This window comes from Acinetobacter sp. AG1 (genome assembly GCF_001005525.1).
In the GTDB taxonomy this organism is placed as follows: Bacteria; Pseudomonadota; Gammaproteobacteria; order Pseudomonadales; family Moraxellaceae; genus Acinetobacter; species Acinetobacter modestus.
On sequence record NZ_LBMZ01000107.1, the window covers coordinates 1 to 57,671 of the forward strand.

Annotated in this window: 56 protein-coding genes and 2 pseudogenes (1 of these 58 running past the window's edge); 15 read left to right on the top strand and 43 right to left on the bottom strand. The window is 39.6% G+C overall.

Annotated features, from left to right (window positions below; all coding sequences use genetic code 11):
- The 3 genes and pseudogenes from AAV96_RS07590 to AAV96_RS07600 all read right to left on the bottom strand — a co-directional run.
- Nucleotides 1-375 (bottom strand): annotated as a pseudogene (locus AAV96_RS07590) (hypothetical protein); the annotation flags it as partial.
- 66 nt (nucleotides 376-441) lie between these two features.
- Nucleotides 442-729, bottom strand: a complete 288-nt coding sequence (locus AAV96_RS07595) for a hypothetical protein (RefSeq protein ID WP_046738870.1) — start codon at nucleotides 727-729, stop codon at nucleotides 442-444.
- 286 nt (nucleotides 730-1,015) lie between these two features.
- On the bottom strand, nucleotides 1,016-2,236 hold the full coding sequence (locus AAV96_RS07600; RefSeq protein WP_046738871.1) for an MFS transporter: 1,221 nt from the start codon (nucleotides 2,234-2,236) through the stop codon (nucleotides 1,016-1,018).
- Nucleotides 2,237-2,342: 106 nt separating this feature from the next.
- Between AAV96_RS07600 and AAV96_RS07605 the strand changes: the two genes are divergently transcribed.
- The gene (locus tag AAV96_RS07605) at nucleotides 2,343-3,131 is read left to right on the top strand and encodes an AraC family transcriptional regulator (protein WP_046738872.1); all 789 of its coding nucleotides are present in this window, start codon (nucleotides 2,343-2,345) and stop codon (nucleotides 3,129-3,131) included.
- On the opposite strand, the pseudogene AAV96_RS07610 reads toward AAV96_RS07605, so the two are convergent.
- Together AAV96_RS07610 and def are read right to left on the bottom strand one after the other, a co-directional pair.
- Nucleotides 3,101-4,418: pseudogene (locus AAV96_RS07610) on the bottom strand (glutaminase); the annotation flags it as partial. The gene AAV96_RS07605 and the pseudogene AAV96_RS07610 overlap by 31 nt on opposite strands.
- 154 nt (nucleotides 4,419-4,572) lie before the next feature.
- On the bottom strand, nucleotides 4,573-5,055 hold the full coding sequence (def, locus tag AAV96_RS07615; RefSeq protein ID WP_046738874.1) for a peptide deformylase: 483 nt from the start codon (nucleotides 5,053-5,055) through the stop codon (nucleotides 4,573-4,575).
- Between the two features lie 131 nt (nucleotides 5,056-5,186).
- Between def and AAV96_RS07620 the strand changes: the two genes are divergently transcribed.
- The gene (locus AAV96_RS07620) at nucleotides 5,187-5,390 is read left to right on the top strand and encodes a hypothetical protein (RefSeq protein ID WP_046738923.1); all 204 of its coding nucleotides are present in this window, start codon (nucleotides 5,187-5,189) and stop codon (nucleotides 5,388-5,390) included.
- A gap of 44 nt (nucleotides 5,391-5,434) precedes the next feature.
- On the opposite strand, the gene AAV96_RS07625 is transcribed toward AAV96_RS07620, so the two are convergent.
- Together AAV96_RS07625 and AAV96_RS07630 are read right to left on the bottom strand one after the other, a co-directional pair.
- Complete coding sequence (locus AAV96_RS07625) at nucleotides 5,435-5,926, bottom strand: DUF2505 family protein (protein WP_004661054.1); 492 nt, start codon at nucleotides 5,924-5,926, stop codon at nucleotides 5,435-5,437.
- Nucleotides 5,927-6,034: 108 nt separating this feature from the next.
- A complete protein-coding gene (locus AAV96_RS07630; RefSeq protein ID WP_046738875.1) occupies nucleotides 6,035-6,325 on the bottom strand; it encodes a hypothetical protein in 291 nt (96 codons plus the stop codon).
- Between the two features lie 213 nt (nucleotides 6,326-6,538).
- Between AAV96_RS07630 and AAV96_RS07635 the strand changes: the two genes are divergently transcribed.
- The 3 genes from AAV96_RS07635 to AAV96_RS07645 all read left to right on the top strand — a co-directional run bounded on the left by AAV96_RS07635 (nucleotide 6,539) and on the right by AAV96_RS07645 (nucleotide 8,976).
- Nucleotides 6,539-6,979: a universal stress protein gene (locus AAV96_RS07635; RefSeq protein ID WP_004661051.1), complete on the top strand. Its 441-nt coding sequence runs from the start codon at nucleotides 6,539-6,541 to the stop codon at nucleotides 6,977-6,979.
- A gap of 238 nt (nucleotides 6,980-7,217) precedes the next feature.
- A complete protein-coding gene (locus tag AAV96_RS07640; protein WP_046738876.1) occupies nucleotides 7,218-8,459 on the top strand; it encodes an OmpP1/FadL family transporter in 1,242 nt (413 codons plus the stop codon).
- A 148-nt stretch (nucleotides 8,460-8,607) separates the two neighbouring features.
- A complete protein-coding gene (locus tag AAV96_RS07645; protein ID WP_046738924.1) occupies nucleotides 8,608-8,976 on the top strand; it encodes a hypothetical protein in 369 nt (122 codons plus the stop codon).
- A 53-nt stretch (nucleotides 8,977-9,029) separates the two neighbouring features.
- On the opposite strand, the gene AAV96_RS07650 is transcribed toward AAV96_RS07645, so the two are convergent.
- From AAV96_RS07650 to AAV96_RS07660, 3 genes are all read right to left on the bottom strand, one after another.
- Entirely contained in the window at nucleotides 9,030-10,193 is a 1,164-nt protein-coding gene (locus AAV96_RS07650) for an alanine racemase (protein ID WP_046738877.1), read from the bottom strand.
- A gap of 244 nt (nucleotides 10,194-10,437) precedes the next feature.
- Nucleotides 10,438-11,724, bottom strand: coding sequence for a D-arabinono-1,4-lactone oxidase (locus AAV96_RS07655; protein ID WP_046738878.1), 1,287 nt, complete (start codon nucleotides 11,722-11,724; stop codon nucleotides 10,438-10,440).
- Nucleotides 11,721-13,469 (bottom strand): neutral/alkaline non-lysosomal ceramidase N-terminal domain-containing protein, encoded by a 1,749-nt coding sequence (locus AAV96_RS07660; RefSeq protein WP_046738879.1) that lies wholly within the window; start codon nucleotides 13,467-13,469, stop codon nucleotides 11,721-11,723. Before AAV96_RS07660 ends, AAV96_RS07655 begins: the two co-directional genes overlap by 4 nt.
- 118 nt (nucleotides 13,470-13,587) lie before the next feature.
- Here AAV96_RS07660 and AAV96_RS07665 point away from each other — a divergent pair, with 118 nt between their 5' ends.
- On the top strand, nucleotides 13,588-14,628 hold the full coding sequence (locus AAV96_RS07665) for an AraC family transcriptional regulator (protein WP_046738880.1): 1,041 nt from the start codon (nucleotides 13,588-13,590) through the stop codon (nucleotides 14,626-14,628).
- A 328-nt stretch (nucleotides 14,629-14,956) separates the two neighbouring features.
- Here the strand turns inward: AAV96_RS07665 and tauD are convergent, their stop codons facing one another.
- Genes tauD through tauA form a run of 4 tightly spaced genes read right to left on the bottom strand, consistent with a single transcriptional unit; the run spans nucleotide 14,957 to nucleotide 18,538 of the window.
- A complete protein-coding gene (tauD, locus tag AAV96_RS07670) occupies nucleotides 14,957-15,802 on the bottom strand; it encodes a taurine dioxygenase (protein ID WP_046738881.1) in 846 nt (281 codons plus the stop codon).
- A 16-nt stretch (nucleotides 15,803-15,818) separates the two neighbouring features.
- Complete coding sequence (gene tauC / locus AAV96_RS07675) at nucleotides 15,819-16,700, bottom strand: taurine ABC transporter permease TauC (RefSeq protein ID WP_046738882.1); 882 nt, start codon at nucleotides 16,698-16,700, stop codon at nucleotides 15,819-15,821.
- Complete coding sequence (locus tag AAV96_RS07680) at nucleotides 16,697-17,488, bottom strand: taurine ABC transporter ATP-binding protein (RefSeq protein ID WP_046738883.1); 792 nt, start codon at nucleotides 17,486-17,488, stop codon at nucleotides 16,697-16,699. Before AAV96_RS07680 ends, tauC begins: the two co-directional genes overlap by 4 nt.
- A gap of 9 nt (nucleotides 17,489-17,497) precedes the next feature.
- Nucleotides 17,498-18,538, bottom strand: coding sequence for a taurine ABC transporter substrate-binding protein (tauA, locus tag AAV96_RS07685; RefSeq protein ID WP_171249137.1), 1,041 nt, complete (start codon nucleotides 18,536-18,538; stop codon nucleotides 17,498-17,500).
- 216 nt (nucleotides 18,539-18,754) lie between these two features.
- Here tauA and AAV96_RS07690 point away from each other — a divergent pair, with 216 nt between their 5' ends.
- A complete protein-coding gene (locus tag AAV96_RS07690; protein ID WP_046738885.1) occupies nucleotides 18,755-19,678 on the top strand; it encodes a chromate resistance protein ChrB domain-containing protein in 924 nt (307 codons plus the stop codon).
- 2 nt (nucleotides 19,679-19,680) lie between these two features.
- Nucleotides 19,681-21,030 carry a chromate efflux transporter gene (chrA, locus tag AAV96_RS07695; RefSeq protein ID WP_046738886.1) on the top strand — a complete coding sequence of 450 codons (1,350 nt, stop codon included), beginning with the start codon at nucleotides 19,681-19,683 and terminating at the stop codon, nucleotides 21,028-21,030.
- Nucleotides 21,031-21,077: 47 nt separating this feature from the next.
- On the opposite strand, the gene dmeF is transcribed toward chrA, so the two are convergent.
- The gene (dmeF, locus tag AAV96_RS07700) at nucleotides 21,078-22,031 is read right to left on the bottom strand and encodes a CDF family Co(II)/Ni(II) efflux transporter DmeF (protein ID WP_046738887.1); all 954 of its coding nucleotides are present in this window, start codon (nucleotides 22,029-22,031) and stop codon (nucleotides 21,078-21,080) included.
- A gap of 56 nt (nucleotides 22,032-22,087) precedes the next feature.
- On the opposite strand from dmeF, the gene AAV96_RS07705 reads away from it, so the two are divergent.
- Nucleotides 22,088-22,354 (top strand): metal/formaldehyde-sensitive transcriptional repressor, encoded by a 267-nt coding sequence (locus tag AAV96_RS07705; RefSeq protein ID WP_046738888.1) that lies wholly within the window; start codon nucleotides 22,088-22,090, stop codon nucleotides 22,352-22,354.
- Here AAV96_RS07705 and AAV96_RS07710 read toward each other — a convergent pair.
- The 11 genes from AAV96_RS07710 to AAV96_RS07760 form a co-directional block, all read right to left on the bottom strand.
- Nucleotides 22,349-22,966 carry an ATP-binding cassette domain-containing protein gene (locus AAV96_RS07710; RefSeq protein ID WP_046738889.1) on the bottom strand — a complete coding sequence of 206 codons (618 nt, stop codon included), beginning with the start codon at nucleotides 22,964-22,966 and terminating at the stop codon, nucleotides 22,349-22,351. The genes AAV96_RS07705 and AAV96_RS07710 overlap by 6 nt on opposite strands.
- Nucleotides 22,967-22,968: 2 nt before the next feature.
- Nucleotides 22,969-23,655 (bottom strand): molybdate ABC transporter permease subunit, encoded by a 687-nt coding sequence (gene modB, locus AAV96_RS07715; RefSeq protein ID WP_023274499.1) that lies wholly within the window; start codon nucleotides 23,653-23,655, stop codon nucleotides 22,969-22,971.
- A 7-nt stretch (nucleotides 23,656-23,662) separates the two neighbouring features.
- Nucleotides 23,663-24,421: a molybdate ABC transporter substrate-binding protein gene (modA, locus tag AAV96_RS07720; protein ID WP_227505830.1), complete on the bottom strand. Its 759-nt coding sequence runs from the start codon at nucleotides 24,419-24,421 to the stop codon at nucleotides 23,663-23,665.
- Nucleotides 24,422-24,973: 552 nt separating this feature from the next.
- On the bottom strand, nucleotides 24,974-25,663 hold the full coding sequence (locus AAV96_RS07725) for an SDR family NAD(P)-dependent oxidoreductase (RefSeq protein WP_046738891.1): 690 nt from the start codon (nucleotides 25,661-25,663) through the stop codon (nucleotides 24,974-24,976).
- Entirely contained in the window at nucleotides 25,664-26,437 is a 774-nt protein-coding gene (locus AAV96_RS07730) for an SDR family NAD(P)-dependent oxidoreductase (RefSeq protein WP_046738892.1), read from the bottom strand.
- The gene (locus AAV96_RS07735; protein WP_046738893.1) at nucleotides 26,434-27,108 is read right to left on the bottom strand and encodes a glutathione S-transferase family protein; all 675 of its coding nucleotides are present in this window, start codon (nucleotides 27,106-27,108) and stop codon (nucleotides 26,434-26,436) included. The genes AAV96_RS07730 and AAV96_RS07735 overlap by 4 nt, the downstream gene beginning before the upstream one ends.
- Nucleotides 27,109-27,150: 42 nt before the next feature.
- A complete protein-coding gene (locus tag AAV96_RS07740) occupies nucleotides 27,151-28,299 on the bottom strand; it encodes a DUF6670 family protein (RefSeq protein WP_046738894.1) in 1,149 nt (382 codons plus the stop codon).
- Nucleotides 28,300-28,395: 96 nt separating this feature from the next.
- Nucleotides 28,396-28,839, bottom strand: coding sequence for a PaaI family thioesterase (locus AAV96_RS07745; RefSeq protein WP_046738895.1), 444 nt, complete (start codon nucleotides 28,837-28,839; stop codon nucleotides 28,396-28,398).
- 46 nt (nucleotides 28,840-28,885) lie between these two features.
- The gene (locus AAV96_RS07750) at nucleotides 28,886-29,788 is read right to left on the bottom strand and encodes an alpha/beta fold hydrolase (protein ID WP_046738896.1); all 903 of its coding nucleotides are present in this window, start codon (nucleotides 29,786-29,788) and stop codon (nucleotides 28,886-28,888) included.
- Complete coding sequence (locus tag AAV96_RS07755) at nucleotides 29,785-30,720, bottom strand: metal-dependent hydrolase (RefSeq protein ID WP_046738897.1); 936 nt, start codon at nucleotides 30,718-30,720, stop codon at nucleotides 29,785-29,787. Before AAV96_RS07755 ends, AAV96_RS07750 begins: the two co-directional genes overlap by 4 nt.
- 16 nt (nucleotides 30,721-30,736) lie before the next feature.
- Nucleotides 30,737-31,603 (bottom strand): metal-dependent hydrolase, encoded by an 867-nt coding sequence (locus AAV96_RS07760; protein WP_046738898.1) that lies wholly within the window; start codon nucleotides 31,601-31,603, stop codon nucleotides 30,737-30,739.
- Nucleotides 31,604-31,769: 166 nt separating this feature from the next.
- Here AAV96_RS07760 and AAV96_RS07765 point away from each other — a divergent pair, with 166 nt between their 5' ends.
- The 3 genes from AAV96_RS07765 (at nucleotide 31,770) to AAV96_RS17960 (ending at nucleotide 34,068) form a co-directional block, all read left to right on the top strand.
- On the top strand, nucleotides 31,770-32,228 hold the full coding sequence (locus AAV96_RS07765) for a winged helix-turn-helix transcriptional regulator (protein ID WP_004661001.1): 459 nt from the start codon (nucleotides 31,770-31,772) through the stop codon (nucleotides 32,226-32,228).
- Between the two features lie 146 nt (nucleotides 32,229-32,374).
- Nucleotides 32,375-33,904, top strand: a complete 1,530-nt coding sequence (locus AAV96_RS07770) for a cryptochrome/photolyase family protein (RefSeq protein ID WP_046738899.1) — start codon at nucleotides 32,375-32,377, stop codon at nucleotides 33,902-33,904.
- A gap of 2 nt (nucleotides 33,905-33,906) precedes the next feature.
- Nucleotides 33,907-34,068 carry a DUF2256 domain-containing protein gene (locus AAV96_RS17960; RefSeq protein WP_081407485.1) on the top strand — a complete coding sequence of 54 codons (162 nt, stop codon included), beginning with the start codon at nucleotides 33,907-33,909 and terminating at the stop codon, nucleotides 34,066-34,068.
- A gap of 24 nt (nucleotides 34,069-34,092) precedes the next feature.
- On the opposite strand, the gene AAV96_RS07775 is transcribed toward AAV96_RS17960, so the two are convergent.
- Nucleotides 34,093-34,605: a lipocalin family protein gene (locus tag AAV96_RS07775; protein ID WP_413772443.1), complete on the bottom strand. Its 513-nt coding sequence runs from the start codon at nucleotides 34,603-34,605 to the stop codon at nucleotides 34,093-34,095.
- 365 nt (nucleotides 34,606-34,970) lie between these two features.
- Here AAV96_RS07775 and mdh point away from each other — a divergent pair, with 365 nt between their 5' ends.
- Nucleotides 34,971-36,143 carry an iron-dependent methanol dehydrogenase gene (gene mdh / locus AAV96_RS07780; RefSeq protein ID WP_004660995.1) on the top strand — a complete coding sequence of 391 codons (1,173 nt, stop codon included), beginning with the start codon at nucleotides 34,971-34,973 and terminating at the stop codon, nucleotides 36,141-36,143.
- Between the two features lie 364 nt (nucleotides 36,144-36,507).
- Here the strand turns inward: mdh and AAV96_RS07785 are convergent, their stop codons facing one another.
- Nucleotides 36,508-37,689, bottom strand: coding sequence for a transcriptional regulator (locus tag AAV96_RS07785; RefSeq protein WP_046738901.1), 1,182 nt, complete (start codon nucleotides 37,687-37,689; stop codon nucleotides 36,508-36,510).
- A 142-nt stretch (nucleotides 37,690-37,831) separates the two neighbouring features.
- Between AAV96_RS07785 and AAV96_RS07790 the strand changes: the two genes are divergently transcribed.
- On the top strand, nucleotides 37,832-39,343 hold the full coding sequence (locus AAV96_RS07790; protein WP_046738902.1) for an aldehyde dehydrogenase family protein: 1,512 nt from the start codon (nucleotides 37,832-37,834) through the stop codon (nucleotides 39,341-39,343).
- Nucleotides 39,344-39,560: 217 nt separating this feature from the next.
- Here the strand turns inward: AAV96_RS07790 and AAV96_RS07795 are convergent, their stop codons facing one another.
- From AAV96_RS07795 to AAV96_RS07825, 7 genes are all read right to left on the bottom strand, one after another.
- A complete protein-coding gene (locus AAV96_RS07795; protein WP_161794026.1) occupies nucleotides 39,561-40,955 on the bottom strand; it encodes an amino acid permease in 1,395 nt (464 codons plus the stop codon).
- A 262-nt stretch (nucleotides 40,956-41,217) separates the two neighbouring features.
- Nucleotides 41,218-42,192 carry a succinylglutamate desuccinylase gene (gene astE / locus AAV96_RS07800; protein ID WP_046738903.1) on the bottom strand — a complete coding sequence of 325 codons (975 nt, stop codon included), beginning with the start codon at nucleotides 42,190-42,192 and terminating at the stop codon, nucleotides 41,218-41,220.
- Between the two features lie 34 nt (nucleotides 42,193-42,226).
- Nucleotides 42,227-43,567, bottom strand: a complete 1,341-nt coding sequence (astB, locus tag AAV96_RS07805; RefSeq protein WP_004660985.1) for an N-succinylarginine dihydrolase — start codon at nucleotides 43,565-43,567, stop codon at nucleotides 42,227-42,229.
- Nucleotides 43,568-43,599: 32 nt separating this feature from the next.
- Nucleotides 43,600-45,069 carry a succinylglutamate-semialdehyde dehydrogenase gene (astD, locus tag AAV96_RS07810; protein WP_046738904.1) on the bottom strand — a complete coding sequence of 490 codons (1,470 nt, stop codon included), beginning with the start codon at nucleotides 45,067-45,069 and terminating at the stop codon, nucleotides 43,600-43,602.
- Nucleotides 45,069-46,112: an arginine N-succinyltransferase gene (astA, locus tag AAV96_RS07815; RefSeq protein WP_046738905.1), complete on the bottom strand. Its 1,044-nt coding sequence runs from the start codon at nucleotides 46,110-46,112 to the stop codon at nucleotides 45,069-45,071. Before astA ends, astD begins: the two co-directional genes overlap by 1 nt.
- Before the next feature lie 22 nt (nucleotides 46,113-46,134).
- Nucleotides 46,135-47,340, bottom strand: coding sequence for an aspartate aminotransferase family protein (locus AAV96_RS07820; RefSeq protein WP_004660979.1), 1,206 nt, complete (start codon nucleotides 47,338-47,340; stop codon nucleotides 46,135-46,137).
- A gap of 79 nt (nucleotides 47,341-47,419) precedes the next feature.
- Nucleotides 47,420-48,694 (bottom strand): Glu/Leu/Phe/Val family dehydrogenase, encoded by a 1,275-nt coding sequence (locus AAV96_RS07825; protein WP_155757114.1) that lies wholly within the window; start codon nucleotides 48,692-48,694, stop codon nucleotides 47,420-47,422.
- 226 nt (nucleotides 48,695-48,920) lie between these two features.
- On the opposite strand from AAV96_RS07825, the gene AAV96_RS07830 reads away from it, so the two are divergent.
- The gene (locus AAV96_RS07830; RefSeq protein ID WP_004660976.1) at nucleotides 48,921-49,343 is read left to right on the top strand and encodes an Lrp/AsnC family transcriptional regulator; all 423 of its coding nucleotides are present in this window, start codon (nucleotides 48,921-48,923) and stop codon (nucleotides 49,341-49,343) included.
- A gap of 82 nt (nucleotides 49,344-49,425) precedes the next feature.
- Here AAV96_RS07830 and AAV96_RS07835 read toward each other — a convergent pair whose 3' ends face one another.
- From AAV96_RS07835 to AAV96_RS07865, 8 genes are all read right to left on the bottom strand, one after another.
- Nucleotides 49,426-50,265 carry an SDR family NAD(P)-dependent oxidoreductase gene (locus tag AAV96_RS07835; RefSeq protein WP_046738906.1) on the bottom strand — a complete coding sequence of 280 codons (840 nt, stop codon included), beginning with the start codon at nucleotides 50,263-50,265 and terminating at the stop codon, nucleotides 49,426-49,428.
- A gap of 9 nt (nucleotides 50,266-50,274) precedes the next feature.
- Nucleotides 50,275-51,342, bottom strand: coding sequence for an amidohydrolase family protein (locus tag AAV96_RS07840; RefSeq protein WP_046738907.1), 1,068 nt, complete (start codon nucleotides 51,340-51,342; stop codon nucleotides 50,275-50,277).
- Between the two features lie 299 nt (nucleotides 51,343-51,641).
- Complete coding sequence (locus AAV96_RS18125) at nucleotides 51,642-51,752, bottom strand: hypothetical protein (RefSeq protein WP_087543379.1); 111 nt, start codon at nucleotides 51,750-51,752, stop codon at nucleotides 51,642-51,644.
- A gap of 217 nt (nucleotides 51,753-51,969) precedes the next feature.
- Entirely contained in the window at nucleotides 51,970-53,670 is a 1,701-nt protein-coding gene (locus AAV96_RS07845; RefSeq protein ID WP_046738908.1) for an NAD-dependent malic enzyme, read from the bottom strand.
- Between the two features lie 292 nt (nucleotides 53,671-53,962).
- Entirely contained in the window at nucleotides 53,963-54,349 is a 387-nt protein-coding gene (locus AAV96_RS07850) for a carboxymuconolactone decarboxylase family protein (RefSeq protein WP_004660972.1), read from the bottom strand.
- Complete coding sequence (locus tag AAV96_RS07855) at nucleotides 54,346-55,803, bottom strand: NAD-dependent succinate-semialdehyde dehydrogenase (RefSeq protein ID WP_046738909.1); 1,458 nt, start codon at nucleotides 55,801-55,803, stop codon at nucleotides 54,346-54,348. Before AAV96_RS07855 ends, AAV96_RS07850 begins: the two co-directional genes overlap by 4 nt.
- Before the next feature lie 147 nt (nucleotides 55,804-55,950).
- Entirely contained in the window at nucleotides 55,951-57,120 is a 1,170-nt protein-coding gene (locus AAV96_RS07860) for a hypothetical protein (protein ID WP_046738910.1), read from the bottom strand.
- A gap of 25 nt (nucleotides 57,121-57,145) precedes the next feature.
- Nucleotides 57,146-57,671, bottom strand: partial view of a purine-cytosine permease family protein gene (locus AAV96_RS07865; RefSeq protein ID WP_046738911.1) — the final stretch only. The gene runs 875 nt beyond the window's last position; 526 of the gene's 1,401 nt are visible here — the last part of the coding sequence; its start codon lies beyond the right edge, outside the window — the gene reads right to left on this strand; it ends in the stop codon at nucleotides 57,146-57,148.

The window sequence follows — 57,671 nt, forward strand, 5'->3', positions numbered from 1 at the left end:
TTTCATATTAATTGATAATATTTTCCCATTATCTTCCCATGTGATGAATGAAGCAGGAATAAAGTCATCAAAGGAAAAAATTAATTTATCTTTTTTATTATAATTAATAATTTCTAAGCGTGTATCCTTGAATGAACTACTCTCTGCAACACCTTGGTAAATATGAATACTAATAGTCTCTTCATCATTTTTAAAATTAAGATGGTCTACACTACCGATATACTCACCGCTACCATCTCTATAGAAAACAACGTCAGAATCTATCTCAGATAATTGATAAGTTTGATCATCAAATTTTAGGCTTCCTTTTTTCTTTATTTCTGGAAATCGATTTTTATTGAAAGCTAGCCAGTTAGATGGAATTTTGAATTCCAAATCACCTGAAATAGTTGCTGGTACAGCTCTTGCACTCTCTCCCCACTTCCTCTACGTAATCTCTAATCAGTTGATTAGAATTTTTTTTAAACTTACCTTTAATTTTCGACCAACTTCGTCAAATATATAACTAGTATTATCAGCACATTCCAAATAACTGATACAGAATAAAAAACTATATTTGTAATTACTTCCCCAAGCAAGCGTAGCAAAACTAGCTTTTTTCTTTTCCGATATAAGTCTTAGATCTCCGTAAAAAAGATCATTTAATTTATCAAACTCCCAAAAAGAAAGAGTTACATCAGGCTCATTTCCTTTGGCAATTAAGCTATAACCTCCCTCTTTTAAATCCATGTTAATTTTATCACTAAAATCTTCCGCTTAAATTATAAGCACATTTTTTTAAACTGACTCTCTTCTTTCTTTTCACTGCCACATCCAGTTAGAATCAAACTTATCAATATACTTATATTTATTAATTTTAAATTCATAAATCACCTAATTAGTTTATCTTAAATATATAAGAATTTAATAATTACATATAAATTTTTTTCTGTGAATAAAATTCGATTATTAGTTTCTAAAGATTTAGTGAGAATCTCTCAATCCTTCAGAACTGAGAGACTTAAATATAAATGAACTATTTAACTTTGGTATTTGGTAAAAATACCGTTGCAAATCCAAGTAACGGTAAAAGAGAACATAAACCAAATACCCATTCGATTCCATTCACATCAGCCAAATGACCAAGCCCTGCTGCTGCTATACCACTGACACCAAACATCAAGCCAAACATTAAACCGGAGATCATGCCAACACGTCCCGGAACAGCCTCCTGAGCATAAACCACCATTGCAGCAAAAGCAGACGACAACACTAAACCTGTGATCACTGACAAAACCGTTGTCCAAAACAAGTTGGCATACGGCATCATCAAAGCAAACGGAGCCATCCCAACAAAAGACACCCAAATCACCGCTTTACGTCCAATTCGATCACCAATCGGACCACCTGCAAAAGTACCCAAAGCAACCGCTGCCAAAAACACAAATAAATGTAATTGAGCCGTTTGAAGACTAATATGAAACTTATGAATCAAATAAAAAGTAAAATAGTTACTAATGCTCGCGATATAAGTAAATTTGGCGAACATCAATACACTAATAGTAGTTAGAGCAATGATTAATTGGCGACCATGCAACTTGGTTTGTGCTTGATTGACCTTTGCAGCAAATGAGTTTTTTGCATGGCTAATGGTCCATCGACTTACTCCTAACAAAACCCAAATCGCTAATAGTGAAAATACCACCAACCATGCAACCGCATGTTGTCCAAAAGGCACAATAATTAAAGCAGCCAATAATGGTCCAATTGCAGTGCCTGTATTTCCGCCGACCTGAAAGGTCGATTGAGCTGTACCAAAACGTCCACCCGATGCCATTCTCGCCACACGCGAAGCTTCAGGATGAAAGGTTGCAGAACCTACGCCGATAAGTGCAGATGCGAGCAACAATACGCTAAAACTTGGAGAAAATGCGAGTAGTAAAATACCGCATAATGTGACCATCATTCCTAATGGTAAAAGATATGGTTTTGGATGTTTATCAGTATACAGTCCAATCCAAGGCTGAAGCAGCGAACCCGTAATCTGATACACAAAGGAAATCAGCCCGACTTGCGCAAAACTGAGTGCAAAGTTTGCTTTAAGCATGGGATAAATGGCGGGTAAAACTGCTTGAATTAAATCATTAAGTAAATGTGCAAAAGCCACAGCACCAACGATTTTCATGATCATACCTTGAGGTTGCTCATTTGTAGCAGTATTTGCAATACCATCATTCAACTGTATTGAAGACGTCATATCCGAAAAACTCCAATATCTTTAGATAAGACGCTTATTGTAATTTGTCGTTTATAAGGTTATCTTCCAATAATTATCGTATAAATGACAAATTTTAGCTTAGATTATGCACGAATCTCTTATTCAGTCTGATCAATCTGAATTGGTCATTGGATTGTCCTCTGAACATACTTATCATGAGATCACATCCACACATACCCATACCAGAGCACAATTTTTATATGCTTCAACGGGAAACATCCAAGTTTTCACACCTAATAATGTCTGGCTAGTTCCGCCGATGTGCGCCTTATGGATTCCTGCAAATGTTGAACATAGTGTCATTTCACTGAGTCACGTCAAGCTAAATACTGCCCTCGTTGAAGTGAGTGCCGCAGCATTAATGGGCAAAGAATGTTTTATTATTCGCGTCAGTAATTTGTTGCATGAATTGTTGATTCGACTTAATCAAATCACACAAGTAAATGCGCCAAACCTTATTTCATCTCAGGATATTTCAGAAGCGTTACAAATTCTAATTTTTGAAGAAATTCATAGTGCCAATCTAATTCCCATTCAAATCCCTTGGCCCAAAGACAGACGTCTATTAAAAATCTGTCAAGCACTGTTACATTCACCTAAGCATTGCAAAGATTTGACTTATTGGGCAGATGAGATTGGGACAAGTTCAAGAACCTTAATGCGTATGTTTCAAAAAGAAACGGGACTGTCTTATCGCGCATGGATTCAGCAGATGCATATTGCTCATGCACTGAGTAAGATTTCCTATGGTGAGTCAATCTCACAGATTTCTGAAGCACTTGGCTATACCAATCCAAGTGCGTTTAGTGCAATGTTTAAACGACATTTAGGTAAAACACCACAGCAATTTCGAACCAATAAAATAGATAAATAACTTCTCCTTTTATAATTCTTTATGCTTCTCAATCAAATCCTCTAGATTTTGATAAACATGCAATATTCGATCTTTATGGGTTCGTGCATGATCCAAACGCTGTTCGGGGTCAACCAAAAGCAAGGTATGACCATCATCAATTAAACGATCAATCCCCTCTAAAAACATCCGTTTACCTACATCATGAATCAGTGAAATCTGGCTCAAATCAATCACGATTGTATTCTTATTCACAGGTTCACACTGCAAAGTCCGTAACAACATTTCAGCTTCAGTAAATTTCAATACTCCGCGCAGCACATACACACTTAATGACGCATTTTTTCCTGTCAGATAATGGCTTTGTACAATGGTTTGTGCAGAAGATGTGCCTTCCATCAAATGTAAGCCCATGTCACGTGATAACCGTTCTAAAATATCAATACCACGAACACTATTACCATGTTCATCTAACTTTGGTGAAAAAGCCGCAATACTGACCTGCCCCGGCAATACACCCAATATCCCACCTGCCACACCACTTTTGGCTGGGATACCAACCGTCGTGAGCCAATCACCAGCAGCATCATACATACCGCAACTCATCATCACACTAAGGACTTGGCGTACCACTGCACGATTCAATAATCGTTTACCTGTTTTAGGATCAACCCCACCATTGGCAAGAACACTTCCCATACGAACGAGATCTTTCACCGTGACCAAAATCGAACACTGACGAATATAGCCATTCACAATATCAACAGGATCGCTCTCCAAAATCCCGACAGTTCGCAACATATACCCTATCGAAAGATTACGATAGGCAGTTTTTACCTCGGACTGATAGACAGCATCATCAAAACGTAGTTCACGTCCAGCCAGTTCGCTCATAAACTCACGTAGAATTTCTGCGCCTTGTAGCCCTTCTTTGATTGGAATCAATGAATGTGTGGTGATTGCACCTGAGTTAATCATTGGGTTTTTAGGACGGCGATCGTTCCCAAGAGAAATCTCATTGAATGCTTCGCCAGAAGGTTCAACGCCCACTTTGTCTAATACCGCATCTATTCCAAGCTTTTGTAGCACATATGCATAAGTAAAAGGTTTAGACATGGATTGAATCGTAAACTCGATCTCATCATCGCCCACCGAATAGATTTCACCATCTACAGTAGATAATGCCAAAGCCAACCGATTGGGATTGGCATTGGCTAACTCAGGAATATAATCGGCTAGACGACCACTATTATCAGTATCACAGGCATCAATTACGTGTGCCAAATAATCAGGAAGAGGCGTTTTCATGGTTGTCTGCCTTTAGAGATTTAAAGTGTTCATATAAATTAAATTTCATGATACAGGGTACTGATAATATTCAAATTATAGCTTTTGTAATATTTTTAATGTTTCAAGCAATTGTTGAGGCTCACCATATATTTTTAATCTCTAACCAATAAACCTAACTCACGCGTTCTACAAACAATATCCCATTTAAATGATCGACCTCATGCTGCACAATGCGGGCAGGAAATCCTTCGTAAATTGTTTCAATCACTTCACCTTGTAAAGTGTAATAACGCAATTTAATTGCCTGAGCACGTTCAACCTGCCCACGCTCATCCGGCACACTCAAACAACCTTCTTCACCCAAACAGGTACTTTGAGAAAACTCTAATATTTCAGGATTGACCATCACCACGGCATCCATTTCAGGTGCATCGGGGTAACGTGGATTTGATCGCGAAGCAACGATGATCACACGTTTGGAAATATAAACTTGTGGCGCTGCAATTCCGACACCATTGCGCTCAAGCATGGTACGGTGCATTGCTGAAGCTAATTGCATTAACCATTCACTATTAAATTCACTTGCTGCGACAGGAGTAGCTTGAAGTTCTAAAACACCCTCACCTCGTTGTGCTACAGGTAAAATCACACTCATTAGATGACCTTATTATTTTTGACCAGATAGTGAATTACATACTATTTGATATTAGGTTGAGCTGCCATAATTTTCATTTAAGAATACTGTCTTAATATATGCGCGATAAAAATAACGTATGGCAAAACACAATGAATGCAACTCAACTTTTTCTAGGTGTCATCTTTGGCTCGATTGGCTTAGGCTATTTTATGTATGGCAAAAAGCAAAAAATGACCGTACCTTTAGTTTGTGGTTTAGTTCTGATGATTTATCCGCATTTTATCGAAAGTACGACTTTATTAAGTGTCATCGGTGTGGTTATCTCAATATTGCCCTATTTTCTTCGTTTCTAAAATAAAAAAACTCCCCTTACGGAGAGTTTTCAATCTATTCAGAATTATAGATTTTTCTTTAATTCTTCTTCTACAATCTCAATTTCAAGTTGGCTAAATTTACGAATTTCGCCTTCAGCATGTCTTTCTAACATACCACCAATCAAAGGCACTTTGACTTTTACATTCCACGTCAATGCAATTTCTACTTTTTCACTATTCCCAGTCACTTTACGTTCAGCTTTGGCTTCTAAAGGTAAGTTTGCACCTAGCTCTACCGTTGAGGTTAAATTTTTTAAATCAGTAATATCAGAACGTTTTAAACGAAATGCATTTTTTAATAATTTTTTAGCCACATCTGGGATATTTACATCAAGATTATATTCACGACGTAAGGTATAAATATCACCTTTTACAGCAGATTCAATAATTTCTAAGTTCTCACCCGGAATACGCTTACATACTGCTTCATGCAATGAAGTATCAGCAACCAGTCTTGAAAAATCTTCAATTGAAACACCGTGAATTGTTTCATTTACCGTAAATTGATGTGCCATTTTTAAATTTCCGTTTAGTTTTAATTAGGGTTTTATCATCGCGGCAAAGTATATCATTCTCATTTGAATCACAAAATGTGAACACGTAAATATTCGTGACTAATCGGATTAATAATTTTTATTGTAATGATGTCTTATACCTAATTTTACCGTTACTCGTTCCGTTCGGTTGATATAGAGATAGTGATTACCATATTCGATGACTGCATAAAACTGCTCAGCGCCATCATCAAATCCTGTAGCAGACCATGTCGTCCCTTGTGGGAACTCATCTAACCATTCAGCTTTATAAAAATCTGAAACTGAGTCAAATGCGAGATAGCTCTCTGGATCTGCCATAATTTTTGCTGCGATTTGATCAAATTTTTGTTGTTTGAATGCTTCTAAACTGAGTAACACGGATGTTCCTATGCCTATAAATATGAAGAAAAATTACAAAAATACAGAGATTCTCTTAGACCCATATTTTGCTGAGGGATTTCCTATATTTCTAGATTATTTTCAGCGTTATCATAGGTTTTAGATGATCGTCCCATTTGCTAGAGTGGGTTCAATGTGTTATCAACTGCTTATACTTTTATCTTTTACAACGATAAACTATAAGGAGTAAATATGTCTTATCAAAATATTTTAGTCGCTGTTGATGATTCTCCAATTTCTTATGCAGCAGTTGAACATACACTGTCTTTAGCAAAATTATCAGGGGCAAAAGTGACTGTACTCAGCGTGGTGGCTGTTGATCCATATGTCGGTGTTGATTTTTATCAAGTTGCACCAGCCATTACCGATCATTTTATGCAGGCTGAAGCGCATGCTAAAACCCAACTACAAGATATTTCTCAATCTTTCATTCGCGATGGAATTGAGGTTCAAACCAAAATTCAGCATGGTGCAGCGAGTGAGGGAATTATTTTTGTCGCTGATGAAGTCGGTGCGGATCTGATTATTATGGGTTCACATGGTCGTACAGGTGTAAAACGCTTATTACTGGGTAGTGTAGCGCGTGCTGTTTTAACTGAATCCCATATTCCTGTGCTGATTGTGAAACAATAACGATTTGCTTGAATTGAAAAAACCTTATGCATCAGTATAAGGTTTTTTATTGCCTAAAATTTATAGATATGACCGCCTTGCCCCCCATATTGATGATCTCCAACCCTATTCCATATATTTAAAAGATGTTTCACTCAAACTAAGGCATTGCATTCACTTTCCAATGAAAGCGAGAAGATGACCGTCAATAAAAACAGCATGTTTAAGAATAAGACACGGTTTTACAAGGATGATCAATATGAAACTCAATCCACTGGTGATTGCTCTGTGTGGAATGTGCATGAGTACATTTAACCACGCAGCAGCTCTGGATCAATCAGGACAATCCATTCTCCCTTTTCTGGAAAATGGCAATTATGTCGAGGTCAATGCCATAGCTGTTGATGCTGACATTTCAGGAAAAATTCGTAATCGTCCAGAACTGGTCAATGATAAGAACAATCTTAACTCAGGCAATATGGGCAATAGCTTCCAATATTATAGTGCCGCGCTCAAACTACAGCTGACGGATCGAATCAGTTTTGGTCTGCTCTATGATCAACCTTTTGGTGCTGATATTACGTATCCGATGCAATCGAATAATACCTTTTCAGATAATGAATTTACCCAGCAAGGTACATCTGTCAATGTCGATACCGAAAGCATCAGCATGATTCTAGGTGTCAATCCTTTTAGCAATTTTCAAGTCTATGGCGGAGCTGTCTATCAATCGGTCAAAGGTGATGTGACACTGCGTGGTAATTCCTACAGTGTCGCCTTTAATGGCTATGATGCCGAATTTAAAAAGAATCATGCGGTCGGTTGGTTGGCAGGTTTGAGTTATCAAATTCCTGATATTGCCTTAAAGGCAGCGCTAACCTATCGCTCCAAAATCGACCACGACATGCAAGTGACTGAGACCCAGTTCGGTCAACCATTGGAAGCGACGACACCAAATAAAACCAGAATTTCAACACCACAATCGGTGAATATTGATTTTCAAACAGGTGTGTATAAAGACACACTACTCTATACCAATCTACGTTGGGTCAACTGGAAAGATTTTCATATTCGCCCTACTCAATTTGGTGCAGTTACTGAATATCTCACTGGCGTAGTCAGTAATGGTTCATATACAGGTGGTTTTGATTTAGACAGCTATCAGAAAGATCAGTGGACGGTGAATGTCGGACTGGGACATCAGTTTACTGAAAAATGGAGTGCATCGACGGATGTCAGTTGGGACTCGGGTACAGGTGACCCTGCATCCACATTGAATCCAACCAAAGGGTCTTGGGGTGTTGGCTTAGGCGCACAGTTCAATCCTGCACCGAACTACTTTATTGCCGCTGGGGTTAAATACTTCTGGTTAGGTGATGCAGTCGCAGAAGACGGCACCTATTATATTCCTGTGCCAGGGATTAAACCGATTGCTGAACAAGCTGACTTTAAAAACAACAGCGCGATCGCTTATGGCCTAAAAATTGGCTATCGCTTTTAGTCACTCGCTCTCATCATACTAAGTAGGGACTTGATCTACTTCAGTTCTTGCCCCCTACTTGGCTATTTTCTGACATTCAATCAACGGATTAGTTTAGAATCTCGGCAACATTATTATGATAATGAGTGCAATCTCTGGGAAAAATCCAATGAAAAAAATCTCTCTTGTCTTTTCAATATTTATATCTAGCTTAGTTTTTCCTTTTACCACTTATGCCAATCCGACTGATCCCAAAGAAAATATGGATATTTTTATTGGCACCTTAACGATAAAGGATAACAAAGCCATTTTAACGCGATGCGATATTGCACAGAATGAATATGTGCTCAAAGATGCAGACTGGTCTATGCAAAAGGTGGTATCAGGTTTCCTCTCCAAAGCCACGAAACTAAAACAGCCGATTTATGCAGAAGTAATCGCAGCGTATAAAAGCGAAAAAGATATTAATATTCTATTGGTCGATTCGATTGACAATCTAACTGAAGCGAAAAGCTGCCATTTAAGCGATTTATTTTAAGGCTCAAAATACACGGCAAGCTTTTAGTTCGAATATTGGTAATCGCAATACCGTTATTCACTAAACGTTTGCCATGTCTCAAAAGCATGATTGCGATACAGCTTTAATTTGGAAAACTGAGGAATAATTGCTTCACTCTGCGTTGGCCTTAAAAACACAAAATCATCGACCTGAATATCACAATTCTTGGGTACATTAACCAATTCCTGATTACTGCTGCGCCCGTACAATACGTGGGTATGTGCTTGATCAGGATAGACATAATTAGCCAGCCAATAGCCACCATAAATAAACAGCGCCTTACATTTATGTGGCAATTTATCCAATAAAGACATTGAAGGAAGCTGAGTAAATGGCAATATTTTTAATACAGGTGCAGCGATCCAGAATGCAGGTTGTAATGCCCTTAAAAAATCACTGTCAAAATCACTAGGTTTTAATAGCATTGAACCAAAAGACAAATCGTTGCAGACACTTTCAGTCGTATGAAAGCTAAAGGTTGGACTGCCGCCACCATTAAAACAAAGCTCATCCCTCCAAAGCGTTGGGAACTGCTGTTTAATTAGCTTTTGGTAATCGGCATAGGTCTGCTGCGAGCTTTGATAAGCCAATTCAGGCTTTTTAATGATGGCTGGAATTTTAGTGATATGTGCATCATAGCCCATCAAACCAGAAAGCTTTAAATACTGCGGATACTGTTGAATCAACTTTAAGATTTCGACCATTTGTGCTGCTGATTGCACGCCACCACGGTGTAAACCCACATCAATTTCAATGTTCACCTTTAGACAGAGCGAATAGAGCTGCGCAATCTCCAAATATTGCTGTAAGCGTTGCTTGCTATCAATCAGCCACTGAATGTTGGCATTTGACCATTCTGTATGCTGATCAAAAAATTGATGGACTGCTTGAGCGGGAATCGGCTTACCCAACAAGATATCGGCTTCAGCAAAATTTTCTAAGATTGAAATAATATGTGGTTGATGGAATACCATAAAACGTTGGGTATTGATCTGCTCAGATAACAATTTGAGTAAGTCTAGGCTCGCTAATGACTTCACCACCAAACGTGCTTGTAAATGTTTGGCATGAGCAAGACGAATCTGAACATGCTGGATATTTTGTTTTAAAGCCGCTTCATCAATAATGAGTTGCGGAGTCGCAATCCCCTGTTTTTTCAGGTCGAGATTGAGTTGTTTAAAATAATGATCCAACATGGCGATACCTTTTTTATTTAATCGTGATCCTAAAAAACTATCTTATACGAGGGAGTGTCATCTACAACCTGAGCAAGCCAAAGTGACTAAAGCTTTGGCAAAGCCAAGCGTTTAAATACATCTTGGGAAGCTTGAAATACTTCTCAGGGCGAAAGCAAAGTAAATCTAACTGAAAGCTTCACCCTTAATTGGATGAGAACTCGATATGATTCCGTTAAGTACTTTCAACTCATAAAAATTTGATTTAACCTAAAAACAGCTTTTCCAGATAGGGGTTTAAAAACTTGGCTTCTGGGTCAAGCTGCTGACGCAAAGCCATAAAATCATCCCACTTGGGATATAAAGCCCGAAGCTGTGTCTTGTTCATTTGATGCATTTTACCCCAATGCGGACGCCCTTTATATTTTTGCAAGATTGGCTCAACCACATCAAAAATCAAACGCGGGTCTTGCTTATGATATTGATGAACCGAGATCGAAATGGAATCCTGCTGATAAAACGGACTAAGCCAGATATCATCACCCTTCACAAAGCGGAATTCGAGCGGAAAAAATGTGGCTACGTTATAACTTCTCAATGCGTGTAGCACCTCATCCAGACAGGCAATCCCTTGATCAACAGGAATCTGATACTCCATTTCATTGAACTTGGTATTGCGTGGTGTTGGAAATATCTTGCTCGACCAATCGATATAGGTCGTCGGTTTAACAAAAATGCCGAGTAGCTTCTGTAAATAAGGATTCAACGAAGGAAAGTTTTTGGTCAGCTCTGAGCATAAAGTCAGTAAAGTATCATCCGATGGGAAATTTTCCTTACGAGGCAAAACCGCTTCATCGGTCTCATCCAAGGTTTTCAGCATTAACTGCTTTTCATGGGAAAACACAAAGCATTCGATGTGTCGATGCTGATGCTTCCATTGCTGAATATGCTGCATCATGTCTTCTACAGGACAAAGCTCAATATGTTCTTTGAGTTTATAGCGCGGACGATTTTGCATAGTGATTTGGGTCAAGATGCCTAAGCTACCCAAAGAGACTCGCCCTGCGGCAAAGATTTCAGGATGCTCTGTGCGACTACATTTTAGGATTTCACCCGAAGCCGTCAATAGCTCAAAAGCTTCAACATAGGCTGAAATACAATGCAAATCTGCACCTGTGCCATGTGTGCCTGTAGAGACTGCACCCGCCAGACTTTGCTGATCAATATCTCCTTGATTCATTAAAGCCTGATTGAGGGATTGCTGCTGTAAATGTTGGTCTAGGTCATATAAGCGTGTGCCTGCATAAATACTACTCTGACATCGCTCAAGATCAGTCGATGCAATTCCCGCAATATGGTCCAAAGACAATAAGGTTGCATCAGTACACACCAACGGCGTAAAAGAATGCCCAGCACCGACTACCCGTATTTTTTTCTGCGCCTGAACAATAGCCTGTAGTTCTTGAATATTGGCAGGTTGCAAAATCTGTTGCGGCATAGATTTTTGAAAACCAGACCAGTTTGACCAAATACCTTGTGTTAAATCACTCATACTGCCTCTCCTTGGCTAACGGCAGTTTTTAAATTGCCATGATTACTGCGTTTTGCGAGTTCCTGCGCTGGAATATGCGGTGGTCGTGTCATTTCATCGTAATGACGTTTATCTTTTTCTAACAATAATTGTTCTGCTAAGCCATGGAACTTGCTCTGACAGGCTGCCAATGTCCATTGACCAAATAAGGTATGCCCACCTTCATACGCCTGCACTTGGTATTCTTCATAGGTGGTGACATAACCCATGTAATCATTGCAGTACGATGCTAACCAAACTCTTTCAATCGAAGCCTGTGCGGCAAGCATCTGTTTGACTGTATCAACCACCCGCTGCCCAGCAATAGTGGTAAATTCACCAGGACAACAGACCAACGCTAACGATCCTAATCGTACAATCTGTAAGGGAACCACACTTGGGACTAAAGGACTGTGTAGAATCGCCCCTGCTTTCACTTGTCGGTTCATTTCTGCAATCAGCGGATCAAGAATACTTGGCGGAAAACCAATCGGTTGACCTAGAATCTTTTTGGCGCCTGCTTCCAGTAAAATCCGTTTCGGCCCTTGAGATGCATACAGCTGCTGATAGTCTAAAAAATCAGCTGCTTTGGGACGTTTGATTTTTTGTTTTCGAAATTGATCCGCTAAAAATTGCATCCCCATAATTAAGGGTTTGGGTGCACCTAAACCATCGACAGGCGTGCCTGCAAAAAATGCGGTGCCATGACAAGGCTGGCTGGTCTTGGCATGCTTTTGACCCGCTGCAAACTCATCTGGAATCTCAATATTACTCAGGTCTACATAGCTCAAAACAGCATCGATCTTGCCTTCGACTTTTTGCAAATTTTTAGCAATATTCCCCTGTAAGCTAGTTAAAGCCAATTCACTCTGATAACGCCCATTTTGTTGCGCATATTGATACTCCTGCTCACCTTTAATTTGATTGCGAATCTTGAGCTGATCTTTACCATGGAAATGCGGTGATACATCCCCAGCGGTTGCTTGGGCAAAAATCGTGACTGGATTATCAACTCCTTGCTCAATTAAAGCCTGCTCAGAAAATGCAGCTGCATAACCCTTGTTATCGCCATCATAGGCTTTTAAGGAATTTCCCAAACAAGTCGCATGTACCCCAAATAATGAAATAAAGGACTGCAATTTTTGTTCACGATAAAAACCAAGCAATTGCATTTCACGATTCAAAGCCAAATGCGTTTCGGCATCAGTGCGTGGCAAAACCTCTGGATTACGATTATAGGCTTTGATCGAACGATTCCACGCCACAGCGGTATGTTCTGAAAAATGTTGTGTTCCCAAGAGAATCTCGGTGTCTTGTTCAGACGCAATCGCATTTTGAATACTGAGTACAATCGCATCGACAATTGCACTGAGATGCTCAGGCACAAAACCGGGTGTTGGCATATTATATAAAGCTTCATAACCGCAACCACCAGGCCCAGAGTGGGTATGGGTTGCCATTAACACCAGTTGATTTTCATCAAATGTCCTACCTATGATTTGCGTGAGTCGCGCTACCGTTTGGCTGCGCATGGCATGGGTAATACAACCTAAATCAAGACAACAAAGCAGCAGTCGATGATCGGATGAATCGACAATACTCACGCTACGTGCAAATAAAGCTGTGCGCTGCTCATAGGCCCGATGTGACCATTGCCCATAACCAAACATGGCATAGCCTTTCGGTGTAATTTTGATTTGCTGCTTGTCCCAACCCACTTGATACATTGGCGCGTCCCTTTCTCAATTCTTTTTCTAACTGTGTTAAAGCATGTTGAAAGTTAATCAAAATTATGCGATACCAAACAGGGTTAAAGACACTTTTTTTGGGGGGCAAAACGGACTTATGCCTATACGTAGCAGCGATAAAAATGATCAACAGCAATTTATTCCACCCACCATTCTGGCGAGCCTGATCCATTATGCAGAACAACAGCAGTGGGATTATGCTGCATGGTTTCAGAATTCAGGTTTAGACATTGCACAAATACAGCAAACCCAAGCTGTGGTTCGTTTTAGCCAACTCTGTGATGTGGTTGGTCAAGCCATGGCCACCTATCAACAACCTAACCTCGGCTTAAAGCTTGGCAGTAGCGAAGGTCTGATCTCTATGGGGATTTTGGGTTTTGCCATGCAATCCTGTAAAACAGTTGCAGATGCCTTAGACATTGCGCTACGTTATCATCGTATTTCTGGCAGTGTCTTGAATATCGACTTTTCTATCCACGCTGATCTTTGTGAATTGGAAGTCACCGAACCTTATCCCTGCAATGAACTCAAAGCCTTTTTCTATGATGAATTATTTAGCAGTATCATCACTTGTTTAAACGCGATGCTAGGCGATCATGATGATGTCATCAGTCTTGAACTCAGCTATTTCCCAAGCGACTATCAACAACAATATCACGATCTCTTTGGCTGCCCCATTCAGTTTAACTGTGATAAAAATATCATGCGTTTTAGTCACCGCCTGTTGCAACGCAGCTTAAAAAATTATAGTCCCGCTAATTACGCAACTGCTATCCAAATCTGTGAACAGGCCTTAAAAGAAATAGATCAGCTCAATCAAGTCGGCTATGTCCATTTACTTGATCATTTGATTGAACAATATTTACCTGAGCGTTTTGAGATGCAGCACGCTGCTGAACATTTACGGATCAGCGAACGCCATTTACGACGGCAATTATTAGCAGAGGGCTTGAGTTTTCAACAAATCCGGCAAAATGTACTGGAACGTAAAGCCAAGCAACTCCTCGAACAGAACCTATCTATAAGTGAGATTAGCCTGCAACTGGGCTTTAGCGAATTACGTGAATTCCGACGTGCCTTTAAACGCTGGACGGGACAAGCGCCTTCAGTTTACAAACAAGAGGCTCATCTTAATTAAATATACTTTTAAAATTCTGGATTAATTAATTGGTGCTATCTAGCATTGTATAAAGAACTTCTCTCTGGAATCACTGGTGCTACACGTCATCCACAACCTGCGTGAGATTAATCAAATGCTATTTCTGCGATTAATTTAAAGAGATGCCGAAAGAAGATGGGTTTTGTGGATGACAATGGTTTTGGTTACTTTTGCCGAAACAAAAGTAACTCCAGCTGAAGGCTTATCCCCAAATAGGATGAGATCTCCGTAAGATTCCACAAAGACGATCGAACTATAAAATAAAAAGCTCAGGATTTTACCCAAGCTTTTTATCTAAAACTAAATTTTAACTTGCTGCTTGATAAAACGGTACATCACCATTAATCGTGGCACGATGCATAATTCGATGCGCCTCACCATAATCAAATAAAGCCTTATGCTGCGTACAACGATTATCCCAAATCGCCACATCACCCGCTTGCCACTGCCAACGCAAATGGAACTGCTCATTAGTTGCATGCGCAAATAAGTACTGTAGCAATTCAGCACTTTCAGTCTCATCCAGCTCATTAATACGCGTGGTAAACCCTTCGCTCACAAACAAAATTGGCTGACCCGTTACAGGATGTGTTCTCACCACAGGGTGAACAACGGGTGGATTACGCTTAAATGTGTCTTCCAGCTTTTGACGCTCAACATCATTATGCGCAAAACGCTCAATCGGGAAAGACTGACGAATATCATGCGTGGCGGTTAAGCCTTTTAGCTTTTGCTGCAAACCTTGATCCAAGGCTGCAAATGCCGCTGCCCCACTCGACCAAAGTGTATCACCACCAACAGGTGGAATCTTGATGGCTTGTAAGACACAGCCCAATGGCGGTTTCTGGCTAAAAGTCACATCGGTATGCCAAAGTTCATTGTCACGTAAGTCTTGTTTCCAACTATCCAATACAATGATTTCAGGTACATTTGCTACGGATGGATAAATGGGATGAATATGCAAAGAACCAAAACTACGTGCCAACTCCGCTTGCGCCTGAGGTGCAAGTTGCTGATTGCGGAAGAAGATCACATGATGATCCAGCAAAGCCTGTTGAATTTGTTGCGTAGTATTTTCATCAGCCGTGTTTAAATCAACATCGTGAATAATTGCACCGATTGTTGGTTTAATAACTTCAATATTTAAGGTCATCTTCTACTGCTCACACTTATAACTGTTGGCCATACCAAGGAGATAATTGCTTCTGTAACCAACGCAAAAACAATTCAAAACTAACAGCGACAATCGCAATAACAATAATGCCCAGCACTACGGTATCCGTGATCAGGAACTGTGCTGCAGATTGCACCATAAAACCAATACCGCGATCTGCTGCGACCAATTCCGAAGCCACCAAAGTTGACCAACCCACGCCAAGACCAATACGAATACCCGTTAAAATATGCGGTAACGCGGTCGGCAGAATCACATGCCAAAACACTTGTGATTGGCTTGCCCCTAACGATAAGGCTGCACGTTCACGATTGAGCTGATGGCTCAGCACACCATGGGTACTGCTGATAATCACAGGGGCAAGGATCGAAAAGAAGATCAAAAGTACTTTGGTGGTTTCACCAATGCCGAACCAGATCACCAATAAAGGTAAATAAGCCAACGGTGGAATCGGGCGCAATAATTCAACCAAAGGATCCAGTACGGCACGTACCCATTTGTTCAATCCCATCCATAAACCCAAAGGTACACCAATCGCAATCGCAGCCACTAAAGCCAACAAAACACGAGAAATACTCGCGGCCAAATGCTGCCATAAAGTGGCTTTCATAAAACCTTGTTGGCTGACTTCTAGAAATTTTTGCCATACTGCTTGTGGGCTCGGTAAGAATAGGCTTGGGACAATTTTTAATGCCGTGATCAAATACCAGATCACCAATACGCTCAAGACACTGGAAAGGCTCAGCGCTAAACTACGATGGCGTGTAAAAAAAGCACCAATTGGACTAAAAAACGAACCCGACTGTGCTTGGTTTGTCGATTGTAGTTCCTCGACCTTACTCACCTCATAGGCTGTATTTTTTGCTTGACCCGTCATACAGCTACCTCATGCCCTGCTTGTTTCTGCACACGTAGGCGTTCAAACAGTTGCTCACGTAATTGAATAAATCTCGGATCGGATTTAATCGCACGAATCGATTCACCCTGCTTATAACGATCAGCGAAATCTAGTTTTAAAGTTTCGACAATTTTTCCAGGACGAGCAGTCATCAATACCAATTGATTGCTCAGTAGCAAAGCTTCTTCAATATCATGCGTGATCAAGAAGAAAGACTTATTTTGTTCAATCCACAAATCCAGCACCAACTGCTGCATTGTTTCACGGGTAAAGGCATCAAGCGCAGCAAAAGGTTCATCCAACAAAATAAACGCAGCATGACTCACCAATGCACGTGCAATCCCCACCCGTTGCTTCATACCACCCGACAATTCCCAAATATTGGCTTGAGCGACATGGCTTAAACCCACGATTTTTAAGATTACATCGACTTGCTGCTGAATCTCTTGCGCTTTTAAACCCTTAAGCTGTAAAGCAAAACCAATATTTTCAGAGACATTTAACCAAGGTAGTAAAGCATGATCCTGAAACACCACCGAACGGCGCGCATCAGGTGCAGTCACCACTTCATGGTCCAGTGTAATTTGACCTGAACTTGGCTTTTGAAAACCCGCCAGAATATTCAGCAATGTTGTTTTCCCACAACCCGACTCGCCCAAAATCACAGTCAACGTACCTTCTTCAATCTTGAGATTGATATCTTGCAAGACAGGTACGGTCTGCTTTGGAAAAGTTAAATGAAGATGCTCCGCAGCTAATACGCTCATTTCGATCTCCTATGGCTGTAAGAAATTGGTGGTCACATTATCTTGATAATCAGGCTTCACTTGATCGACCTTGCCTTGGCTCTTTAAGAAAGTTGCGGTGTCGAAAATATTTTTGGCAAACTCACCTGATAAAGTCGCTTGTTGCTGCTGACGATCCAAATAAATATTTCCTGAAAGCAACAATGGAATATCTTTTACATCAGAACCCGTCAGTTGCGCGATTTTCTGGATATGGTCAGCATTCTGCTCAAATGCTTTTGGATCTTTCTGGTACGCCTCAACTTGTTTCAAGCTGGTTTGTACAAAGGCCTTTAAAAACTCTGGATTTTTCTCAGCGAAATCTTTACGAACCACCCATAAATCATAAGTTGGTGCGCCCCACTCGCCGACTTGTTTTGAGTCTGTTAAGACATGGCCGCTGGCTTTGACTTTGCTTAACGCAGGTTCCCAAACATAAGTCGCATCAATATCACCACGCTCCCAAGCGGCAGTGATTTCAGGTGGACGTAAGTTAATAATCTTGACTTGATTATCTGCAATATTCCAATGCTTTAAAGCTGACAATAAGCTGTAATGTGTGGTTGAAACGAAGGGTACAGCAATGGTTTTGCCAATCAAATCTTGAGGGTTTTTGATGCCTGATTTGTTACTCACCACCAATGCCTCTGAACCACCTAATTTAGCCGTCACCAGAAAGACTTCAATTGGTAAATCACGACTTGCAGCTGCAGCCAGAGGACTAGAACCAATATTCCCAATCACCACATCACCCGAAGCCAATGCATTGACCACATCTGAACCTGCATCAAATTTACGCCATTGAATTGCTTGATTACTATCACGTTCATAATCACCATTGGCTTGTGAAACCTTGGTTGGATCTACACCAGTCTGATAGGCAATCACCACCGCTTTTTTGTTTTTAGACTGAACAGGTGCAGCATCTTTTTGATTTTGATAGACAATAAAAGCAACAATCGCCACAAGGACGATCGCTGTAACAATTAACGGCTTGGTGTTATTAATGCCCATAATTAGATGATCTTTCAACAATATAGACTTATGGTATACGGCATGCTTTATGATTAAAAATAAGAAAAAATGCGTTATTTATGTTTTTTTAAGATATAAAAATCAAAATAATTGGACTTCTGTCATCTATTTTTCAAATCACTTCGATATAAAACACATGAATATATGCAATTTTTAGATTTATAAAATTAATTTTATATGTAATATATATAACAAATTTGTTAAGTATATTACATGAATATATCATTACTCATTTCATCACTCCCCACTCAAAGCACCACTGCCCGTATGCGAGTATGGCGGTCAATTAAAGCAAGTGGCGCAGCAACACTCAGAGACGGTGTTTACCTCTTACCTGCTGAGCATTCAGAAAAATTTACACCAATCGCGAATGACCTCATTTCAGAGCATGGTACAGCCTATATTTTTCAAACGACTTCGACAGAACAGCTCAATTTGGCTGAAATGTTTAGTCGCAAAGATGAATATGATTTGCTTTATCAGCAATTGATTGGGTTAAGAGAAAATCTAAATGAAATCAATAAAAAAGAATCCCTAAAACAGATTCGTAAATTACGCAAAAACCTTGATTCACTCATTGAAATTGACTTTTTTCCAACTGAAGCCAAAACACAGACCAGCAATGAAATAAATAGCCTTGAACAAATTATTCTACGTCTAGGTGAGATCAATGAACCACAGATGAGCCAAGGCAATATCCAGCCCCTACTACAAGAAAATTTTCAAAACAGAGTATGGGCGACTCGAAAACGACCTTGGATTGACCGCTTAGCCTCGGCTTGGCTGATTCAAAACTTTATTGACCCTCATGCAACGTTTCTATGGCTAGAAGCTCCAACAGACTGCCCATCATCGGCTTTAGGCTTTGACTTTGATGGTGCCACGTTTAGCCATATTGAGCATTTGGTTACCTTTGAAGTGCTGTTGCATAGCTTCTCACTGCATCAGCAACCTGCATTAAAGAAAATTGCAGAGATTGTGCATTTTCTTGATGTTGGTGGTGTTGAACCACCTGAAGCCATTGGAATTGAGAAAGTGATTCAGGGATTAAGAAGTAAAATCCAAGATGATCAGCAATTATTAGAATTATCCAATTACGTTTTTGATGGCTTATATGCCAATTTTTTTCGAGAATAGTCATGCAACAACAGATCAATCCACCAGACAACCCCATAGCAAGCATCTCTTTTTGGCAAGCCTTTTTATTCTGGCTGAAATTAGGCTTTATTAGTTTTGGTGGGCCAGCAGGTCAAATCGCCGTGATGCACCAAGAATTGGTTGAACAAAAGCGCTGGATTTCTGAAAAAAGATTCTTACATGCACTCAACTATTGCATGCTTTTACCTGGCCCTGAAGCACAACAACTCGCCATTTATATTGGTTGGTTGATGCATCGAACCGCAGGTGGCTTAGTTGCAGGCATTCTGTTTGTTCTTCCTTCTTTATTTATTCTAATTGCCCTGTCATGGATTTATGTTCAGTTTGGTGATGTGCCGATTATTGCTGGATTATTTTACGGCATCAAACCTGCGGTCACGGCGATTGTGTTTCATGCAACCTATCGTATTGGCAGTCGTTCACTCAAAAATAATTTCTTATATTTGATTGCCGCTGCCGCTTTTATCGCGATCTTCTTCTTCAATGTTCCGTTTCCATTGATTGTATTAAGTGCCGCAATACTGGGCTATTTACTCAGCAAGAAGCAACCGCATTTATTTGCAGCTCAAAGCGCTCATCAAAGTAAGCAAAAACATTATGGTGCTGCTCTGATTGACGATGATACACCTCCTCCTGCTCATGCTATTTTTCGTTGGACTCAACTGACTAAAATCCTCGTTATCGCAGCATTGTTATGGTGTATCCCAATTATCAGTTTAACCATGAGCTTAGGATGGCAACATGCTTATACCCAAATGGCATGGTTCTTTACCAAAGCTGCATTACTGACTTTTGGTGGGGCTTATGCTGTATTACCTTATGTTTATCAAGGTGCGGTGAATCACTATGCATGGCTCAGTCCAACTCAAATGATTGATGGGCTGGCATTGGGTGAAAGTACCCCAGGTCCACTGATTATGGTGGTTGCATTCGTTGGATTCTTAGGGGGCTTTAACCATGCCTTATTAGGTGCAGATCATCTGTTTTTGGCAGGTGCATTCGGTGCTGTCATTGTTACATGGTTTACTTTTTTATTTTCCTTTGTATTCATTCTCGCAGGTGCTCCGATTATTGAATCCACCCATAATGAACTTAAATTTACAGCACCACTCACTGCAATTACTGCTGCTGTTGTTGGGGTTATTCTCAATCTGGCACTGTTCTTTAGTTATCACGTGTTGTGGCCACAGGGTTTCGATCACGCTTTTAATTATGAAGCGGCAATCATCACAATTGCTGCAATGATTGCGCTGTTTAAATTCCAAATCAATGTGCTTTATGTGATTTTCGCTTCTGCACTTTGTGGTTTAGTTCTATACCTATTTGTATAAAAATTCGCACTAGAGTTGATTCACTGATCAACTCTAGTTATTCCAATCTATTCAATATGATGAATTTCCACTGACGCATGCACAATTTCCTCATGAATTGCCAATGCAACTTTGACTTGATCAGGATTTAGATCAGACATCGCTGTTTCCAGTCCAAGAATACAAGAAAATTTGCCTCTTCCGACTTTCCATAGATGTAAGTCTGTGATTTCTACCTGTGGAAGTTGGGCAATTACATTCTTTATTTCTTGTACCACTGGGTGCCCCATTTCAGCATCTAATAAGGTTTTACCTGTTTCTTGAATTAATCCCCAAGACCATTTGGCAACCAGTAATGCACCAATAATTCCAAGCAAGGCATCTAAAAAATTCCAGCTAAAATATTTCGCAGCAAATAAGGCAATAATTGCGAGCACGGAAGTCACTGCATCCGCAACCACATGTAGAAATGCGGCTTTTTGATTTAAATCATGATGATGGTGATCATGTGGGTGATAATGATCGTCGTGATGATGCTCATGTGAATGATGATGGTGATGGTGTTCATGCCCACCCTCATGTAGTAACCATGCACAGATCAGGTTGACGATCAGCCCAATGATTGCAATCGGAATAGCTTCATTGAAATGAATCGTGACAGGATGAAATAATCGTTCGATGGACTGAATCCCCATCAATAAAGCAACCACCATCAGCAAAATCGCACTGCTATAACCTGCGAGTATTTCTATTTTCCATGTCCCAAAACTAAAGCGTGGGTCATCGGCATAATGACGTGCCATTCGATAAGCAAAATAAGCCAGACCTAGAGCCAACATATGCGAGCTCATATGCCAACCATCAGCAAGCAATGCCATTGAATTAAACAGCCAGCCCCCTAAGATTTCAAACACCATCATGATGGCAGTCAAGATCGTGGCAATTAAAATTCTTTTTTGTGCTAAAGGATTTCCTTGATCAAACTGATGAGAATGACGGCGTTCTAGGTTAGTATGCTGCATTTGTTTTAGCTTTTAAATATACTCCCCCTCAGTATATATTTTTTTGGAAAAAAAGTATGTCTCATCTACACCATGACAAGAAAATTTTAAATCGTGTGAAACGGATTCAAGGACAAATCACGGCGGTAGAAAAGTCCTTATTAAATCCTGAAAGTTCATGTATAGAGGTATTACAGCAAGTTGCTGCGGTCAAAGGTGCAGTCAATGGTTTAATGAATCAACTGATGGAATTGCACTTGAAAGAGCATGTATTAAAAGACGTTGATCACGTCAATGATGAGGAAGTACAGAAATTTCTGGCTTTATTACAGCGCTATTTATAGATACCAAATTTCATGAGTGAGCTGCTCAATCTCAGATTTATCATGACTGACATATAGCATTGGAATACCTAATTCCTGTTTGACCCTTTGAAAAAAAGGAATGATCTCTGCTTTATGTGCTGCATCCAATGCAGAAAGTGGCTCATCTAATAACAACAATTGTGGCGAATACAGCAATGCTCGTCCCAATGCGACACGCTGTTTTTCCCCTCCTGAGAGCTTGATGGGCATTCGCTCAATCAGATGTTCTAACTTGAGTAACTCAATAATATAGTCCAGTTCAAACTGACGTTGCTGCGGTTGAATATGCTTAAATCCAAACAATAGATTTTGCCTAACGTTTTTATGCGGAAATAACTGCGCATCCTGAAAGACAAGACCAATACGACGTTGTTGTGTAGTCAGATTAATTTTCTGTGCCTGATTAAACCATGTTTGATTTTTGATTTTGATCCAACCTGCTTGCGGCGTAACTAAACCTGCAATGCTATGTAAAATCGTGGTTTTGCCTGAACCAGAAGCTCCAAATAAACCAATCACGGGCTGATCAGACTGAAAGCGTTGATCAAGATCAAATTGCCCTTGTTTGAGTTGGATATGACAATCAATCATCGTTAATGCCCACGCTTATTTTTTTGATAACGATTGAACCATTGCGCAAACCACAACGCAAAAAATGCCACAGACAAAGACAAAATAATCAATCGCCATACTGCGGCTTCTGTATCAGGCTGCTGCATTAGACTATACATCGCTAAAGGCAGTGTCCGTGTTTCACTGGCAATATTGCCGACAAAAGTAATGGTCGCACCAAACTCACCCAAACTTCGGCAAAAACATAAAATGCTCCCCACCAAAATACCACTACTGGCAAGAGGTAATGTCACCTGCATAAATGCCCCGAAGGAGGATGCACCTAACGTTTTTGCAGCCATTTCTAAGCGCTGGTCGACCAGTTCAATGGCGAGTCGAATTGATTGTACCAATAACGGAAAGCCCATCACCGCGGAAGCCAACACAGCCCCTTTCCAATTAAACGCAAATTCTAAACCCAATGGTGCAAGGTATTGCCCCAAAAGTCCTCGATTGCCAAACAGCTGCAACAGCAAATAGCCTGGTACGACTGGAGGTAAAACCAAAGGTAAAAACACCACCGTTTCAAACAGTGATTTTCCCCAAAACTCTTTTCGAGCCAAAACCCAAGCAATCAAAATAGCAGGAATCAAACTAAAGATAAGACAGGTTGCTGCCACTTTACATGACAGCTTGAGTACATCGAGTTCTTCAGGAGTCAGCATCATGATTCAGTTACTTGAGTACGCTAAAACCATATTTTTTAAATACTGTCTTTGCCTGACTACTTTGTAAAAATTTATAGAATTTCATCGACTCAGCATTCTTCTTGACGAGACCCATCGGATAAATAATCGGTGGATGCGTATTCTCAGGGAATATACCTGCGACCACAACATCTTTACTGATTGCAGCATCAGTCGCATACACAATACCCACCTGACATTCACCACGCGCTACAAAATTCAAAGCAGCTCGCACATCTTCTGTTTCCACCAAACGTGGCTCAAGTTTATCCCACCATCCTAATGATGTAAGCGCTTGCTTTGCATACTTACCCACGGGCACACTTTTGGTATCGCCAGTACAGAGTTTACCTTGAACAACTTTGGTAGGGTCAAAACTTTTATCTATTTTCAATTTAATCGGGTGGTCTTTCGGGGTAATCACCACTAGACGATTACCCAGTAAATTCACACGATCACTTGCTGATAACAATTGTTTATTCTGTAAATAATCCATCCATTGCACATCTGCCGAAATAAATACATCAGCTGGCGCACCTGCTTCAATCTGCTTAGCCAGCGTTGAAGAACCCGCATAAGAAGTCTTTACTTCAACTTTATTTTTTTGTTCGTAGATTGCATCTAATTCATTCACCGCATTGGTCAAACTTGCTGCGGCATAGACCGTTACAGACTCATTCGCAAAAACATTGCTACTAGAAAATACGCTACAACCAAAGATAGTACATAAAACACGGATCGCTTTCATATTGATCGACATGCCACTTTTCCCTCATAAATCGATATATTTTAAAAAACATATCGAAAGATAAAAATATGCTAAAAATAACAGAGATTAGTACTTTGCTATTCTTAATGGTGTTATGAATCAAAATAAAATCTCATAGCATGATGAAATTCCATTTCACCTAATGTGAGTTCTTCCCAGTTTGGTGCAGAAATTAAAAACAGCTCAATTTAGTGCAATCCAAATTATGAAACCTTTTCCCCTTTTGCAAAGATCGCATTTTAAAGATTCTAATTTTATTGAAATCAGAACGATAAAATATACTTCATACTTAACGATATATTCTCGAAAATATAGCGATAAGCAAAAGATTGCACTCCAAAAATACAAAAATATCGTGAAATATGTTTCAAGAACGGATCAGACGAAAAATACTTTGTATCTATTTCTAGAGTCTGGGCATAGATATTTTTCAACCAGCATCAAGCAATAGCTATGCCAAAAAAATTAGATGATTAATGCAGCCCACATAGAAACTGTTTGCTTTTCATTTATCATCACATGCAACATTGGCTAAATATTAATACTAAGTTCCTGACTCCAAGTCGATTCAGGTTGTTGATGAATATGCCAACAAACATTTTGAACCGATGTCATCAAAGACCTATTTTGGCTATCCCAATCAGGCAGCATACAGTACGCAATATGAATGCCTTTCGGATGAAACTCTCTCGCCAACGATTGTGATAATGCTCGAACACCTGCAAACATGCTTTGACTTAGAAGATCGATATGCGCTGCCATCGTCGGTTGCCCTCCAAGAAAAATCAATGTGCCACCTTGCTGACGAAGCATCTGCTTGATCATGATTTGTGAAACACTGACTGCACTCAATCCCGTATTTTGCCACTGCTGTTCAATCTGTTGAGTTAAGTCAGCTTCTTTTTGAGGATATGGAAGAAAGCTAGGTTGAAATATACATAGTTCAATCTGATGTGCTTGCCGTCGAATATGCTGCATCAAATCTTTTAAAGCCGCCTGATTGATTAAGTTCAAAGAGACAAACGTCAATTCAGAATTTTGAGATTCAATCTTTACCGATTTTTGATTGGCATCATGTAAGACCTGATAAACATGTATTGCTTTATGCTTATGCTGTTCGATACAAACTTGGCTCAAGGCTTGAATATCATCGCCGAAGAGAACAATACAAGACTGTTGCTTGAAATGTGATTGAAACAATCGTGTGAATATTTTCTTCATTTAGAACCGCTCCTGATATGGACGTAGGTCCAATTCATGTGTCCATAAATCACTACTTTGTTGATACAGCATCCAATAATTTTCAGCAATTGCTTCAATATTTAAACCACCCGTTCCACGCGTCAACCGAGCCAAACGTCCTAAACCAAACAAAGCTTTATTAACGCGATCACCATCGACCATGCCATCAACGACCACATGCGCCACATGAATATTTTGCGACTTATAGTATTGTGCGAGATTTAAAGCATATGATCTTAATGCAGACTTCCCCATAGTAAATGCTGCGAAAAATGGTTTTCCTCGCATTGAGGCACTTGCTCCAGTGAAGATCAAAGTGCCCTTTTGTTGCTGCTCAAAAATCTTTAAGCTACTTTGCGATACCCAATAGGCAGATAAAAAAGTAGAACGCCACATTTTCGTAAAAAACTGGAGCGACGTTTTTAGAAAAATTGAAGGAACATTACCGCCAACATTATGAATCACTGCAGCTATCTCTTCCCCTGAATGCGTAATCGAATCAAATAAAATCTGAATTTGTGCAGCATCTTCAGCATCCAAAGATTTTGCAATCGCTGTTCCACCATGTAATCGAATTTCAGCAGCGACATTTTCAACCTTCTGCAACGTACGTCCAACCACATAGACTTTTAAACCTGCATCAGCAAAACGTCGTGCGACGGCTGCACCAATGCCCTGCTGAGCACCTACACCAATCACCACTGCACATGGTATAGGATCAGTTAGTTTTAAGCTGTTACTTGGCACACTCATAATTGAACAATCCATTTCGCAATGTGAGGATAGCTCTTAATTTTTGCACCCCATACTTTACTCGTCCGCACGATTTCTAAAAGCTGTGAGCCAACTGCAATATCAGCTAGTGTTTGCACATCCCCAACGAGCCAACCTGTGTTGCTTAAAACCAATTCGATGCGTTCTAAATGTCGAATAAACTCAGCCTCAATATCTGCTTTTGCCATACGCCCTGTCCCTTGCATTTTTAGTTGCAAACTCAGCGCTGATTTTAGTAACGGTTTCATCAAAATGACTTCATGCTTTGGACGACCTTCAGCACTAATTGCCACGGCATGATTAAGCGCGTCGGCATCACTCACTCGGAAATGAATTTCATAAAAATATAGCAACTCATCAGCCCAATCTTCCCATAATTCAACATAGGCTTTTTGCAAAGGATCTACTGGATACAAACGAGGTAAATCAGGGTATCGCTCATCTAGGTAACGCGCAATTCGAGTACTGTCTTGAATGCGTTGACCATCAATATCCAGTACGGGTACTTTCCCAACCTTACTCAACATTGGAACTTTAGCGCCCAATACACCGTTATAATTGATGGTTTCAAATTCAATCCCTTTGAATCTCAGCATTCTTGCGACTTTTTGACAAAAAGGTGAAATTTCCCACTGATGTAAAGTAACCATTATTTTTGTTTCCTGTAAGTTAATGTCTTTATCACGATTAGATTAGTCACGCTGATCAATATACTCAATATAACCACGACCCTGTATAGTGACTCCTGATCTACTACCGTACCAGTGATACCCTCCCACATAGCCAGTCGCTAAACCAAAAAGCATTGGCGTATCGACAGTAGCATTGATATCGAAAAGTAAGGTTTTATCTTTATCTATGACTTGCCACTTAAATGTTTTAGGCAAACTCATTAAACTGCCATCTTGTCCCTGCGCAACTTCAACTTGTAAACTCAATACTTCAAAATGTACATCTGCATCTAAATGAATAGCTGTTCCATCTGCTTGTCTTAACATCGCAAACGCTGCAATTGAATGGTCTAAAATAGTCACATAGCCCAACAATAATTGTGTTGTTGCATCAATCGTCAAAACTTGATAAGTAAAGAAATCCGCAGGAATCTTCAACCATTTTGGAATAGTTCTATTGAATGGATATGCCAATGAAGGTGCTTTCCAATGTTCCCATGTGGCTAAACCTGATACTTTTTGCGTCTGATCTCGATAGCTAATTTCGCCCTCATAATTCATCAATAGGCTCATGTGCTGATAAATCGCACTGTGGGCAAACCACGAGTTTGCACCGGTGGCTGTGAGTTTTAAATCGACAGTAAAATCTTCTCTACGACTCACTAATCGAAAATGAGGATACTGCCCTGATATTTCCGCATTCTCACCAAATCTGATTAAATTATTTTGTGGATCAAATTGCATATCATGCTGAATCGAATAACTCGAAAAAGCATTTTCATTTGCCAAAGCAGTGCCATGAACCAAAACTGCTGTATTTAATGGTCCATCTTTAGGATCAACGAAAGCATCAGCGTCTACCACTTTTAACCCAAGCATGCCAAGAATTGAAGCAAAACTTAGAAAATAATGGGGTGCGGGTAAATCAGCAATCATGATGCCAAAATGAGTGCCTTTAAATGGAAAAGGATTATTAATGGCTTGATAAAAATCTGGGCCGGGATACGGAATATCTTGATTTGGACGAGCAACCCCCATGATACGACTTGCTGCCTGAGTCAATAAACCGATCGCATGATCTTTAATCCCATGTTTAACTTTACGACTATTCGGCAACATTCGTCCTGTTACCGTAACTGGAATTTCAGATTGAATTTGTTTAGAGATCATTTTTATTCTCAATTCATCAAAAATGTTTTATTTCTCTTTCAAAAATTGAATTGCGAAAGTGAAAAAAGAAGGTTTTTATACCTTCTTTTTGGTTGATTATTTTTGACGAACAATCATATTGGTTGCTGTGGCGTGAGCATACAGCTTTCCTTCTTCATCACGCAGATAGCCTTCGGAAATCACCAAATTACGTCCAACGTTAATCACTTTTCCTTCAGCAATAAGTTTTTTATTAAATGGCATTGGACGGCACATTTTGATGGCTAAATCTGTCGTACCATAGCCCTCACCTGCTGCTAGAACGGTATGCGTTGCACAACCTGTAACAGAGTCCAATACTGTCGCAGCAAAACCGCCATGTACGCCCCCTAAAGGATTGGTATGTCTTTCATCAGCAGTCGCAATAAATACAATCCGCCCATATTCAACTTCAGCAACACCTTCCATACCCATTGTTTTAGCAATTCCTGGTGGTGGTACTAAACCTTGTTGAAACGCTTGCATAATTTCTAAACCCGTCATTTGATTTGGAGTTTTCATCTATTTAATCTCTTTATGCTGTTGTGAAATAAAATGTTTAAGCAATTTACTTTGATCTACGCTGTGAAATGGATTGCACAAATTGCTGAATTTTTTCTGCAATTGGTTGCGGGTGACTCAAGATACCCCAATGCCCTGCACTCACTTCGGCATAGCGAATATCCTCAACCCACTCTTCCATACCTCGGCTCAATGACAAGGGCACAAACGGATCTTGATTCATCAATAACATTTGTACAGGAATGCTGGTGCGACGACGTGAAGGATTCAAAAGTGGTTTTACTAAATTCTGACGATATAGCCCCAAACCACTCTTTGCATTTCTCAGTTGTGTTGGGCTTGCTTCGACTGTGGTATTTTCTAAATAACCCACAAGCGTTGACCACAACTTATCTAAACCTAAATGCCACGTCAGTTCTGGCAATATTGGGATCTGAAACATTGCCATATAACCAGAGGCGGTTATGCGCTTAGCGACATTTAAATAGCCTTGAAAATTTCGTTGAGCCAATTGACGCTGAAACCACCACCCCACATGATCCGCACTCGGTGCTAATGCGGTATAAGAGGCAATTTGAGGCTTTAAACGATCCCCTAATACGGCTTCCCAAGCTTGCAAAGCACCCCAATCATGACCAACTAAATGAATGGCTTGATCTGGGCTCATTGCTTGAATAACTTGAGATAAGTCTTGTACTAGATAATTAAAAGCATAGCCTTGCGTGGTTTCAGGAATATCAGATAAACCCGTGCCTCTTACATCATAAGCAACCACATTGAAATCAACTGCTAAACGTTCTGCAACTAATTGCCAGACATCGGCAGCGTCAGGATAACCATGTACCAATACGATTGTTTCTCGATCCTCTTCTAAACGCCCCCAATGATAAGCAGCCAAACAAATATTGCCTGAATGCACATAACGCTTAGTTTTTTCAAAATGATTCATGACTGCACCTGTATCAAAGCCTCTGCTTTTTGCTGATGAGCAAGTACACCCGCAGATTGAGCTAAATAGTTTTGTGCAAGCTCTGTCGAAGCTTCGTAAAGCGGGTGATAATTGGGTTTAAAGAACCGTAAACTGGTGGTAAAAAACCATACAGGGCCAGGCATATAGCCATTTAAATCCGAACGATGCCAAGCCTTCCAAAATGCGGGTCGCCATAAGCTTTTTTGCTGCGTCGGAATCAATGGATCATCTTGCGCAAGTTGTACTGTACCCGCCGCCATCAGGTAAGTAAAAATAGGGGCTGTCACTGCCATCACCGCAATACGCAATAAATAACTCCCCGAAATATGCTGATAAACATCATAAGCTACCGTGCGATGTTCAACTTCTTCAGCGCTATGCCAAGTGAATAAGTCACTGACCACAGGATCACCCCCACGAGCTTCCCAATCCGAACGAGTCAAAACATATTGACCAATTGCAGAAGTAAAATGTTCGGCAGCAGCCACAAGCCCAACACGTGCATTCAACCAAGGTCTTTGCCATGATTTCGGTAAGTTAAACCCTAAAGGTTTGTCCGCTAATACATGATCAAATAGATTGACGACACGTTTATATTGCTGCTCTATATCAACACCATAGCGCACTAGATACGCATCAATTGAGCCTTTATGTGCTTGAGAATGAATAGCTTCTTGTCGAATAAAGATATTGGTATCTTCTCTTAATTTTTCATCTTCAATCAACGGCAAAGCTTTATTGAACATGCGACAGAAAAAATACTCACCACGAACCAAGGTAAAACTAAAATGATTAACACCATGACTGGCTAATGGATCTTGTGGAATCCAATGTAAGGGCGAGTCATTCCATTCAAATTTCACTTGTCGAGGAATCATCGCCCAACTTGCTTTTGATGCTTTTGATTGCATGGGTTATTCCTCAAAATTAAGCAGGTAAATGATTTTCGACTTGGGATAATCCAATTTTTACTTTGGTCTTTGCGACGATTTCAGACTCATCACTGTCATTTGGATGAAAATTAAAGCGGTAATAATCTAAAAATTTAGGGATAAAAACTTTATATTTCTCTCTACCATGTTGTGCAAATTTACGCCATGATTTTAGATTTAATAGTTGTTGATCACGTTTCAAAAGTACCACTTGATATACTGTCGACATAACAGTAATCATGGCTAAACTAAAAGTGAAAATCGCAACGCGTGGGATATAAGCACCCAATCCTTTGCCATATAAATATTCATACATATCATAGGCAACTGCTTTATGCTCAGTTTCCTCCACGCTGTGCCATAACCATAAATTCCGAATGGTTTCATCAGTCATGAGTTCATTAACATCTTTCATCATTTCTACCACAAGTACAGCGGTGTAATGTTCTAAGCCCACCGTAACCAATAAATTCCATTTTTTCGGAAAGGTTCGTTCAATCGCTTTCAGAATAATTCCTGTGGTTTTTTCTAATGATTCAGGATCTAAACCATACTGCTGCGCACTACGATGAAATGCATGATGTTCTTTGGAATGCATGGCTTCCTGACCAATAAATGCTCCAATATCACGATCTAACTGTTCATTATTTTTGATTCGATCTCGTAAGGCACGAACTGATCGCACAAAATAAGACTCTCCTTCTGGAAACAGTGTAGACAAGCCCGTGAAATAATGGGTAAACGCTGGCTCATTATTACACCAATACTTCGGCATATCCTGAAACTCATAATCCATACGACGTACTGGGAATGATGCAGGTGTTTTTTGCTTTGATTTTTCTTTCAACACTGACATAGACATAACTCACCTCAAGAATTCATCTTAAAATATTAAGTTCCAAAAAGGAACTTATACAAACAAAATAACTATGCTAAAATAGCTTGTCAATAAAGTAGATATGATGGTGGCTAAAGTTGTCCTAAAATGACAGCTTGCTTCCTCTAAAGACAAACCGATGGTGTAAGCAATGAAATGGCATGAACTCGGCGAAATGAACTGTCCAATTGCAAGGACATTATCCATTTTTGGTGATCGTTGGACCTTGTTAATTATTCGTAATGCTTTTATGGCAACACGACGTTTTGATGACTTCCAAAAACAGTTGGGTATCACGCGCCACTTGCTTACTGAGCGTATTAACCGCTTGGTTGAAAACAAGATTTTTGAAAAAGTGCTTTACCACGAAGCTCCCAAACGCTATGAATACAAACTGACAGAAAAAGGGTTAGCGCTTTATCCCATTATTGTTTCAATGAGTGTTTGGGGGAATTTATGGCAGAATGAAGATAAACAGTTCCCAGAACTTCGTTACTTACACAAAAGCTGTGGCAATGTCATTCAACCAACGCTGAGCTGTAATTGTTGCGGTCAAAAATTAGATGCACGTTTGATGTCACCTGTTTATTTCACTGAGAATATTTCATAGTCTATATTCAAGTTTTAGCTGTTTATTTAAATGCCCATACTGCTTAATTTAAAAGCTCTCAATCCAATACGATTAAAAAGAATTGCAGTATTCACAAGAACTTTACAGCAGAAAAATTATATTTAAATTTTTAAGCATGAAAGCTTATGCGCTACGGTTTAATTTTAGGCGATCAACTCTCTGAAGAAATCGCCACATTAAAACTACTTGATAAGCATGAAGATGTGATTTTAATGGCAGAACTGGTTGAAGAAACCACCTACGTAAAACATCATCCTCAGAAAATTGCACTTATTTTTAGTGCAATGCGGCATTTTGCCAAACATCTTAAACAACAAGGATGGACTGTTCGTTATCAAGTTTTTGACCGTTCAAAAATAACAAACAATTTTCTTCAATTTATTAAATCTCAATTAGATAAACAAGATGCAAAAGCTTTAGTCATAACCGAATGTGGAGAATACCGCTTACAACATCAAATCGAAAATAGTTGGGAAAAAGAACTCAACATTCCCATACAAATCCTTATAGACGATCGTTTTTTCTCTTCGACTCAAGCTTTTAAACAATGGAGTTCAACTGCCAAAGTCCTACGGATGGAGTTTTTCTACCGAAAGTTAAGACAACAAACAGGCTATTTGATGCAGGCGGATAAACCAATTGGAGGAAAATGGAATTTTGATAATGATAATCGTCAAAGGTGGAATGGAAACCCCTCCACCCCTCCTACTTTAGATTTTACTCATGACCAGATTGATTTGGATGTGATCGCTTTAGTTAAAGCAGAATTTCAAGATCATATTGGTCAAATTGATCATTTCAACTGGGCAACTACACGTCAACAGGCTCTTCATGCCCTTGACCATTTTATCCAACATCAATTAGTCCATTTTGGTCAATATCAAGATGCTATGGTCAACCAACAAGATTATATGTTCCATAGCCTCCTTTCTCCCTACCTAAACTGTGGATTGCTGTCACCCAAAGAAGTATGTGATGCTGCTGAATCAGCTTATTACAATAACCAAATTCCGTTGAACGCTGCGGAGGGTTTTATTCGACAAATACTAGGTTGGCGTGAATTTATTCGAGGCATTTATTGGCTGTGCATGCCGAATTATCGTGATCTCAATAAATTAAATGCTGAAAGAGACTTGCCCAGCTATTTTTGGACTGCTGAAACAAAAATGCAATGTATGCATGAATGTTTAAGAAACTCTTTGGAAAATGCTTATGCTCACCATATTCAACGCTTGATGGTGATTGGTAATTTCACATTACTGAATGGCATTTCACCCAAGCAAGTCAATGAATGGTATTTAAGTGTCTATGCTGATGCATTTGAATGGGTACAACTTCCGAATACTCATGGAATGGTTTTATTTGCAGATGCTGGTCTTGTTGCAAGTAAACCTTATGCAGCATCAGGTAATTACATTCATAAAATGTCTAATTACTGTCAACACTGCCATTACAATGTAAAAACCAAAACTGACCATGATAGTTGCCCATTCAACAGTTTATATTGGGACTTTCTACATCGAAATCGAGTCTTTTTTAGTTCAAATCAGCGAATGACAATGATGTATAAGCAGTGGGATAAATTAGAATTATCTGAACAAAATCGTATTTTAAAACGTGCCTCCCATCTTCAAAATCAGATCGAAGAACTCTAAAAATGCATAAAAAAATACATTTACCCGAGAAAGTTTGTCTAAATTGCCACCTTACATTTTCTTGGCGTAAAAAATGGGAACGATGTTGGAATGAAGTTCAATATTGCTCTAAAAAATGTAAGTCACAAGCTAAAACTAATAGTAAAAATCAGGCATCCAACTGAGATACCTGATTAAATGTTAAAAGCCTATGGTGTCCGATGAGAAGTTTTGATGAGCTTAGATAAGTCGTAACCTTGTTGTTTAGCTGTTTCAAGATATGAATTATAAGTAGCGTCATCAATTGTTGGTGTCTTAGAAAGAAGCCATAAATATTTCGTCGATGGCCCGCCTACCAATGCAACTTTATATTCAGGATCTACTCGTAAAACCCAATAATCGCCTTTCGTAAATGGCAGCCAGCGTAAACCTTTAGGTAAGAAACTAACTTTCAATTTACTATTCCCACTATTAGCAGGATAAGCCACACCTTGTGAACTATCCATTTGCCCTGTTTTAGTTCTACAGCTATTTAAGACCCCGATGGTTTTATCAGGATTAAGCGTATACACAGCAGTCGTATCACTTAGACAGTGTCGTTGAAAGTACATTGGTAAATGAGCGATCTCGTACCATTTTCCAACATATTGATTCACATCAATTTTATCGACAGCAGAGGGTTTTTCAGCATTTGCTTGCATTGGTATTACAGCAGCAGTCATTGCAGCAGACAATATTGTCATGCCCAATAAAGTTTTAGCTTTCATTTTATCCTCTTGATTTTATCAAAATTAACTAAACAATTTATAAAGATAAAACCGTGAATAAAATGTGAGATTCACTCTTTATTACATTTAAAAACAATTATTTAACAACATTAATATTCAGTAAAAATACAGATATTTAACTGTCTAATATGCATCGATTGCGCTGAGATAAAAATTCATATTATTTCATTTAAACAGTCTGAGACATTTCTTGGTAGGTTTTTGGTAGGTAGGAAAATTTTTTAAGCCTTGCATACTGAGCCTACAGTGATGAGATCACTGAATAACAAACAATGGAATATGGAAGAAGGAATCGCTCCATGGCTTTTAAAAATATTGCAGATCAAACTAACGGTTTTTACATCCCTTGTGTATCTCTCTTCGGACCAGGCTGTGCAAAAGAAATTGGCACAAAGGCACAAAATCTCGGTGCAAAAAAAGCGCTGATTGTAACTGACCAAGGCTTATTCAAATTTGGCGTTGCAGACACCATTGCACAATATTTAAAAGATGCAGGCGTTGAAAGCCACATCTTCCCTGGTGCGGAACCAAACCCAACTGACATCAATGTACATAACGGCGTACAAGCCTACAATGACAATGACTGTGACTTTATTGTCTCTCTAGGTGGTGGCTCATCACACGATTGCGCAAAAGGGATTGGACTCGTCACGGCTGGCGGTGGTCATATCCGTGACTACGAAGGTATTGATAAAAGTACAGTACCAATGACCCCACTTATTGCGATTAATACGACTGCGGGTACTGCATCAGAAATGACTCGTTTCTGTATTATTACCAATACCGATACCCACGTAAAAATGGCAATTGTTGACTGGCGCTGCACTCCATTGATTGCAATCGATGACCCTAAACTCATGGTTGCAAAGCCAGCAGGTTTAACCGCTGCAACGGGAATGGATGCACTTACACATGCTGTTGAAGCTTATGTATCGACTGCAGCAAACCCAATCACCGATGCCTGTGCAGAAAAAGCCATTACCATGATTAGCCAATGGTTACGCCCTGCGGTCGCAAATGGTGAAAATATTGAAGCACGTGATGCAATGAGCTATGCACAATACCTCGCAGGTATGGCATTCAACAATGCATCTCTAGGTTATGTCCATGCCATGGCTCATCAATTAGGCGGATTCTATAATCTCCCACATGGTGTATGTAATGCGGTATTGCTCCCTCATGTATGTGAGTTCAATCTAATTTCTTGCCAAGATCGTTATGCAAAAATTGCTGAACTTATGGGTGTAAATACTGAAGGGCTTACAGAAACTGAAGCTGCTTACGCCGCAATTGATGCAATTCGTGAACTGTCATCTTCTATCGATATTCCATCAGGTTTAACTGAACTTGGCGTAAAAACAGAAGATCTTGCAATCATGGCTGAAAATGCTCAAAAAGATGCTTGTATGCTGACTAACCCTCGTAAAGCAACTCATGCCCAAGTTGTAGAAATTTTTAAAGCAGCATTGTAATCCTCGCTTTTCCCGAGAAGTAAGCTGAATCTCTCCGACCGTTAGCTTACTTAATTTTAGGAATACCCCTCAAAAGGTATTCCCTTTTTTTATTTTATTCAGCTTCTCAATATCCATAATCGAATCAAATTTCAGCGATCTTGTGAATCATTTTTTCTAAATGAACCGCGTCTTTGCTAAGGTCAAACGCTACTATATTGTTTAAAAGTTATGAACTAAATTAAGTCAACTATATTGTTTTTCGATTTGATTAGATGACATGTCTTTAAACGAAATTTTCTAATGCGAGCTAAATGACATCCCAAAAGATATCATCCATTGTTATTGAATAATAAAATAAAATTTTATTTGAGATGCGCTGTGGTTATGACATATCTCTGAATTTGCTCAGCGATTGATGAGCAGGATGATCTAAAGGTAACAATTCAATTAATCTTTCAACGGCATCAATTGCTTCAGGAAAATGAGCTACATGTTTCAGTAATACATCGATTTCTTTGGTTTTAAAAATCATATCACTGAGACGTGATTCAAGACAATCTCGCCATGCGCATAGGAAAGGACTTTCTGTTTTTGACAAGAAGATACCCTTATACAATTGTAATGCTGAGGCGATATAGCCCGAATCAAGTGCTTGTTCCACATACAAAAAATCAGCTTCTACATTTGCCAGTAAGCGATAAGGTCTTGAGCCTAACATTCCACCCAAAATATCACGCAACTGTGACATCTCAGCCTTTAACGTTCCAACACTGACTTTACGCTCACCATAAAGCGCTTGATGTAAATTTTCTAAATTTAAACCATTCGGACAGAGCGCTAAAATTGCCAAAATTTCAATTTGACGCGGCGTTAAAACCAAAGATTTATTATTAAACATCACTTGCGGTGAAGCAAAAGCACGGATATATAAACGCTGACGTTGCTGTTCAATCAGAGCAGTTTGAATAATAGATGCACAACGTTCAGCAGCCAATACACCGAGCGTATTGTGATTTTTCCAAGTTGTAGATAAATCCACGACACCTAACACTTGTTTGGAGTAGGGATCAATCACTGGCGCTGCATAACAAACCCAGTCATGTACTGACTCCATATAATGCTCATTTGAAAACACGCAACTAGATTGTTGGGTCTTTAAAGACAGCGCTAAGGCATTCGTGCCGACCTCTTCTTCTGCCCACTGACCGCCTGCAATAAAATGTACCTTTTCAGCCGCGCTTTGCATTTGCGTGCTCGATGCAGTCCAAATAATCGTACTCCCAACATCTCCAACGGCGATGACCATAGATGATTGGGCGGCAATATGACTGAGATCATTTGAGCACGCTTCTAATGCTAAATCTAAAGTCGTTTTTGCTTTCTTATGTTGTGCCAATAAAGGTGCAGCCAAGCGCTCTTTTGGAATAGCAGAAGATGCTGAGCGTTGCCAAGAACTGGCAATACTTTGTCCTAACATTTCAGCACTTTGTGGCGACAAACTATTGTGTCGTTTAAGTTGATCAATTGATGTTCGTTGTTGTAATAGGTCTCGTTTTGTAAACATTTGTGTATCCCTTACTAATGACCACGGTTTCCAACCTTTCTCCAACCTTCCCAGCTATATCCTAATCAAATAGCGTACAAAAGTACCTTATACCAAAGCTGTAGATGCTTAACAGATCAATTATAAGCAAAGGAATATATATATGCGTTATGTCGATCCTAATCAACCTGATTCAAAGGTTCAATTCAAAGCTCAATACGAGAACTTTATTGGCGGTCAATGGGTAGCACCTATTAAAGGAGAATACTTCGATAATGTCTCACCTGTCGATGGCAAAGTATTTACAAAAATACCGCGTTCGTCAGTTGAAGATATCGAACTCGCATTAGATGCAGCACACAAAGCCAAAGCTGAGTGGAATAAAAGCTCTCCGACAGTACGTTCAAATATTTTACTTAAAATCGCCGATAGACTAGAACAAAATCTAGAATATCTTGCCGTTGCAGAAACTTGGGATAATGGTAAGCCTGTTCGAGAAACACTTGCTGCCGATATTCCATTAGCAATTGACCACTTCCGCTATTTTGCTGGTTGTATCCGTGCACAAGAAGGTGGTATTTCAGAAATCGATGAAGATACGATTGCTTACCATTTCCATGAACCATTAGGTGTCGTTGGACAAATTATTCCATGGAACTTTCCAATTCTCATGGCTGCATGGAAACTTGCTCCTGCACTAGCAGCAGGTAACTGTGTCGTATTAAAACCAGCAGAACAAACACCTGTAGGCATTCTACTCGTTTTAGAGTTGATCCAAGATATTCTACCTGCTGGTGTATTAAACGTTGTGAATGGCTATGGTGCTGAAGTAGGTCGTCCACTTGCCACTAGTCCTCGTATTGCCAAAATTGCATTTACAGGTTCAACCCAAGTTGGACAGTTGATCATGCAATATGCAACTGAGAATATTATTCCAGTCACTTTAGAACTCGGTGGAAAATCTCCAAATATCTTCTTTGAAGATGTTATGGATCAAGAAGATGATTTTCTTGATAAAGCACTTGAAGGCTTTGCAATGTTCGCACTCAATCAAGGCGAAGTTTGTACTTGTCCCTCTCGCGCATTAGTTCAAGAAAGTATTGCGGATAAGTTCTTAGAAAAAGCCATTGAGCGTGTGAAACGTATTAAAGTAGGTCACCCACTTGATACTGAAACAATGGTTGGTGCTCAAGCTTCACTAGAACAACAGGAAAAAATCTTACGTTGTATTAATACGGGTCGAGAAGAAGGTGCTGAACTTCTTACAGGTGGTGGTGCTAGACAAGAAGTGGGTGAAGGTTTCTATATCGAACCAACTGTCTTCAAAGGACACAATGCCATGCAGATCTTCCAAGAAGAAATTTTTGGACCAGTTCTATCTGTAACAACGTTCAAAGATTTTGATGAAGCCATCAAAATCGCAAATGACACCATCTATGGTCTAGGTGCTGGCGTTTGGGCTCGTTCTGCACATACTTCATACCGCGCTGGTCGAGCAGTTGAAGCAGGCCGTGTTTGGACAAACTGTTACCACATCTATCCTGCTCATGCTGCTTTTGGTGGTTATAAAAAATCAGGCGTTGGTCGTGAAAACCACAGAATGATGTTAGATCACTATCAACAAACCAAGAATTTATTGGTGAGTTATTCAACTAAACCTGCTGGTTTCTTCTAAAACACGAAGAGCAATATTGACCTATAAGTAAATATCCAAAATCAAATGAAAAGAGCAAGTGCTACGGTACTTGCTCTTTTTTTTTACCATCTCTATTTGAAGTTTTTTTTAAATTATATAAACAGCCAAATGATCATTTCCTAAAATAAAAAAGACGAATCTTAACTCAAAAATTCTGAGTATAGATTCGTCTTTTATGAAAGATTAAGTTATACAGTTAAGCTTTGTTTTTATAAAAGATATTGTAGCTTGCATAGCATGCGATGATAAATAGAACACAGCAGACAAAACCAACTTGCATTGACGGATCTGCCACCATACTAATACAGGTAATGACACAGAATGCCCCACCTAAAATTGGTGTCAACGGAAACAATGGCGCAGCAAATTTAAGATCTTTTACCGTTTTTCCAGATTTGATCCATTGTCTACGGAAATTAAATTGGCTCACACAAATTGAGATCCAAACCACAACCATGGTAAAAGCAGCAACACCTAATAAATTTTTGAAAATGGTTTCAGGCGCAAATTGTTCAGATAATAAACCAGGAATTGCACCGAACATGGTGACAATAATGGCAATAATTGGCGTACCTGAACGTGTCAATTTAGCAAAAACTTTAGGGAGTTGATTCTGCGTTGACAATGACCACATCATTCGAGAAGCAGCAAATAAGCCAGAGTTGGCAGCCGATAATAGTGCAGTGATAATCACGAAACGAATAATATCTTCCGCATATGGAATACCGATGTAATTAAATACAGTTACAAACGGACTATTACTTACGCCACTCGCGTTAAGTCCAGCCATTTCATAAGGTAGAAGTGCACAAATCACCACGATCGTACCCACAAAGAAAATCAACAACCGCCAAATCGCAGCATTGATTGCTTTCGGTACCGTTTTCGCAGGTTCTTCAGCTTCGCCAGCGGCAACCCCAATCAATTCTGTACCAGAGAATGCAAAATTCACAATCAACATGGTCGCAAAAATTGGGTAAATACCATTTGGAAACCAACCATGTTCGGTCAATTTACTAAACAGCGGTGCTGATTCATGTCCGTGGTAAGGAATGAAACCGAAAATCGCAGCTAAACCCAATGCAATAAAACAGATAATGGTGAGCACTTTAACCAAAGACAGCCAAAATTCCGATTCAGCAAATAACCGAGTGGAACTCACATTCAGCGTAAAGACCAGTGCCGCAAACAATAAAGTCCATGTCCACATGGATATAGAAGGAAACCACTCCTGCATAAGTAAAGCTGCAGCTGTGAACTCCGTACCTAATGTTGCTGTCCAGGTCAACCAATACAACCAAGTGATCATATAGCCTGTACCTGGTCCAATATAGGTTCTGGCATATTCACCAAATGAACCTGAAACAGGCATCTGTACTGCTAGTTCACCTAAACACAGCATCACCATGTAGGCAATCACACCGCCTAAAAAATAAGAGAGAATTGCACCAATGGGGCCTGCCTGAGAAATGACATCACCTGAGCCTAAAAATAGCCCCGTACCAATTGCACCGCCCAATGAAATCATCACCAAATGACGTTTCGTCATAGCACGTTTCAAGGGCTTACCCACTTCTCCTGATAATGACATACTTGATTGGCTGGATGTGTCTTGCTGGGGCACATATTGCTCACTCAGGCATTCCCCGGATAGAAATGACTTTTCATTATTGTTACTCATACACGATCACTCCAACTATCTTTTTATGACAACCTGTCCTTGCTTTCCACTTCATAAAAATGAATATCCAATGGATATTTTTTCCGATCTTTTGTTTTCTACTGAACATCCATATTCAAACTCCGTTTCAGTTCATTCCTTGTTTACATCTCATACAACCGTTCGATGTATCCTATTTAATTTCCTTTAAAATCAATCCTGCCCGTAGTCCGGTTTTTACATTGGGGTTCGGGAATAAGATCCAGACTTGCTGATCCTTTGCAACATAATTGCTCACTTGCTGAGTTGCGATCACTTCACCTTTCTGAAAAGTAGAGAAATTCGGCGCATCGGCATTAAGTTGCAGTTGAAAATCATCACTCTGTTTTAATATTGAATCGATGACCTTAAATTGGCGAATCGCGTGCTTTGCTCGAACAGGCAATATCTGTTCTGCAAGAACCGCACGCAACATTTGGTCTGTACTCGCAAATTCAGATAAATCATTTTGACCAAAAGGCTTAGCTTTGCCTAACTCCAAGGTACTACTCGCCGCCTGAAAACGTTCAGCAGTAAAATGAGTAAAGGTTTTTCCAACCGCATTGTGATAGACCAAAGCATCGAGATCCGCAGCATTTAAGCTTTGAATCAGGAAGTCATCATAGGGCTGTGTTTGATAGGGAAATAATGCAAATACAGGCAGTAATGATGCACGAATTGCAGTGTGCAGATCATAATGATAGCGCTGTGCTTCAGACTGACTTTGCTGAAAAAACTCTGAAGTACACTGTTCTAATTGTGCTGCTCGATGCGTTTCATCATCTCGTGCTAACTGCTGATATGCACCACAAAACATTCGGTTCATATCATTTTCAAGATAACGAACACCTTGTCGAATTGCCTTAGGATTACCTAAAACAAACAGTACACGCACCGCTAATTTTAAATGCTGAGCAAATAGGTCATTAATGATGTGAGACAATAATTCAATCGGTGCTGTTTCATTGCCATGAATTCCAGCAGAAAGCACCATGGTTTTTCTATACGCTGTTTTAGGTGTACATTGCAGTAACCCTTCACCTAGCCATTGCCATGTAAACTCAACTTTTTCACCCTTCATTTGCTCAGGTGCCTGTTGCGCTAAAGTCAACGCGAGTAGATCAACCATGTACTTTCATCCTTAAAAGCCGTTCTTTGCTGTTTTATCTTTGGAAGTGATAAACCGAGCCTAAATTTAAAATCTTAGTGAGTTCATCTAGCGCAGTACGGCTCTCAATTAATAGACTTGGATCAGCCAAATCATCCTGCGTTAACTCATCACGGTAATGCTGATCCACCCACTGATTCAGTGTTTTGAACAAAGCATCATTCATAAACAAGTTTGGATTGACTGCATTCAACTCAGCTTCGTTTACAGCAACACGTAGTCTTAAACATGCAGGTCCGCCGCCATTCCGCATACTTTCACGCAGATCAAATACTTTAATGTCGTCAATTGGTGTTCCCATTTGAATCATGTCATTCAAGTAACTCCAAACGGCTGAGTTTTGACGAGATTCTTCTGGTACAACAATGCTCATGCCACCATCAGCACGGGTTAAAATTTGACTGTTGAATAAATAAGTTGAAACTGCATCTTCAACCTTCACTCGACTTTCAGGGACTTCTATCGAGATAAAATCTTGCTCAATTTCAGCCATCTTGTGACGAATTTCATCTAAGGCTGCAGATTGATTTAAAAATGCATGTTGGTGATGGAACAACACCTGTTGGTTACTCACGGCGATCACATCATTATGAAATACGCCTTGATCAATCACGTCAGGATTTTGCTGAATAAATACAGTACGCTTTGCATCTAAACGATGTAAACGTGCAATCGCTTCACTCGCCTCACGTGTTTGACGTGCAGGGAATTTTTGCGGTGCAACCGTACCACCAAGTTGTTGTTGACCGTAAACAAAAACTTGCACGCCAGCCTGATCATAAGCACCGCCTAGACGATTATGATTGGCTGCACCTTCATCGCCAAATAAAGCAGCTTCTGGCAATGCTTCGTGATGCGCGAAATATACATCATTCTTGAACATCGCTTGAAGAATACGAGTCGTTGTATGATGCTCAATTGATCGATGGAACTTATTATTTAGGTTTGCAGCAGTAAAATGCATCCGCCCGTCAGCACTGTCAGCCGATGGTGATACCGTACACGAGTTCGCGGTCCACATCGATGAAGCTGAACTCAATGATGATAATAAAGCAGGTGCCGTACGCATGGCTTGCGCAATTACATCAATATCACTACCTGTAAAGCCTAAACGACGCAGTGTTGGTACATGCGGACGCTCTTGAGGTGCAAACACGCCTTGTTTGAGCCCTAAGTCTGCAAGGGCTTTCATTTTCTTCAAGCCTTGTTTTGCCGCAAGCTTAGGATTTGATGCGTTATTACGGTTTTTAGTTGAAGCCACATTACCAAATGATAAGCCCGCATAATGATGCGTCGGACCAACTAAACCATCAAAATTGATTTCATAACCAGACATTTTATTCTCCATGTGTCCCGATGCGATCCGTCTTAGAGCACAATGCCCGGTGATAATTTTGCAGGAAGCGTCACGTTATCACTTTCCAATGATGCCATTGGCCAAGCACTATAATCTGCTGCATAAAAGGCACTCGCTCGGTGATTACCAGAAGCACCTACTCCACCAAACGGTGCTGCACTTGAGGCACCAGTCAATGGTTTATTCCAATTCACAATACCGGCACGCGCTTCAACCAACACACGATCAAATAAATCTCGATCAGGTGAAACCAAACCAACTGCCAAACCAAATCGAGTGTTATTGGCGATGCTTAATGCTTCATCAAAAGTGTTGTAGCGATAAATCGTCGTCAATGGACCGAAGTATTCATCATCAGGAATACCATCGACCTGTGTTAAATCTAAAATACCTGCGGTCAACAATGAACTGTCTGCTTGTGGACGTGTCATTTCTAATAATGGTTTTGCGCCTAAAGCAATCAGTTTAGTTTGTGCTACTAACATTTGTTCAGCAGCATGAGAAGAAATCACACCACCCATAAATGGTTGTGGTTCAGCATTCCACTCACCAACAACTAGATTCTTCGCAACTTCAACAAAACGTTGAATGAAGGCATCACCATTTGCACCCTGCTTAACAATGATTCGGCGTGCACAAGTACAACGTTGTCCTGCCGAAACAAAAGCCGATTGAATGGCTAAATTCACCACAGCATCAATATCAGTTGCTTCGTCAATGATGAGGGCATTATTGCCACCCATTTCCAAAGCAAGGATTTTTTCAGGCGCGCCCGCCATTTGCTTATGCAAGTGATAGCCTGTATTGGCACTGCCTGTGAACAACAAACCGTCAATTTGTTCAGCCGCAGCAAGTGCCTCACCTGTACTACGCCCACCTTGTACGATATTCAATACGCCATTCGGCAAACCTGCTTGCTGCCATAACTTTGCCGTTTCTTCCGCAGTCCAAGGGGTAAGTTCACTTGGTTTAAACACTACGGTATTGCCTGCAATCAATGCAGGAACAATATGACCATTTGGCAAATGACCTGGGAAGTTATATGGACCAAATACAGCCAAAACACCATGTGGACGATGACGTAGTGAAGCAATACCATCTGGCATTCTAGTTTCACTGAAACCCGTACGTTGATCATAAGCACGAATTGAAATCGCGACTTTACCAACCATCGATTGCACTTCGGTCAATGTTTCCCAAAGTGGTTTACTGGTTTCTTGACTAATGACTTGAGCCAATTCATTTTTATTCTGCTCAAGTAGACTCGCAAAACGTTCAATAATTGCGATACGATCTTCTAATGGCATACGTGCCCAAGCAGGAAATGCCTGACGAGCAGCAAGACATGCCTGCTCAACATCAGCTTGGCTGGCTTCATGACCTGCCCAAATTTGCTGATTGTTAACAGGGTTGGTTTTACTGAATGCGGTTCCTTGTCCTTGGATCCAAGCACCATCAATTAATAATGCACCTTGTGACATTAGTTCTTCTCCATTTTTTCTAATGCTAAAACGCGTACTTGATCGTGTTCAGCAATATTCAGTGCTTGTGCTTGTGCTGCTGTCATCTGCAAAGTGTCACTTTCAGTGATTTTGTTATTGATCAACAACACGCAATAATCTTGGTATTGGTCATTCGCAACCAAAAAATGAGTTTCTGTCGTTTCAACTTGCTCAGTGATTTTAACGTTGAGCAAACGACTCTCTTTGACTGCACGTAGTTCAGCGATATTGGCTTCCAGTGTTGGCCCTGCATCAAAAATATCCACATAACCCTGATATTTAAGCCCTTCTGACATCAACACTTTTGCCGCAGGCAATGTGTGCGGATGTACTTCAGCAATCACAGCACGCGCCTCTGAGGTCAGCAAATCAACGTAGACTGGAAATCTCGGCATGAGTTCTGCGATAAACGCTTTTTGTCCTACACCACTTAAATAATCCGCAGCTGCAAAATCCATATTAAAAAATAGATAACCGAGCGAATCCCAAAATGGCGAATGTCCATTTTGATCTGAAAAACCACGCATCTCAGCAATCAATCTTTCTTCAAAGAAAGAACGGAAGGCAGCAATAAACAGAAAACGTACTTTTGATAAAAACTTACCGTTTTGGTTTTTGCGGTATTCAGGATCAAGGAACAAAGTGCAGAGTTCACTGCAACCAGTATGATCATTACTTAAAAAAAGAGTATCTAAAGTCTTATACACATTTAAGGCTTTAGAGGCATGCACCTGTTTTGCTACACGGAAGTTGTAAAATGGTTCTTTTAAACCAACTGCAACTTCAATCGCACTCACACCCACAATTTTGTGAATACTGGTATCTTCTAAAACAAACAAATAACTTGCCTCACACTTTTCGGTTAAGCCCGCTAAAGTGTGAGTCGTACGTGTAATACGTTCAGCTAAGATTTCTTTGTTTTCTGGTAAGGAGGTCAAGCCAATGCCCGACTCTCCTGCTCTTTGCGCTAAACGATAAATATCATCTAAGTCCCGATGCGCTGCATGTCTAACAATCATCATGGTTAGATGCTCACAACAAGATTTAGAGGCGTGCTAAGGCACGAGCAAAACGATTTAAACCTTCGTCAATATCTTCCATTGGAATAATTAGTGAAGGAGTGAAACGTACGACATCAGTACCTGCAACCAACGCCAATAAGCCTTCTTCACCCGCTAAGGTCACGATATTTTTTGCTTTGCCTGCATATTCATCTTTCAGAACGCAACCAATTAATAGACCTTGACCGCGGATTTCTTTGAATAAACCGTATTCAGCATTGATTTTATTCAAAGCATCGATGAAATATTGATGACGTTCTTTAACGCCGTCTAAAACTTCTGGTGTATTAATAAATTCAAATACCGCACCAGCCACAGCACAAGCCAATGGGTTACCACCATAAGTCGTACCGTGATCACCCACCGCATACATGTTGGCATAATGATCTGTAGTAATCATTGCACCAATTGGGAAACCACCACCTAAGGCTTTTGCCGTCGTTAAAATATCTGGAGTTACGCCTGTATTCATATAGGCATAAAGTGAACCTGTACGACCAACGCCTGTTTGTACTTCATCAAAAATCAGCACAGCGCCTTTTTCATCGCACAACGCACGTAAGCCTTTCAAAAATTCGATGTCAGCAGGTAACACACCACCTTCACCTTGGATCGGTTCTACGATCACCGCACAGGTATTTTCAGTAATAATAGCTTTAGCAGCATCTAAATCATTAAATGCCGTATGCTCGATTCCACCAGGTAAAGGTGCAAAATCTTGAGAATATTTAGGTTGCCCACCTGCTGTTACGGTAAACAAAGTTCGACCGTGGAATGCATTTTTAAATGCAACAATATGATTTTTATTTGGATTGCCACTGAGTAAACCGACTTTACGTGCCAGTTTTAATGCTGCTTCGTTCGCTTCTGCACCAGAGTTACAGAAAAATACTTTGTCAGCGAATGTACTTTCAACCAATTGTTTTGCAAGGCGTAATACTGGCTCGTTGGTATAACCATTACCAATATGCCAAAGTTTTTGAGCTTGTTCTGTTAAAGCATTTACCGCAACTGGATGGGCATGACCTAAAGCATTAACCGCAATACCACCTGCAAAATCGATATATTCTTTATCATTTTGATCCCAAATACGAGAACCTTCGCCACGAACCAAAATGAAATTTGCTGGAGCAAAAACAGGCACCATCCAATCATTAAAATTGCTACGTGTAATTGCGACTTCGCTCATTTTATTTACTCACTTCCTGTTTTGATATGCAGGCTCATTGAATATTCAATGAGCCGTTTGCTTTAACTTTATGGATGGTTTATCCCGGGAAAATACCGCGTTCTTTACGAGCTTTGAGGATACGTTCACACGCTAAAATATAAGCTGCTGTACGCAAGCTACATTCCTTTTGCGCTGCGGTATTCCACACATCACTCATGGCTTGAATCATCAGCTTGTCGAGACGTTCATTAATTTCGTCTTCGCTCCAGAAATAACTCGCCATATCTTGAACCCATTCAAAATAACTGACGGTTACACCACCTGCGTTACAAATTACGTCAGGAACTACAGTAATGTTACGGCTAACGAATACATCATCTGCTTCTGGATAAGTTGGTCCGTTTGCACCTTCAAGAACAATTTTCGCTTTGAGTTTTTGTGCTCGTTCAACCGTAATCTGACCTTCCAATGCTGCTGGAATCAGAATATCCATATCGACATCCCAGAATTCTTCATCCGAGATCACAGTAGCTTCAGCAAAACCTTTCACGCCACCCTGTTCAGCAACATGCTTTTGTAATGCTTTTACGTTAAAACCTTCAGCATTAAAAATTGTGCCTGTGTGATCTTGCACAGCAACAATTTTTGCACCTGCATGATTAAACAAATAAGCAGCTTCATTACCTACGTTACCAAAGCCTTGAACCGCAACTTTGCTACCTTCGATAGGTAATTTGATACGCTCTGCAACTTGCATACCTGTAACAAATACGCCACGACCTGTTGCACGAACACGTCCTAATGAACCACCTAAATGCACAGGTTTTCCAGTCACAACACCTGTAACCGTGTGACCTTTAATGCTTGAATAAGTATCCATCATCCAACCCATGATATTGGCGTTAGTACCAACATCAGGTGCAGGAATATCAATTTGTGGGCCGATAATTGGGCTAATTTCACTGGTAAAACGACGAGTTAAACGCTCTAATTCACGTGTTGAAAGTTCTTTAGGGTTAACACGAATACCACCTTTTGCGCCGCCAAATGGGAGATTAAGCACCGCAGTTTTAATGGTCATCCATGCTGATAACGCCATGACTTCATTCAATTCAACATCTTGGTGATAACGAATACCACCTTTACCAGGACCACGAGAGAGATTGTGCTGTACACGATAGCCTTCAAAATGACGAATTGTGCCATCATCCATCACGATTGGCACATCAACAATTAGCGTACGTTTTGGAGTTTTCAGTGTGTTGACAAAGTTGCTGAGGTCGGCATCCAAATAAGGTGCTACACGATCTACTTGAGTGAGAAAGGTTTGCCAAGCACTACCATTTTGAGCCGCATATGATAAAGACATCATCTTTTCCTTAATTAATCAATTGTCCCTGTTATCTACAGATTCCCTTACTGCAAAGGTTTCCGCTTACCCCATCGTTCCGTGTCAACATAGATCTCTTGATTCATTCGAAAAAAATGTTTGGGGCTTCGTATATTGATTATTATTAAGAATCAAATTGATTCACAAAATTCTTTATAATGATTAAAATGAATTAATTTTTATCAATTTGCTAATAGTAAGTATCAAAATGAACAATATTGATCATATTATCTTAGGTTTACTCAAAGATAATGCCCGGATCTCAATTACAGATCTGGCTGCAAAAACGCGTGTATCAAGAGCAACGGTACAAAAGCGAATTGAATATATGGAATCGACGGGCATCATCACGGGATATACTGTACGCTTCCGCCCAAATGTGGAAAAAAATATTATCCGTGCTTGGATGAATATCATGGTGGAAGGAACCAAAGCGCAAGCGGTTATTCGTGAATTACGCCTAGAATCAGCCGTTGAACGCCTGCATACTACAAACGGGAAATGGGATATTTTGGTTGAATTACAGTCCGATAGTTTAGAAAACTTTGACAAAGCACTCGAACGAATTCGAAATATTTCAGGTATTTATAATAGTGAAACCAGCATTTTACTTTCTACATATAAAACATAATGATAGATGATAATTCACCTTAAAATGAATTAACTAGGATGCTCACACTAATTAAATGAGCATCCTTAGATTGAAGAATATTTTAACTTTTTTTCAAAGTTTTTTTGGTTAAAAAATCCAATGCTTGAGAATAATGAGTTGGTGTAATCCGCTGAATCAAATCTAAAATCTTGGCATCATTCCCAATCAATATTCGAGCTTTGTCATGTTTGACCGCATCTAAAATGATTTTTGCAGCTTCTTCAGGTGGAGTTTTCAGGACTTTATTAAATGATCGACTAGCCTTGGCCGGATTCATACCCAAAGAACGGATACTGTCACTCATACGAGCACTATTAGCAATATTGGTTCGTATACCACCTGGATGCACACAAGTCGCACTGACACCATTGTTTTGCATATTTAATTCTTGACGTAATGATTCGGTAAAACCACGCACTGCAAACTTTGTTGCGTTATAAGCACTTTGAGAAGGTTGAGCAGTGAGTCCAAATAAACTAGAAATATTAATGATATGCCCTTCACCACTTTGCTTTAAATAAGGCAAAAACTCTTTTGTGCCGTAGACAACACCCCAAAAATTAATATTAAAAATCCATTCCATTTCTTCATAGCTCATACCTTCTACGGTGCTTGCTAATGCAACGCCAGCATTATTAAAAATCAAATTGATTTTGCCATGATCTTTGAAACTATTCTCCGCCCATTCACGTACAGCTTGCTGATGAGAAACATCTAGTTTGGTTAAAGTGACTTTTACAGGATACTGTTTTACTAAAGATAATGTTTCAGCTAAACCTTGATCATTCACATCGCTCAAAGCTAAATCAGCGCCTTGCTGAGCTAATAAAATTGCAAGTTGTTGACCGATTCCAGAACCTGCACCCGTAATTGCAGCAACCTTTTGATTAAAACTTTTCATATGATGACTCTAATTTAATTGATAAAAATTGGCAGCGTTTTGTCTAAAAATGGAATACATCGCTTGATCACCATAAGGTGTAATCATTTCAATATAAGCTTGGATCAAATCGCTTAGCGTTGTATTTGCTTTATCCATAGGAAAATTTGAAGCAAAAATGATTCGATCTAGGCCAAATACCTGTATTGCATGTTGAATCAATGGTGTTAATAAATTCACCATTTCATAGACGGTTGCAGTACGGTATTGTTGATAAAATCGGTGTCCCAACACGGGCATCATCAGTCCCGAAATCTTGGCATAGACATTTTTCTGCTCAGCCAAAACTGCCAAATCATGCTGCCATTGCTGGAAAATGGCGGCACGTTGTGAAGGTGTTTGACCAGTTTTTTTGCCAATAGGGCCAAAAAGTCCTGCTGGTGTTGCCAAATGATCAACGACTATAGCTGTTTGAGGAAATTGTTTCGCTAATTTTGTAATTTCTGAAATTTGTGTTGAATAAGTCCACGCATCAAAAGATAAATCCATTTTGGCAAGTTGTTCAAAGCCTTTAAGGAATTTTTTAGACTGATATAAATGTGCTTGATCACACCAACGATAAATACCAGAATCCTCATGCCAAGAAGCCATTTTACGAATACCCCTAAATAGAGGGCTGGCATCTTGATGTGCTTTTAAAATCTGTTTAAATTTTCGATCTCGCGGATCAGCAGTGGCAATAATTGCACCTAGCTTTAAATTTTGGTCTTTAAAATTTAATTGTTGAATCCATTTGGTTTCTTCGACAACACCAAAGCCTATATGATGATGCCAATTTGCTTCGACATGTACTACGCTTTCAATCGTATGATGTCCCATATCTTCATAATAATTTTGAGGGAGATAAGGACTCAACGCATATTCAGTTAATCCTAGCGTGTCTAAAAGTGGCTTCGGTTTAACGAATCGCACAACTTTATCCATCACACGCGGATAATTCCCTAAAGCTTTAACCAACAAGGCAGCAGAATGTGGAGTATGGTATGGATCCCATTGATGGATATGCGGATCTATAATTGCAAAATCGAGTTTTTTCATTCCGATACTCTTTATTATTTCAAAAGATGAACATGTGATGATCATCGTCCCAAATCATCATTTATTTAATTTTTAAAATACGGCTTATTTTTAGAGTACAGAACAAAAATCTATGAATAAAATGATTTATTCTAATGCAGAGCTATGAATATTATTCATTATTTTGAATGGCTGGATGAATATAACAGAAGCAGCATCTAGTAGATGTTAATCATCGTAGCGAAACAGATTCGCAAGCTTAAATTTGCTGTATTAAATCAATAGCTAAACAGTGCTATAAATCAGGCTTGAAGCTGATTTTAAAGAAAATATTCCCAAATAATGTAGCCTAACCCAAAACCGATAAAAGCATAGAGTGTGATAATAAAAAATACGAAACTCGCATTATTTTTCTTTTTTAAAAAACTCATATTTAGCCCATTCGTATCAACTTCGTTATACTTTGAATGAATACAGATGATAAAGGTAGATACAGATTTTATAAAAAAAATATAACAGATAGTTTTATGAGAGAAATAATAAGCTAAAAACCTGAAAGATCATTCAAGATCAGTCAGGTTTTGCTTTGTTTTGTTCTAGATTACAGAATTACATTTACATTTCATCAATCAGATAGATCTGGCTCAATTAAAAAGTAACTCGGCGATAATTTCGATATTCAGGTGTCCAAAAATTATCTTCAATCACATTTTTTAGCACATCATTGCTCATCGGTACTGCTAATCCATCTGCCATAGCAGCTTTTGCAACTTTAAAAGCAATGAATTTGGAGACTTGATGAATGTCATTAATATTTGGCAATAGATCTGCAGCTGGATTTTTTAAACGCGGTGAGCAATCTGCCAATGCTGTACTTGCAGCCATCAACATTGCATCACTAATATGATTTGCACCACATGCAATAACACCCAAGCCTATTCCTGGAAAAATATAAGAATTATTACACTGAGCAATCGTATAAGTTTTACCTTGGAAATATACTGGTGCAAAAGGACTACCTGTCGCAACGATTGCAGCACCTTGTGTCCATTCAATAATATCTTTTGGCTGAGCTTCTACTTGAGAAGTCGGGTTAGATAATGGCAAAACAATCGGATGCTTATAATATTTAGCCAAAGTTTTAATCACTTCTTCACTAAATAAACCTGCTTGCCCAGATACACCAATCAGAATACTTGGTTTAGCATTTTTTACGACATCAAGTAGAGCAATCTCTTGTCCTGAATATTCCCATTCTGAAATTGCATTCACAGGTGTTGCAAGTTTTTGTTGAAAGTCGAGTAAATTGGGCTGTTGATCAGTCATTAAACCGAAGCGATCAACCATGAAAATACGTGAACGGGCTTCATGATCACTCAAACCTTCATCCATCATTTGTCTAACGATATGTTCAGCAATACCACATCCTGCTGAACCAGCACCAACAAAAGTAATGGTTTGATCTTTAAGTTGTTTACCAAGTGCTCTAGATGCAGCAATTAAACTAGCAACTGTAACTGCTGCAGTTCCTTGAATGTCATCATTAAAGCAGCAAATTTTATCTCGATATTGAGTCAATAATGGCATTGCATTAATTTGGGCAAAATCTTCAAACTGTATCAACACATTCGGCCAACGTTCACGCACAGCAGAAATAATCTGTTCGACAAATTGGTAATATTGCTCCCCTCTGATTCGAGGTTGCTTCAATCCCATGTAAATTGGATCATTGAGTAATTCTTGATTATTGGTACCAACATCTATTGTAATTGGTAACGTATAGGCAGGACTAATACCTCCACATGCGGTATATAGAGATAATTTTCCAATTGGAATTCCCATACCGCCAATACCCTGATCACCTAAACCAAGGATGCGCTCACCATCGGTAATAACAATCACTTTGACATTTTTCTTATTCACATTATGAATAATTTGATCGATGTATTGACGTTCAGCATATGAGATGAAAATCCCACGATGACGACGATAAATATCAGAAAAACGCTGGCAAGCTTCGCCGACGGTTGGTGTATAAATAATGGGTAGCATTTCATCTAAATGCTGACTCAATAAATTATAAAAAAGTGTTTCATTTGTGTCTTGAATATTTCTTAAATAAATATGCTTATTCAAGTTATTGTCAAATGATAAGTATTGCTGATAAGAGCGTTGCGTTTGTTCTTCGATGTTTTCGATATTGTTAGGTATCAGTCCATGCAAGTTAAACTGCTCACGCTCTTCAGTCGAAAAAGCTGAACCTTTATTCAAGAGTGGAAGTTCTAAAAGAGCGTTCCCAGCATAGGGAATATATAAAGGTTTTTGGGTTTTACTAGGATTTGCGGGCATACCTTACTCTTTCGATGATCTATCAAATATCAAATTTTCTTTGCTCAAGATGGAATTAAAATCACCTTAAACGAAGTGCATAATTTACACCAATAGACACCTAAAGCTGCATATATCTCAGTATATAAAAGGTGATTGGTTATTTAGAAAATAAATACTCTGTTTAAATTATATCCATTCTAACCGTAACAATCGTAACAATTGGTATGTCACTATAAGAGCGAAGAGCCAAAATGAAATCACTTAAGCAAACATCACCAGCATGCTGTGTAATGTTTGCTCAATCGTTCAATTAGTTATTTTCTTGTTCATATTCCTGAATCGCTTCTTTAGCAATTCGAAAACTATCTACGGCTGCCGGTACGCCACAATAAATTGCGACTTGTAGCAGCACCTCACGAATTTTTTCCTTAGGTACACCATTACGCAAAGCACCTTTGACATGAAGCTTCAACTCATGTGGACGATTAAGCGCAGAAATCATGGCAAGATTGATTAAGCTTCGCTCAGGCTTGCTCAGTTCCTCTCGCCCCCAAACTGCCCCCCAGCAATACTCTGTAACTAACTCTTGTAAAGGCAAATTAAAATCATCAGCATTGTTGATCGAATTATTGACATAAGCTTCACCCAACACTTGTTTACGAATGGCTAAGCCTTTTTCAAATTTTTCATTACTCATGCATTCAATCCCCCAAATAAGGTGTATTTGATTTCAAGATAATCTTCGATCCCGTATTTTGAACCTTCACGACCTAAGCCCGACTGTTTGATTCCACCAAATGGTGCGACTTCATTGGAAATTAAGCCCTTATTGATTCCAACCATACCGTATTCAAGCTGCTCACTCATCCGCCAAGCGCGTCCTAAATCTTTGGTATAACAATAGGCCGCTAAGCCAAATTCCGTCGCATTTGCCATTTCAATGGCTTGTTGTTCAGTTTCAAACTTGAATACAGCAGCCAATGGACCAAATGTTTCTTGAGTCGCCACATCCATCTCAGCGGTGACATCAGCAATAATGGTAGGTTCATAGAATAACTCACCTGCACTATGACGTTTACCACCAGCGACCAAACGACCTGCTTTAGCTAAGGCATCAGCGACGTGAGCTTCAACCTTTTTCACTGCATTGGCATTAATTAATGGACCAATTTCACTCCCAACATCCAAACCATTGCCGATTGCAAAAGCATTGACCTTTTCACTTAATGCAGCAATGAATTTTTCGTAAATTCCTTCTTGAACAAGAAAGCGATTCACACAAACACAGGTTTGTCCTGCATTGCGATATTTAGCAATTAATGCCCCTTCGATTGCAGCATCCAAATCTGCATCATCAAAGACAATAAAAGGTGCATTACCGCCCAATTCTAATGAAACTTTTTTCAGCGTTTGCGCTGAACGTTGATATAGTAATTTTCCAACGGGTGTTGAACCTGTGAAAGTAAATTTCCGTACATCATCACTTTCAAAGATTGCATCCCCAATCGTGACTGCATCACCTGTAATGACACTGAAAATCTCAGCAGGTACACCCGCTTGAATCGCTAAATCGACCAAAGCCAATGCCGTAAATGGGGTTTCTGGCGCAGGTTTAACGATACAAGGGCAACCCGCAGCCAAAGCAGGTGCAACTTTACGAGTAATCATTGCCGCAGGGAAATTCCACGGCGTGATTGCTGCAACAACACCAATCGATTGCTTGCTCACGATAATCCGTGCATCTGGATAAGGACTGGGAACAATATCACCATAAACACGTTTTGCTTCTTCAGCAAACCATTCAACAAAGCTAGCAGCATATAAAATTTCACCTCTCGCTTCTGCTAAAGGTTTTCCTTGTTCGCTAGTCAAAATAAATGCAAGTTGATCTGCATTTTCAACCATCAAATCGAACCATTTTTTTAAAACTGTTGAGCGATCTTTTGCCGTTCTATTTTTCCATGCTGCCCAACCTGCAACTGCTGCTTGAATTGCGCGTTCGGCTTCTGCCTTGCCCATATTCGGTACAGTACCAATCACTTCTTGTGTTGCAGGATTATAAATATCAGAAGTTTGTTGATTATCGGCATCACACCATTGTCCAGCAACAAAGGCTTGTTGATGAAATAATGGCAATTGATTAAGTTGCATACTGATTATCCTATTTAGACTTCGGCATTAATACACAGAACATTTTACAAAACAGTATCAATGTTCTGATATTAACTAAACCCGTATTATGGCATACCAAATAAATCTTGAAAAAATTTTTCGGTTGCCCGAATGTTATAGCTGATTTTAGAAGTAATAGAATAGCGTTAAGTTGAGTAACTTATTCCATTGACCATCATCCCCAACTGCCAGTGATTTTTCAGTACCACCAATGAAGGGATCATTTTGACTCATAATGTATTCTGCGACCAAAGAAATCTGTTTATGGTCGATTGAAACACCAAGGATATTACGGGTTGAATCTTGAGAACCAGCCAAATCCTTATTGTACCGACTGTGCATAAAATACGGCGTGATATTGCCAATTTGCTTAACATCTTTAAAAGTATAGCCAAGATCAGCTGTATAGTAAGTCGCTTTGTTTGCAACATAATATTCGCTGTCATATGAACCCATCAAAGATGAAGTTGAATCAATGACGTCTTTATTACTGACATCATTTTTACCCCCCGTTAAGGTCAGACCTAGATTGCCATAATTGATTTTGCTAAATAATGCCCACGCATTACGTCGACCCGTTTGTGATGTGGTTTTATTGTCAATCTCTGAAGTCCAATATGAAGCACCGACTTGTGTAGTTAAACCTTTTACACCCAGATCAATATCTTGGGTAATACGTCCAACCCACATGTTTTTCTCTTCGATATCACTTTTGGTAATGTCATCAGAACTTACATAATTCGCAGTATAGCGACCAGAGTCCTTGGTAGTACCTTCATAGTGACCCGCATCTGCCGCAAAATAACCGACATCAAATTTGGTCGCACTTGGCAATTCAAAATGGTAGTTTAAACCTAAATTATGAACATCTTCTAAACCTGCTGTAGTATTGATACCACCGTACAAACTATTGCCCCAGAAACGTGCTGGTCCAAATGGAATAGCTTGCATTCCTGCCACAACCTGATCAGTTTCATTTAAATGATAACCTGCATACGCATCGATCAAGGTTGAAAAATCACACAGCGTATCGTATTGATAACAACGATATTCAGCATGTCCAAATAGTTTACCGCGTTCATAATCGAGTTTTAGTTGTGCAGCATCAAAACGGATCTTATGTTCTGAAGCAGGTTCACCGTAATCTTTGTCTTGATAATTGGCGCGTACATAACCAGAAACCGTTAACTTACCTGAATCGGCATTGCTGTCGCCAAAACTAATTCCTGCATAACTTGGTGTAATCATACTGGTTAATGCAGTTGCCAATGTGAGTTGTAAATAACTTTTTTTCATGTCATCGATTCCATTCTAAGCATGTTTAATGTTGCGCTTTTACATTGAGTGCTGGGCTACTGCCTTTAATCTTTTCGAGATTAAAGACGTAGTACACAACAAAACTCACCACCAATCCGATTACCCAAGAAATATCCACATCCTGAATGACGTTTGCGAATGGACCTGTAAAAAATGCATTGGTAAGAAAAGGGATTTGAACCACGATTCCAATGAAATATGCAGTTAAAGCTTTGCCATTAAATTTGCCGTAGATGCCACCATCTTGTGCGAAGATCGACTGAATATCATAAGATTTCTTATTGATCACATAGAAATCCAATAGGTTAATCGATACCCAAGGCACTAAAATAAATAGTAAGGCAAAAATGACGTTTAGGAAGAAGCTAATAAAGTTGCTTGATGCCCAAAGTGCTGTAAACGTAGCGAGGATTAAGACCATAATCGACAAAATAATACGGACATTCTTACTTGGCATCCATTGACCTGCAAAGGTTTGGATCGACGTAATACATGATAAAACTGCACCATATAAATTCATGGCATTGTGA

Excerpts from the sequence above, each read along its gene's own strand:
- AAV96_RS07595 (WP_046738870.1), bottom strand. The coding sequence starts at position 729 with ATGGATTTAAAAGAGGGAGGTTATAGCTTAATTGCCAAAGGAAATGAG.
- AAV96_RS07600 (WP_046738871.1), bottom strand. The coding sequence starts at position 2,236 with ATGACGTCTTCAATACAGTTGAATGATGGTATTGCAAATACTGCTACA.
- AAV96_RS07605 (WP_046738872.1), top strand. The coding sequence starts at position 2,343 with ATGCACGAATCTCTTATTCAGTCTGATCAATCTGAATTGGTCATTGGA.
- def (WP_046738874.1), bottom strand. The coding sequence starts at position 5,055 with ATGAGTGTGATTTTACCTGTAGCACAACGAGGTGAGGGTGTTTTAGAA.
- AAV96_RS07620 (WP_046738923.1), top strand. The coding sequence starts at position 5,187 with ATGAATGCAACTCAACTTTTTCTAGGTGTCATCTTTGGCTCGATTGGC.
- AAV96_RS07625 (WP_004661054.1), bottom strand. The coding sequence starts at position 5,926 with ATGGCACATCAATTTACGGTAAATGAAACAATTCACGGTGTTTCAATT.
- AAV96_RS07635 (WP_004661051.1), top strand. The coding sequence starts at position 6,539 with ATGTCTTATCAAAATATTTTAGTCGCTGTTGATGATTCTCCAATTTCT.
- AAV96_RS07640 (WP_046738876.1), top strand. The coding sequence starts at position 7,218 with ATGAAACTCAATCCACTGGTGATTGCTCTGTGTGGAATGTGCATGAGT.
- AAV96_RS07645 (WP_046738924.1), top strand. The coding sequence starts at position 8,608 with ATGAAAAAAATCTCTCTTGTCTTTTCAATATTTATATCTAGCTTAGTT.
- AAV96_RS07650 (WP_046738877.1), bottom strand. The coding sequence starts at position 10,193 with ATGTTGGATCATTATTTTAAACAACTCAATCTCGACCTGAAAAAACAG.
- AAV96_RS07655 (WP_046738878.1), bottom strand. The coding sequence starts at position 11,724 with ATGAGTGATTTAACACAAGGTATTTGGTCAAACTGGTCTGGTTTTCAA.
- AAV96_RS07660 (WP_046738879.1), bottom strand. The coding sequence starts at position 13,469 with ATGTATCAAGTGGGTTGGGACAAGCAGCAAATCAAAATTACACCGAAA.
- AAV96_RS07665 (WP_046738880.1), top strand. The coding sequence starts at position 13,588 with ATGCCTATACGTAGCAGCGATAAAAATGATCAACAGCAATTTATTCCA.
- tauD (WP_046738881.1), bottom strand. The coding sequence starts at position 15,802 with ATGACCTTAAATATTGAAGTTATTAAACCAACAATCGGTGCAATTATT.
- tauC (WP_046738882.1), bottom strand. The coding sequence starts at position 16,700 with ATGACGGGTCAAGCAAAAAATACAGCCTATGAGGTGAGTAAGGTCGAG.
- AAV96_RS07680 (WP_046738883.1), bottom strand. The coding sequence starts at position 17,488 with ATGAGCGTATTAGCTGCGGAGCATCTTCATTTAACTTTTCCAAAGCAG.
- AAV96_RS07690 (WP_046738885.1), top strand. The coding sequence starts at position 18,755 with ATGAATATATCATTACTCATTTCATCACTCCCCACTCAAAGCACCACT.
- chrA (WP_046738886.1), top strand. The coding sequence starts at position 19,681 with ATGCAACAACAGATCAATCCACCAGACAACCCCATAGCAAGCATCTCT.
- dmeF (WP_046738887.1), bottom strand. The coding sequence starts at position 22,031 with ATGCAGCATACTAACCTAGAACGCCGTCATTCTCATCAGTTTGATCAA.
- AAV96_RS07705 (WP_046738888.1), top strand. The coding sequence starts at position 22,088 with ATGTCTCATCTACACCATGACAAGAAAATTTTAAATCGTGTGAAACGG.
- AAV96_RS07710 (WP_046738889.1), bottom strand. The coding sequence starts at position 22,966 with ATGATTGATTGTCATATCCAACTCAAACAAGGGCAATTTGATCTTGAT.
- modB (WP_023274499.1), bottom strand. The coding sequence starts at position 23,655 with ATGATGCTGACTCCTGAAGAACTCGATGTACTCAAGCTGTCATGTAAA.
- modA (WP_227505830.1), bottom strand. The coding sequence starts at position 24,421 with ATGAAAGCGATCCGTGTTTTATGTACTATCTTTGGTTGTAGCGTATTT.
- AAV96_RS07725 (WP_046738891.1), bottom strand. The coding sequence starts at position 25,663 with ATGAAGAAAATATTCACACGATTGTTTCAATCACATTTCAAGCAACAG.
- AAV96_RS07730 (WP_046738892.1), bottom strand. The coding sequence starts at position 26,437 with ATGAGTGTGCCAAGTAACAGCTTAAAACTAACTGATCCTATACCATGT.
- AAV96_RS07735 (WP_046738893.1), bottom strand. The coding sequence starts at position 27,108 with ATGGTTACTTTACATCAGTGGGAAATTTCACCTTTTTGTCAAAAAGTC.
- AAV96_RS07740 (WP_046738894.1), bottom strand. The coding sequence starts at position 28,299 with ATGATCTCTAAACAAATTCAATCTGAAATTCCAGTTACGGTAACAGGA.
- AAV96_RS07745 (WP_046738895.1), bottom strand. The coding sequence starts at position 28,839 with ATGAAAACTCCAAATCAAATGACGGGTTTAGAAATTATGCAAGCGTTT.
- AAV96_RS07750 (WP_046738896.1), bottom strand. The coding sequence starts at position 29,788 with ATGAATCATTTTGAAAAAACTAAGCGTTATGTGCATTCAGGCAATATT.
- AAV96_RS07755 (WP_046738897.1), bottom strand. The coding sequence starts at position 30,720 with ATGCAATCAAAAGCATCAAAAGCAAGTTGGGCGATGATTCCTCGACAA.
- AAV96_RS07760 (WP_046738898.1), bottom strand. The coding sequence starts at position 31,603 with ATGTCTATGTCAGTGTTGAAAGAAAAATCAAAGCAAAAAACACCTGCA.
- AAV96_RS07765 (WP_004661001.1), top strand. The coding sequence starts at position 31,770 with ATGAAATGGCATGAACTCGGCGAAATGAACTGTCCAATTGCAAGGACA.
- AAV96_RS07770 (WP_046738899.1), top strand. The coding sequence starts at position 32,375 with ATGCGCTACGGTTTAATTTTAGGCGATCAACTCTCTGAAGAAATCGCC.
- AAV96_RS17960 (WP_081407485.1), top strand. The coding sequence starts at position 33,907 with ATGCATAAAAAAATACATTTACCCGAGAAAGTTTGTCTAAATTGCCAC.
- AAV96_RS07775 (WP_413772443.1), bottom strand. The coding sequence starts at position 34,605 with ATGACTGCTGCTGTAATACCAATGCAAGCAAATGCTGAAAAACCCTCT.
- mdh (WP_004660995.1), top strand. The coding sequence starts at position 34,971 with ATGGCTTTTAAAAATATTGCAGATCAAACTAACGGTTTTTACATCCCT.
- AAV96_RS07785 (WP_046738901.1), bottom strand. The coding sequence starts at position 37,689 with ATGTTTACAAAACGAGACCTATTACAACAACGAACATCAATTGATCAA.
- AAV96_RS07790 (WP_046738902.1), top strand. The coding sequence starts at position 37,832 with ATGCGTTATGTCGATCCTAATCAACCTGATTCAAAGGTTCAATTCAAA.
- AAV96_RS07795 (WP_161794026.1), bottom strand. The coding sequence starts at position 40,955 with ATGTCATTATCAGGAGAAGTGGGTAAGCCCTTGAAACGTGCTATGACG.
- astE (WP_046738903.1), bottom strand. The coding sequence starts at position 42,192 with ATGGTTGATCTACTCGCGTTGACTTTAGCGCAACAGGCACCTGAGCAA.
- astB (WP_004660985.1), bottom strand. The coding sequence starts at position 43,567 with ATGTCTGGTTATGAAATCAATTTTGATGGTTTAGTTGGTCCGACGCAT.
- astD (WP_046738904.1), bottom strand. The coding sequence starts at position 45,069 with ATGTCACAAGGTGCATTATTAATTGATGGTGCTTGGATCCAAGGACAA.
- astA (WP_046738905.1), bottom strand. The coding sequence starts at position 46,112 with ATGATGATTGTTAGACATGCAGCGCATCGGGACTTAGATGATATTTAT.
- AAV96_RS07820 (WP_004660979.1), bottom strand. The coding sequence starts at position 47,340 with ATGAGCGAAGTCGCAATTACACGTAGCAATTTTAATGATTGGATGGTG.
- AAV96_RS07825 (WP_155757114.1), bottom strand. The coding sequence starts at position 48,694 with ATGATGTCTTTATCATATGCGGCTCAAAATGGTAGTGCTTGGCAAACC.
- AAV96_RS07830 (WP_004660976.1), top strand. The coding sequence starts at position 48,921 with ATGAACAATATTGATCATATTATCTTAGGTTTACTCAAAGATAATGCC.
- AAV96_RS07835 (WP_046738906.1), bottom strand. The coding sequence starts at position 50,265 with ATGAAAAGTTTTAATCAAAAGGTTGCTGCAATTACGGGTGCAGGTTCT.
- AAV96_RS07840 (WP_046738907.1), bottom strand. The coding sequence starts at position 51,342 with ATGAAAAAACTCGATTTTGCAATTATAGATCCGCATATCCATCAATGG.
- AAV96_RS18125 (WP_087543379.1), bottom strand. The coding sequence starts at position 51,752 with ATGAGTTTTTTAAAAAAGAAAAATAATGCGAGTTTCGTATTTTTTATT.
- AAV96_RS07845 (WP_046738908.1), bottom strand. The coding sequence starts at position 53,670 with ATGCCCGCAAATCCTAGTAAAACCCAAAAACCTTTATATATTCCCTAT.
- AAV96_RS07850 (WP_004660972.1), bottom strand. The coding sequence starts at position 54,349 with ATGAGTAATGAAAAATTTGAAAAAGGCTTAGCCATTCGTAAACAAGTG.
- AAV96_RS07855 (WP_046738909.1), bottom strand. The coding sequence starts at position 55,803 with ATGCAACTTAATCAATTGCCATTATTTCATCAACAAGCCTTTGTTGCT.
- AAV96_RS07860 (WP_046738910.1), bottom strand. The coding sequence starts at position 57,120 with ATGAAAAAAAGTTATTTACAACTCACATTGGCAACTGCATTAACCAGT.